Here is a 56,541-nt window from a genome sequence, read left to right as displayed (position 1 = left end):
CAACGCAGGAGGAAAACACCATGTCCACGCTCGTCATCGTGCTGCTCGTCATCCTGCTGCTCGGTGGCGGCGGCTATTACGGGCATCGCAGCTACGGCACGGCCGGCCTCGGCGGCGCCGTCGGCCTTGTGCTGGTGGTGCTTCTGATCCTGTGGCTGCTCGGCGCGCTCGGCGGCGGGGTCGCTCCCCGCGTCTGATCGAGCGAAGGGTTAGCCGCCGGCGCCGTGCTCCCACGCGGCGACGGCGGCGGCCAGATCCTCCAGCGCCACGCCGACCGACTTGAACAGGGTGATGCCGCCGCCTTCCGGCCTGCCGGCAACCCGGCCATGACAGAGATCGGCGAGAGAGCCCGCCACCTGATCGGCGGTATAGCTGCCTTCGGCAATGGCGATGGCGACGTCGCCACCCTCCTCAATCGCCTTCACCGAATCGACGATGACCCGGGCGCGGTGCAGGGCATCCGCGTCTGCCTCGCGCATCTGCATGGTGAAGCCGCCGATGAGGTCGAGATGGGCCTCGCGCTTGAGCCAGTGGCCGTGGATCAGCGGCTCGGTGGCGTTGGTGGCACAGGAGATGATGTCCGCGGTCCTGGCCTCGCCTTCGAGATCCGTCGTGGCGTAGGCCTCGATGCCTTCCTTCGCCAGTTCGGCCACGACGGCCTCGGCCGCCTCGGGCCGGCGCGCCCAGACGGCGATGGTCGTCAGCGGGCGCACGGCGCGATGCGCCTTGATGACGAACGGGGCGAGGGAACCCGCCCCGACCATCAGCATGTGGCTGGCCTCGGGATTTGACATGTAGCGGGACGCCAGGGCCGAAGCCGCGGCAGTGCGCCAGAGCGTCAGGCGGTTGCCGTCCATCACCGCGAGCGGCTGGCCCGTGGCGCCGTCCATCAGCAGATAGGCGCCCAGCACGCCCGGCAGGTTGCGCTTGCCGTTGCCGAAGAAGACCGAGAGGATCTTGGTCCCGATATAGGGCTTTTCGGCATCCGGCGCGCTCCAGGCCGGCATGGTCAGCAGCACGGCCGGCTCCTCGCCCGGGCGCTCGATGCTGTACTGCGCGCGCTTGGGCGCGATAACATCGCTCCGGAAGGCGTCGTCGAGAATGTCGATCAGCGCCGGATAGCTCAGTGCCGCATCGAGCGCGGCGATATCGAACAGGCGCATCAGTTGCGGCCGCTGGTCAGGGCCGGCAGGGCGGAATCCGGTACGGCCGAGCGCAGGGCCTGCGTCTCGCTGCGGAGTGCCTCCACCTCGCGCCGGTTACGCCGGGCAGCCTTGCGGTGCTTGCCTTGCGCGAACCAGGAGGCGATGCCCCCGACGATCACGCCGAGGAAAACCGCCGCCAGAACGATCACGAAGAGCGGCACGTCATAGGACAGGGTCGGCATGTCGCGGCTGAAGGGGTCCAGCGAAATGCGGACCGAGCCCCGATTGGCGACCGAAAACAACACGATCACGAGCGCGATCGGCACCAATATCAACGCCTTGAAGAAGGCTTTCATGGCAGTCTCCGTGACGGCGCGCGCCTCACAGCGCTGCGCCGCTTTCCTGGCCCGGCTCAGGCCTTTCCGTTGAGGCGCAGGCGCAGCTCCTTGCCCGTCTTGAAGACGGGTACGAACTTCTCCTCGACCTCGACCGCATCACCGGTGCGCGGGTTGCGCCCGATACGCGCCGAACGCGCCTTGCGGGAAAAGGCTCCGAAGCCACGCAGCTCGACCCGGTCGCCGCGGGCCAGCGCCTTCACGATCTCGTCGAGGATCGCCGAAACGATGTTCTCGATGTCGCGCTGATAAAGATGGGTGTTGCGGTCGGCGATCCGCTGAACGAGTTCAGATTTAATCATCGCTGGATCATAACCATTTGTATCAAAATCACTTTTCAGCCGCAGGCTGCCAGAGCGCCAGAGGCTCGTCAAGCCGCAAGCCGACCGGCTGCTCGGCGGCCCGCGCGATCGAGGCCGCGAGCCCCTCCAAGCCGGCGACGCGGGCGGAGACTTCAGCGAGGCTCCAGAGGCTGAAGCCGGAAGAGCCGCTCTTGGGGCGCCAGTCGCGAACCTTCAGCTCCTTGGCGACGCCCTTCTCCTTCTCCAGCCAGGCGATGCCCTCGCGCTCGCCGCCGAGCTCGTCGATCAGCTTCAGCGCAAGCGACTGCCGGCCGGAATAGACGCGCCCATCCGCCGCCTTGTCGACCTGCGCATCGTCGAGGCGACGCCGGTCGTGCACCATCTGCTTGAACCAGCGGAAATTGTCATCGACGACGCTCTGCAGGGCGGCGCGCGCCTCAGGCGATGTCGGCTCGAAGCCGTTTGGCGCAGCCTTCAGCGGGCTCGACTTCACCTCCTCGACCTTGACGCCGACGGTGTTGAGAAGCTGGCCGACATTCGGGAACTGGAAGAGGACGCCGATGGAGCCGACGAGCGACGTCTCGCGGGCGACGATATGATCGGTGCTCATCGCGGCGATATAGCCGCCGGACGCCGCGAGGCCGCCGACCACCGTCACCATCGGCTTCTTGGCCGCAAGCTCGCGCAGGGCGATGTGCAGGGCCTCTGCGCCCGAGGTGGTGCCGCCGGGACTGCTGACATTGAGCACCACGGCGGAGACCGACTTGCTCTCCTCGACCGACTTGATCAGGTCGAGGGTGCGGCGGTCTCCGGAAATGAAGCCGGAAATGGTGATGCGCGCGATATGCGGGCCGGAGGTGCCGAAATTGACGTCACCGCGCCAGGCCAGGCCCCCGATCACCGCCGCGACGACCACGCCCAGAGTCGCCAGCACGCGCCAGAGCGTCAGCTTGCGGCGCAGGCTGCGGCGATCGGCGAGCAGGTCGGCATCGGTCGGCATGGGGAGGCTCCAGGCGGCTGCGGGCCCGTGATGTAGCCCCGTCCCGCCGGGCGGGCAAGGCAACGCTCTTCGCGCCATCGTGAAACAACCGGGGATTGCGACACTTGGCCCTTGTCAGCCCGAAACCGCCGCGACAGAAGTTCCCCTGGGTCAAAGGGGGCCTTCATCGATGACGAAGAAACTGATTTTGCTGGCGGCTCTGTTCGCCGCCGGCTGTGCGTCGCGCGCGGAGAACATCGCCGCCGCCTATGTCTCACCGCTCACCTACGGGCCGTATAGTTGCGAACAGCTGCGCGTCGAAGCGACACGCGTTTCGTCGCGGGCAATCGCCCTGAGCGGCACTCAGGACTCGAAGGCAACGGGCGATGCCGTCGCCACCGGAGTGGCGATCGTCATCTTCTGGCCGGCCGCGTTCTTCATCAAGGGCGATGGTGCGACCGGCGCCGAACTCGCACGCCTCAAGGGCGAGATGGAAGCGATCGAGCAGGTTTCGGTACAGAAGAAGTGCGGCATCGAGTTCCGTCGCGCGACGAGCTGATAGCCGGCACGTGAGACGGCGGCCGTCAGGCCATGGCAGCGGCTCGCGCCCGATCGAGCGCGAGCAGCGCCAGCCCGCTGGCGACCGAGCGGAAGGCGTCGCCGATATGCAGCCGCCCAGCGCCGAAGCGGCGCTCGAACAGGCTGCGGACGGCCGGCACGTATGAGGTGCCGCCCGTCATGAACACCGCCTCGATGCCGCCGGGCGCGACGCCCGCTTCGGCCAGCGCCCGATCCAGCGCCGTCTCGATCGCGCCGACATCCTCGGCGATCCACCGGTCGAACTCCGCGCGCCGGATGCGCCTCTCGATCGCGACGCCCGTCTGCCTGAAGCTGAGCGTGGCTTCATCCTGCCCGGAGAGCGCGATCTTGGCTGCGGAGACCGCCCGGTAAAGCTCGTATCCGAGATCGTATTCGATCACGGTGAGCAGGTCTTCCAGCTTGGCAGGCTCGACCGCGTCGCGGATGAGGGCATTGAGCTCGGCCATGGTCTCGCGGCTTTTCATCAGGGAGAGCTTGTGCCATTGCGCGAAGGCCGCGTGGTAATGCGCCGGGACGGGCAGGAGCTTGCCGAAGGAGCGGTATTCGGTGCCCTTGCCCAGCGCTGGCGAAACCGCATGCTCGATGATGCGGTAGTCGAAGGTATCGCCGGCAACGCCGACACCGGCATGGGACAGCGGGATGGCCTCCAGCCGGCCGCGCTGGCCAGGCTCGAAGCGCATCACCGAAAAGTCGCTGGTACCGCCGCCGAAATCGGCGACCAGCATGGTCTGCGGCGTCTTCAGGTCACGCGCATACCAGTAGGCGGCGCCGAGCGGCTCATAGGCGAAATCGACCTGGGCCATGCCGGCCTTGCCATAGGACGCGCGCAGCCGGCCGACCGCCAGCTCCTCGTCCGGCCGCTCGCCGGCGAAGACGACGGGCCGACCTGAAAGCAGGGGCAGCGCTCCGGCACCGTCGAGGTCTTTGGAGAGGTCGGTCAGGAAGACGCCGATCAGGTCCTCGAGCTTGAAGAGCTTGCCGAACAGACGTGTCTCCTGGAAGGCGCGGCTGGAGAGATGGGTCTTCAGCGACTGCAGGAAGCGATGCTCGCTCGTCATACCGAGCGCCATGTCAAGCGCGTCGGGACCGCTGACATGGGTGACGAAGCTCTCGGGTGGGCGGCCCTCGCGCCAGAACATCAGCGCCGAGCGATAGGCATCGACCGCACCCTGCCGGGTCGCGAAGGAGCGCGTCGTCACCGAACCATCGATGCCTGCCAGGGCGACCACGCTGTTGGTGGTGCCAAAATCAATGCCTATCGCCGCGGTGGTCATGCTGGTCTCTCTTTTCGTCAGGCATAGGCTGTCATCCCCGACAGGCGGCGAAGCCGCGCCGATCCGGGATCCATTCCGGAGCCCATACGGAGAGGTTCAGGAATGGATCCCGGCTCCGCCTCGCTGCGCCCGGGATGACGGCGAGGGTGTGACCGCGCCGGGAGCCGAAACAAAAGCCCGCGCGGATCTCTCCGCGCGGGCTGATCGAGATATCCGGCCGCCGCAGCGGCCGAATGATCACTTCTTGTCGGTGGCCTTCTTGAGCGCAGCGCCCAGGATGTCGCCGAGCGAGGCGCCGGAATCGGCGGAGCCGTACTGGGCCATCGCCTCCTTCTCTTCCGCCATCTCCAGGGCCTTGACCGAGACCTGGATCTTGCGGGCCTTCTTGTCGAAGAGCACGACGCGGGCGTCGATGCGCTCGCCGGCCGCGAAGCGCTCAGGGCGCTGCTCGGAGCGATCGCGGGCCAGCTCGGCGCGCTTGATGAAGGTCATCATGTCGGTGTCGGCGATCTTCACGTCGAGACCCGACTCCTTCACCTCGACCACCTCACAGGTGACGATCTGGCCCTTCTTGAACTCGCCGGCATCCACGAAGGGATCGCCGCCGAGCTGCTTGAGGCCGAGCGAGATGCGCTCCTTCTCGACGTCGACGTCGAGAACGACCGCCTGAAGGACGTCGCCCTTCTTGTACTCCTCGATGACCTGCTCGCCCGGACGGTTCCAGTCGAGATCCGAGAGATGGATCATGCCGTCGATGTCGCCTTCCAGGCCCAGGAACAGACCGAACTCGGTCTTGTTCTTGACCTCGCCCTCGACCGTCGAACCGGCCGGATGCTGCTCGGCGAAGACTTCCCACGGGTTGCGCAGGGTCTGCTTGAGGCCGAGCGAGATGCGGCGCTTGACCGGATCGACCTCGAGGATCGCGACGTCGACTTCCTGAGAGGTCGAGACGATCTTGCCGGGGTGGACGTTCTTCTTGGTCCAGGACATCTCGGAGACGTGGATCAGGCCTTCGATGCCCGGCTCCACTTCGACGAACGCGCCGTAGTCCGTGATGTTGGTCACGCGGCCCTTGAGGCGGGTGCCGACCGGATAGCGCTCGGCGATGCCGTCCCACGGATCGGCCAGCAGCTGCTTGATGCCGAGCGAGATGCGGTGCGTGTCCTGGTTGATCTTGATGATCTTGACCTTGACCGTCTGGCCGATGGTCACGACCTCGGACGGATGGTTGACGCGGCGCCAGGCCATGTCGGTGACGTGCAGCAGGCCGTCGATGCCGCCGAGGTCAACGAACGCACCGTATTCGGTGATGTTCTTGACGACGCCGTCGATGACCTGGCCCTCTTCGAGCGAGGCGACCAGCTCGGAACGAGCCTCGGCGCGGGTCTCTTCGAGGACGGTGCGGCGCGACACGACGATGTTGCCGCGGCGGCGATCCATCTTGAGGATCTCGAAGGGCTGCGGCTGGCCCATCAGCGGGCCGACGTCGCGGATCGGGCGGATGTCGACCTGCGAACGCGGCAGGAAGGCCACGGCGCCGTCGAGATCGACGGTGTAGCCGCCCTTGACGGTGTTGAAGATCATGCCGGTGACCTTCTCGCGGGCCTCGAAGGCCTTCTCGAGCTTGACCCAGCTCTCTTCGCGGCGGGCCTTGTCACGGCTGATGACGGCTTCGCCGAGCGCGTTCTCGATCCGGTCGAGATAGACCTCGACCTCGTCGCCGACGTTGATTTCCTGCTCCCGGCCGGGGCCGGTGAATTCCTTGAGGGCGACGCGACCTTCGGTCTTCAGACCGACGTCGATGATCGCCATATCCTTCTCAATGGCAACGACCTTGCCCTTGATGACGGAACCTTCGAGGGCTTCGTTCTTGGTGAAGGATTCTTCCAGCAGCGCGGCGAAATCCTCGCGGCCTGCGTTGTAGCTTTCAACTGCGGACATGTATTCTCCTGGAAGCCGGCCGCGTATCCCGCGGATGTCCGGCATGGCGCCTTGGGTTCGTGCTGCACGGCGGACCGGGCCCATCGGCGCCTCCTCCGGGGAGGCATGAGGCTCGCGAGAGCCTTCGGCGCCAGGCCGATGGTTCGATCCGCATCCTCGGGCCCGGCTCAAACGCGAAACGGGAGCCGGCCTCGTGGCCGCCCCCGGCTCATGATCGATCACGGCCCTTCGGACAGGGGCGATGTAGTGCAAGCCGGCGCCGAGAGCAAGACTTCCCCGAGGAAGAGCAACGGCGCGAGCACCCTCCTCGGCTTCGTCCTGGCGATGCGGCCGGAGGGTTCGGCCCCGCTCGGCAGGAGCGCAGGCTCCAGTCAGGCGACGAGCTTGTCGGGGTCGATCTCGAAGACCAGCGGATAGAAGGTAGCCCAGCGGCTCCAGCGCCGGCTGCCCGCCTCGCTTGCCGCCCAGAGCTTGCCGTCGGCGGCGCAACCCAGATCCTCGATGCCGCCGGGAGCCGGATAGCGGGCCAGGATCGCCCCGGTGCTCGGATCGAGGCAGGAGAGAAAGGCCGGCCTGTTGCCGGAGCTCTGCGATATCCAGGGCCGGCCGCGACGGTCGAAGGTCGCGCCCTGCACGAAGAGCGGCAGCGGGAAGCTCGCCGTCGCATCGGCGGGCGAGATCGTCTCCTTGTCCTCGCCCAGGATGCGACGCTGCGGCACGCGGTAGAGCGCCGCCTCGCCCTTGCGCCGATAGGCGCCGAACCAGAGCATTCCGTCCGATGCGGCCAGGAAGGACGGCCCCATTCCCTTGTCGACGAGGCGCTCGCCGAGCGGGGCACATTCGCCGCCCGCGCAGGAGCGAACGAGATCCAGCGCCAGCAGGCGGCCGGAATTGGCGACGAAAAGGACGTCCCCCGCGGCGGCGAGGCCCCCCGGATGGCCGTAGGTCGCAGGCAGGGCAAAGCTGCCGCGCAGCGCCCCGTCGGTCAGGGAAAGCCGGAAGACGCGGGAGAGCCCGCTGTCCTGATCGGATGTTTCGCTGCGATAGGCCGCGACCAGAATCTCGTCGCGAAAGACGGTCAGCCCCTGCGGGACGTAACCATCCTCGAGGCCCGGCACCCAGTAGCGCCGGCCGATCGCGGCCGCGTTCGGCACCTCGCTCAGCTCGCGAGGGTCATAACGCGGCTCGGCACCGGGCAGAACGGGCCGTGCCCTTGCCAGCCCCGGGATCAGCAGCGAGCCCGCCGCGGCAGCGAGGGCCGCCCGACGCGTCATCGCCATCGCGTCAGCGCCCGTTCCGGGCCCAATCGAGCGCTTCCTCGAGCCGATCATCGCCCCAGAAAGGCTCGTTGTCCTCGGTCACGAAGAAAGGGGCACCGAAGATGCCGATCGACTTGGCATATTCGATCTCCGCCTTGAGACGGCCCTTGATGTCTTCGCTGCGCGCCAGAGGAATCGCGGTGTTGGGCTCGGCGCCCGCCAGCTTCAGCGCACTGCTCAGCACCGGCTCGTCGGCGATGTTGCGGCCCTCGCAGAACTGGGCGCGGAACAGCGCTTTCGAAAAGGCCGGCGTCCAGCCTTCGTCGCGCCCCGCGAGTGCAAGCCGTGCGGCGGCCAGCGAGTTCTGCGGAAAATTCTCGGGCTTCATCATCGTGATGCCCTGCCGGCGAGCCCGCCGGCCTGTATCCCGCCACAGATAACGACCCTTGCTCGGATACAGGACGAAGGGCGAGGTCGTCATCCCCTGGGCCGCGAAGATCGGCCCCAGGAGGAAAGGCCGCCAGCGCAGCGAGACATCGGCCTCCTCGGCCAAGGCTTCGATTCTCATGGCGCTGAGGAAGGAATAGGGCGACGCAAACTCATACCAGAAGTCCAGGACGGGACGATTCGGCATTCAGCCTCCGAGCAAGTCGTCAGAATTCATGTCGGGCATCGCGAGCTTGAGCCTGCGGACGCCCGGCGGCAAGCATGCCGTGAACACACTAAAGTAGGGCTGAGATCGAACGAGCCTGACCTACCCATCACGGTGAGACGCGAAGCCGATCAGAATGTTCCGATTGCGTCGCCCCTGTCCCTGCGATAGTGCGCCATCTTGTCCGAAACGCGGCCCGGCCGGCCGCCAGCAGGAAATGAAGACAGATGGCTGACAGCAGCGTGAAAAAGGTCGTCCTCGCCTATTCCGGCGGTCTCGACACCTCGATCATCCTCAAATGGCTGCAGACCACCTATCGATGCGAGGTGGTGACGTTCACCGCCGATCTCGGCCAGGGCGAGGAGCTGGGGCCGGCGCGCGACAAGGCGCTGCTGCTCGGCATCAAGCCAGAGAACATCTATATCGAGGATCTGCGCGAGGAATTCGTGCGCGACTACGTCTTCCCGATGTTCCGCGCGAATGCCGCCTATGAGGGCGTCTATCTGCTCGGCACCTCGATCGCGCGTCCGCTGATCGCCAAGAAGCTGATCGAGATCGCCGAGAAGACCGGCGCCGACGCCGTCTCCCACGGCGCAACCGGCAAGGGCAACGACCAGGTCCGCTTCGAGTTGACCGCCTATGCGCTCAAGCCGGACGTCGTCGTGATCGCGCCCTGGCGCGAATGGGACCTGCGCTCGCGCGAGCAGCTCCTCGCCTTCGCCGAGCAGCACCAGATTCCGATCGCCAAGGACAAGCGGGGCGAAGCGCCGTTCTCGGTCGACGCCAATCTCCTGCACGCCTCGTCCGAGGGCAAGGTGCTGGAGGATCCGGCGGTCGAGGTGCCTGATTACGTCTATTCGCGCACGATCTCGCCGGAAGACGCGCCTGACAAGCCGACGATCATCACGGTTTCCTTCGAGAAGGGCGACGCGACCGCGATCGACGGCGTGAAGCTCTCGCCCGCGACGCTGCTCGCCAAGCTCAACGATCTCGGCCGCGACAACGGCATCGGCCGCCTCGACCTCGTCGAGAACCGCTTCGTCGGCATGAAGAGCCGCGGCATGTACGAGACGCCCGGCGGCACGATCCTGCACGCCGCTCATCGCGCCATCGAGTCGATCACGCTCGACCGCGGCGCGGCGCATCTCAAGGACCAGATCATGCCGCAATATGCGGAGCTGATCTATAATGGTTTCTGGTTCTCGCCGGAGCGCGAGATGCTGCAGGCACTGATCGACAAGAGCCAGGAATTCGTCACCGGCGATGTCCGCCTCAAGCTCTACAAGGGCGGCGTCCATGTCATCGGCCGGTCGAGCGACTATTCGCTCTACGACCAGGACCTCGTCACCTTCGAGGAAGGCGCCGTGGCCTACGACCACCGCGACGCGGCGGGCTTCATCAAGCTCAACGCGCTGCGCCTGCGCACGCTCGGCCAGCGCAAGAAGAAGCTGGGTCTCTGACGCGCGCAAGCGTCGAGGGCTTTGCAACATCATCGACCCGGCGCGTTCGCCCGCGCCGGGTTTTCATATGCGCTGGCGAACCCTCGCCATGCTCGCGCGTTCAGGGCTCACCCCTCCTGTGAGTACCTTTGCATGAAACTCTGCTCCATCATCGCCGCCGGTTTTCTCGTCGCGGGACCCGCGATCGCTCAGGAAATCGCGCCGAGCAAGCCGGCGACGCCCGAGATCGCAACCTGCAAGAAGGCGGCGCTCGAGACGCTGTCCGCCCAGGACCCCGACATCAAGGATATCTACATCGACGAGGATGGCGCGACCGTGGCGGTTTCGGAATCCAAGATCGAAACCATCCCGGTGACACGCATCGTGATGTCCGAGGCCTATCTGCGCACCGACCGCTCGGACAAGCCGCGCCGCTTCCTGTGCCTGCTCGGCGAGAAGAACAAGGTGCTGCTGACCTTCTTCACGGCCCGCTGACGAGAGCCTCAAGTGGATCAGGGCTTGTCGACCACCTCGGTCGACGGGCGGTCATGGCCGTCCGCGAGCTCCTCGTGCCACTGGCCCTGGTTGTCCTGGTAGACGATGCCGTCCGTGCTGCCGGCCACCGTCTGGCGGGCGGCAGCATCCGTCGCCGCCTTGAGGGCCACCTCGTGCGAGGGGTAGGTTTCCGAGAGGACGTCGCCGACCTTGTAGGCCCAGCCGCCATCGTGCTCGACCACCTCGTATCTGACCTTGCTCATGCGCCTTCTCCTTCTCGTCGGAAAGAACGGCGGCGCGATCGCCGGGTTCCAGAGAGTTCGTCTACTCGCCGTTTCCGGTGTCGGCCGCCCGCAGGCTGTCGAGAACCGGCATCGAGGTGATGTGGTAGCCGGCATCGACATGGTGGATGTCGCCCGTGACGCCGCCCGACAGGTCGGAGAGGTAGTAGAGCGCCGAGCCGCCGATTTCGTCGAGCGTCACCGATTTGCGCAAAGGCGAGTGCGCGCGCTGCCAGGAGAGCATGGCGCGCGCATCCGAGATGCCGGCGCCGGCCAGCGTCCGGACGGGGCCGGGCGAGAGCGCGTTGACGCGGATGCCGCGCGGGCCGTAGTCGCCGGCGAGATAGCGCACGCTCGCCTCCAGCGCCGCCTTGGCCACGCCCATGACGTTGTAGTTCGGCATGATGCGCATCGAACCGCCATAGGTCAGCGTCAGCATGCTGCCGCCATTGGGCATGCGGGCTGCGGCGCGCTTTGCCGCCTCCGTGAAGGAGAAGCAGGAGATCACCATGGTCCGCGAGAAATTTTCGCGGCTGGTATCGGCATAGAGCCCCTTGAGCTCGTTCTTGTCGGAGAAGCCGATGGCATGGACGATGAAGTCCAGCGTGTTGAGCGCGGGATCGCCGCCCCAGGCTTCGTCGATCGCGGCGAAGGCCGAATCCACGGAAGCGATGTCCTCGACATCGCAGGGGATGACGAGCCTGGAGCCGATGCTGTCGGCCAGAGGCTTCACCCGCTTGCCCAGCGCCTCGCCCTGATAGGTGAAGGCAAGCTCGGCTCCATGCGCGTGCAGGGTCCGGGCGATGCCCCAGGCGATCGAGTTCTGGTTGGCGACCCCCATGACGAGGCCGCGCTTGTTCTGCATCAGCGGCAGCATGGCGCCCCTCACGCTTCCAGGCGCTTCATCACGATGGTGGCGTTGGTGCCGCCGAAGCCGAAGGAGTTGGAGAGCACGCAGCCCAGCCCCGCATTGTCGATTCGCTTGCGCACGATCGGAATGTCCGCGAAGGCCGGGTCGAGGTTCTCGATATGGGCGCTCTCGCAGATGAAGTCGTTGTTGAGCATCAGCAGCGAGTAGATCGCCTCCTGCACGCCGGTGGCGCCGAGCGAATGGCCCGTCAGCGACTTGGTCGCCGAGATCGGCGGACTCTTGTCGCCGGCGCCGAAGACCTCGCGGATGGCCTCGATCTCCTTCGCGTCGCCGACCGGGGTCGAGGTGCCGTGCGGATTGATGTAATCGACCTTCGCGTTGACGCCTTCCAGCGCCATCTTCATGCAGCGCACGGCGCCCTCGCCCGAGGGGGCGACCATGTCGTAGCCGTCCGAGGTCGCGCCATAGCCGACGATCTCGCCATAGATCTTGGCGCCGCGGGCCTTGGCGTGCTCCAGTTCCTCCAGCACCACGACGCCGGCGCCGCCGGCGATGACGAAGCCGTCGCGGGCGGCGTCATAGGCTCGCGAGGCGAAGGCCGGGCGTTCGTTGAAGTCCGACGACATCGCGCCCATCGCGTCGAACAGCACCGACAGCGTCCAGTCGAGTTCCTCGCAGCCGCCGGCGAAGATCATATCCTGCTTGCCCCACTGGATCAGCTCGTAGGCATTGCCGATGCAGTGGTTGGACGTCGCGCAGGCGGAGGAGATCGAATAGTTCACGCCCTTGATCTTGAACCAGGTCGCGAGCGTCGCCGACGCGGTCGACGACATGCCCTTGGGCACCGCGAAGGGGCCGACCTTCTTGGAGGAGCCGCTCTCGCGCGCCTTGTCGTAGGCGTCGATCAGCGCGCGGGTGGACGGGCCGCCGGAGCCCATGATGATGCCCGTGCGCTCATGGCTGATCTCGGTCTCCTCGAGGCCGGCATCCTTGATCGCCTCTTCCATCGCGACCTGGTTCCAGGCCGAACCGCCGCCATGGAAGCGCATGGCGCGGCGATCGAGCACGGTCGCGGGATCGAGCGTCGGCACGCCGCCGATGCGGCTGCGGAAGCCGTGCTCCTCGAACTCGGGCATGAAGCGGATGCCGGATTTCGCTTCGCGCAGCGAGGACAGCACCTCCTGCGTGTTGTTGCCGATGGACGAGACGATGCCCATCCCGGTGACGACGACGCGCCTCATGGTGGCTTCACTCCAGCTTTGGACAAGGCGGCGCGGCAACGCCGCACCCGGATCATAGCGCGCAAATGGACCGCACGCGCCGGGCGCGCAAGGCGAAGCGCCGATTTTTCCTCAGGCGGCCCTTGTTCAGGCCGCCTCGTTCAGGCGGTTTCGGGCTTGAACAGGCCGACGCGCATGTCGCTGACGGTGTAGATGCGCTTGCCGTCCGCTTCCAGCCAGCCATCGGCGATGCCGAGGACGAGCTTCGACTTGAAGACGCGCTTGAAATCGACGCCGTAGACGACGCGCTTGACGCTCGGCAGCACCTGGTCGGCGAACTTGACCTCGCCGACGCCGAGCGCACGGCCACGGCCCGGCAGGCCGAGCCACCCGAGGAAGAAGCCCGTAAGCTGCCAGAGCGCATCGAGGCCCAGGCAACCCGGCATCACCGGATCGCCCTTGAAGTGGCAATCGAAAAACCAGAGGTCCGGCTTGATGTCGAATTCGGCGCGCACCAGGCCCTTGCCGTGTTCACCGCCCTCTTCCGCGATCTCAGTGATGCGATCGAACATCAGCATCGGCGGCAGGGGCAGTTGCGCATTGCCCGGCCCGAACAGTTCCCCGCGACCGCAGGCGAGGATCTCCTCGTAGCTGAAAGACGACTGGCGCTGCATTCCCACTCCGTGACCTGACGCGGCCGCTTCGCCCGGCCGCTTTGCGCGTGCCTAACACAGCGGCCGCCGGGAACGAAAGGGTCCGCGTCATCTCACGCACATGCGAGCGCACCGAAGCGGCACGAAGCGATCCGCTTGCAGCGGCGCAACTCACAGCCTAAATATCTGGAATGGTTCCAAACACGCGGGCCGCGGGCCGACTCTCGCGGAAAGAGCACGAGACGGGCGGTCCGGCCACAGAGGTGGAAGGATCGGGGCCGGTCCTGCGCCAGGGCTGCCCCTTCAACGACGTCCGCCAGAAGCTGCGGCGCGTGGGCCTGCGGCCGACGCGGCAGCGCGTTTCGCTCGGCTGGGTGCTCTTCGCCAAGGGCGATCGGCATGTCAGCGCCGAGATGCTGTTCGATGAGGCGATGCGCGAACGCATCCCGGTCTCGCTGGCGACGATCTACAACACGCTGCGCCAGTTCACGGATGCCGGGCTCCTGCGGGAACTCGCGATCGACGGCAGCAAGACCTACTTCGACACGGCCAGCCACGAACACCATCATTTCGTGATCGAGGATGAGAACCGGGTGATCGACATCCCGGCCCGGGACATCGACGTCGCGACGCTGCCGACGCCGCCCGAGGGCTATGAGATCGCCCATGTCGACGTGGTCGTGCGGCTGCGCAAGGTCGAAGGCTGAAGCGCGGCCGGCCGTCGTTCAGTCGACCTTCTCGTTGGGATAGACCCCCCAGAGCTTTTCCTGCGGCATGTAGCCGCTGACATTGCGCACGCTGACGCGGCACCAAGCCTTCTCGCAGGAGGCGACGCTGGTGACGACGCCGGGCTGCAACTCGGCGACGATCGCCGAATCGGCCGAGGCCGCGCTGCGCAGCGGCAGGATTTCGGTCTTGTTCTTCGCCCAGGGGGCGACCAGCGCGGTGCGCTTGCCCGAGAGCAGGCTGTGCAGCACCCAGCCCTCCGCGCCGTCCGAATCACGCACACGCCGCCAGGTCTCGAACTCGGCGGTGATCTCCACCGGCAGCCCGGCGCGCTGATAGACCCAGCGCGTGCGATGCTCCTTGGACGGGCCTTCGCGCAGGTTCACTCGGTCGGTCTTGAGGCTGACATAGCGCGGCACCGGCAGGCCCGTGACGGAGCCGGCCTGCATGTCCTGCGCGCTGGCGCCCGAAACCGCGACGGCACTGAAAAGCGCTGCCCCGACAAGGCCACGCATCGGCAATTTCAGCATTCCGCCGCTCTCCGTATCGGCCGCGCCGTCTCAGGCGAAGGGTCAAGTTGTCTTCCGCTGCGCCGCCGCATAGACAAAAAAGGCCAAGCGTGACGGTCGCTCATTCCTGCCCCGCCAGGGTTAATGGCGGGTTGAGGCGGGACCGGTCAGGGCAGCGATGGAGGGAGGCGTCATGTCGAAGAAGAAGCCGCTGGTCGTGGTGACGCGCAAGCTGCCGGCCGTTGTCGAGACCCGCATGCGGGAACTCTTCGATGCGCAACTCAATCTCGACGACAAGCCGATGTCCCAGGCTGCACTGGTCGAGGCGGTGAAGACCGCGGACGTTCTGGTTCCGACCGTGACCGACCGCATCGATGCGAGCATCATCGCCCAGGCCGGCGACCAGCTCCGGCTCATCGCCAATTTCGGCAATGGCGTCGACAACATCGACGTCGCGAGCGCCGTCCAGCGCGGCATCACCGTGACCAACACCCCCGGCGTGCTGACGGACGATACCGCCGACATGACGATCGCGCTCATCCTCGCGGTCGCGCGCCGCATCGCCGAGGGCGCCCATGTCATCCCGGACGATGAATGGGCCGGCTGGTCCCCGACCTGGATGCTCGGCCGGCGGATCACCGGCAAGCGGCTCGGGATCGTCGGCATGGGCCGCATCGGCCAGGCACTGGCGCGCCGCGCCGCCGCCTTCGGCCTCTCGATCCACTACCATAACCGCCGCCGGGTCGATCCCCGCATCGAGGAGAAGCTCGACGCGACCTACTGGGATTCGCTCGACCAGATGCTGGCGCGGATGGACATCGTCTCGGTCAACTGCCCGCATACCCCGGCAACCTATCACCTGCTCTCGGCGCGGCGCCTCAAGCTGATGAAGCCCGACGCCATCCTGGTGAACACGGCGCGCGGCGAGGTGGTGGACGAGACGGCGCTGGCCCGCATGCTGGAAGCCGGCGAATTGGGCGGAGCCGGGCTCGACGTGTTCGAGCAGGAGCCCGCGATCAATCCGCGTCTGCTGAAGCTCGCCCGTCAGCACAAGGTCGTGGTGCTGCCGCATATGGGATCGGCCACGCATGAGGGCCGCGCCGATATGGGCGAGAAGGTCATCGTCAACATCAAGACCTTCATGGATGGCCACAAGCCGCCGGACCGCGTGCTGCCGAGCATGCTCTGAAACGAAGGGCACGCCGGCGCGTACCCGCGCCTCAGGCCCCGAGGGCCGCGACCGTGCGTGGCCACTCCTCATAGCCATCGAGAACGATGGCAGCCCCTGCCCCCGTCAGGTGCTGCCGCATGCCGGCCTTGTCGTGCGCGGCTCCGACGAAGCCCGCGACGCGCATGCCGGCGGCCCGCGCCGCCAACACCCCGGGCACCGAATCCTCCAGCACCAGACAGCGCTCCGGCACGACCCCCATCTGCGCCGCCGCGAAAAGGAAGACATCCGGCTCGGGCTTGCCGCGCGGGACCTGCGAAGCCGAGAAGACGTGCGGATCGAACAGGTCGATCAGGCCCGCGAGCGTCAGATTGTGCCTGAGCGGCTCCAGCGTGGTCGAGGAGGCGACGCAGCGTGCTGCGGATATTCGGCTGACAGCCTGTCGGACTCCGGGCAGAGCGCGGGCCTCCCCGGCGAGACGGGCGGCAACGCCGGCCTCGGCCTTCTCCTCGAAATCGGCAGGCAGAGGCCGCCCGAGTGCCTTCTCGATGATCTTGAAGCCGTCGGCGAGCGGGATGCCGACGAGGTTGCTCCAATAGTCCTCGACCGTCCAGCTGGTCAGCCCGACCTCGTGGCACATGGCGAGGGTCACCTCGGCATAGACCGTCTCGGTGTCGATCAGCGTTCCGTCGCAGTCATAGATGACGAGGTCGACGGGCATTACCCTCGGTACCGCCGCGTCAGCTTGCGCGCGCCGCGTCGAACTGTCCGGTCTTGCGGAAGCGCCAGAGATAGGACGGGATCTCGACCTCGGCGGAGACCGGAGCGATGCCGAGGCCCGGCAGATCGCGCCCCTCCCTCCGGGCGGCATCGGACACGATATTGTCCTGCCCCAGCAGCACGACCTGGTCGCGCGTGAGCTTCAGTTCGTTGGGCAGCAGGCCGAGCGTCAGGAAATCGACGACCTCGAGCACGCGGGCCAAGGCGCCCGCGACCGGCGACGGCAGCGGCAGGATCAGGCGCTTGCGGCCCGTCACCTTGCAGATCTCCTCGACGATCCGGCGCAGGCTGAGCACCTCCGGCCCGCCGAGCTCATAGACGACGCCCGCCGCAACGGCGCCGTCGACCGCACGGGCGACCGCCTCGGCCACATCGCCGACGAAGACCGGCTGGAACTTCGTCTCGCCGCCATCGATCAGCGGCAGCACCGGCATCATCCGCGCCATCGAGGCGAAACGGTTGAAGAAATCGTCGTCGGGACCGAACATCACCGAGGGGCGCAGGATCACCGCGGATGGCACGAGCTGGCGCACGGCCGCCTCGCCTTCCGCCTTGGTGCGCGCATAGACCGAGCGTGACGCGGCATCGGATCCGAGGGCCGACATCTGCACGAACCGGGTGATGCCAGCGGCGGCGCAGGCCTGCGCGACGGCGCGTGCGCCATTGGCCTGCACGGCCGAGAAGCTCTGGCGCCCGCGCTCGTTCATGATGCCGACGAGGTTGATCACCGCATCCGCGCCGCGGACCGCGGCCGCGACGGAAGCCGGATAGCGCAGATTGGCCTGGACGGCGTGGATCTGGCCGACCATGCCCAGTGGCTGCAGGAACCCGGCCAGATCAGGCCGGCGCACCGCGACGCGCACGCGATAGCCGCGCTTGACCAGCGCACGAACGACGTGGCGGCCGACGAATCCCGAACCGCCGAAGACCGTGACGAGTTGCTGAGCCGGGGCTTGGGTGGCCATCGGGGAGCGCTCCGTTTAGAACCGTTCCGCCCTCCTAGATCATGTCGGCTGAAAGGGGAACGGCTTTTGCGGCGACGCAGCACGATTGGCGCAGGTTCAGCCGCGCCGGCCGACTCTCGTCGCCCGTTGGAGTCTCTGCTGCGAATGCGGGAATCCCTGCGAGAACGGTGACCGCTTGAGGTCGCCTCATGGCCGTTCGCCTTCGCGCTTCGCTGGCCGATTTTGCCTCGCGACCAGCCGGCGAGCGCAAGCGCTTTGGCCGCTTTTCGCATGATCGAGCCGGTTTTCCGCGTTGCGCCGGAAGGCCTCCAGCAAAACCGTCACGCCATCGCAACAATTCCTGCAGCCCCCCGTTGACAGCGTGCCGCCCCCCCCGTAAACGAACCGCCGTTGCCCAGGTGGCGGAATTGGTAGACGCACCAGCTTCAGGTGCTGGCGCCTGCAAGGGCGTGGAGGTTCGAGTCCTCTCCTGGGCACCACTTTTCTTTGAGGACTACCAACCTCAAGAACTTAGCGAAAATCAGCGGCTTGCGGACACCCGAGTGATACAATCGGGTGATCCATATGGTCCTATCGATGGCGCGGCCGTTCAAGCATCCCAAGACTGGCGTCTACTGGTTTCGGAAGGCGGTTCCCACGGACCTCCGCGAGGTCATTGGGAAGACCGAACTCCTGAAATCGCTCCGCACCAAGGACGCCGCAGAGGCCCGGAAGGCGCACGCGAAAATTGCAGCCCAGATCGCATCGAATTGGGCCTCGCTCCGGGCGGGCACCCGGCGTCTCACGACTGAACAAGTCGCTGCCCTCGCAGGCGAGGCATATCGGGACGCTATCACGCCGTATGGAGCGGACCCCGGCGAACCGGAGGGCGGGGAAGGGTCGCAGGACTCGCTAGAGGACGCGCTGGAGGCCGCCGACAAACACTTGGAATGGTCTCGCAAAACTCGAACAGGCTGTCGGCGAAGATGTGGACGGCCTGCTGGGTCGCCACGGCCTCAGGGTCGATGCCGATACATGGGAGCGTCTCCTTCCTCAGGTGGCCTTTGCTCTCCACCAGGCATCAGTAAGGCTGCGGCGGAGAGCCCACGGCGACTACAGTCCGGATCCCGGTGCCGCGCGGTTCCCCGATTGGAAGGCCATCGCCGTTGACAGCACCGCATGCGAAAGCGCCACCATGGAGAACTTGCTCATTCTGGTAGGCGACATTGCCGTTGTGCCTGCGTTTGCCTGGCAACGAGGCGACATTGACCACCCTGCCTACCCGCGCGGCCGCAGATGCGTCAGCCGCCTGGGTCAGCCGCTTGCCGCCGGCAGAATCGCTGCCAGAACACTGCGGTAGGTACCGGCCTCGGGCTTCGGCCGCTCAATGCAGACGTGGCGACCTAATCTGGCGCAACATGAAGCTCGATCAACGTGACTCCATTCACGACGCGTGATGGGTAGCGCTCGCCGACCAAAGGATCGTGGCCAGGTATGATGTGCTCGTCACTCTCCACCAACTGGCGCATCCGGGCATAGCTTTCCAGGGTGGCGGCGACATCGATCGTGATCACGAAGGGTGAACTGCGCTCAAAATTTGCATAGTAATGGCTGGCGTCGGAGGCCAGCAGAACCGGGCCGCGGGCTGTCGCGACCTTCACCGCCTGGAGCCCCTTGCTGTGACCGGGCAAGAGGTGGACGGAAACACCCGGAAAAATCTCGGCGTCCCCGTCGTGGAAACAAACCCGCCCCGCATGAACGCGGCGCACGCAGGTCACGACATCATCGACATCGTAAGGATAGCGCATCACGGAATGGCACATGCATCGCCCTGTCGCGAAGGCCATTTCCGCATCCTGAACATGGACGGTCGCATTGGGAAACCGGTCGAGATTTCCGGCGTGATCATAGTGAAGGTGCGTGAGCACGATATCGGATACGCCCTCCGCCGGAATGCCGATGCGCTCCAGTGCATCGACGGGATCGATATCGAGCGGACGCCCTCTGCTGGCCGACGCCCGAGCTCCAAACCCGGTATCGATTAATATGACCCGGTGCGCGTTTCGTACGATCCAGATGAAGAAGTCCATTGGCATCGGGCCGTCATGGACGTCGCGGTGCATGAAATTGTCGTGCGCTCTGCGCTGCGGCATACGGGCATATCGCAGCGCAAAGACTTCGTAGTGTTCAGACGCCGTCATGTCGGCCCACCCCGTAGATCAGACTTTCTCGATACCTGTCTGGACGATGATGCGGCCCCAAAGCTCCGACTGCTGAGCTTGGTAGGCGGCGAGCTCCGCCGGGTTGCCGGGATTGCGCTCAAGTCCGACCAAGCCGAAGAAGCGGTCCGCTTCGGGCCCCTTCATGGCATCGAGGAAGACACGGTTGAGTATCTGAACAGTGGATGCGTCCAGTCCCGCCGGCCCGTACAGCCCGCTCCACGCCGCGAAATCATAGCCTGCTATGCCCGCCTCCGCGATGGTGGGAACGCCCGGCATTGTGACCAGGCGCTGGGCTGTCGTAACGCCGAGCGCCCTGAGCTTGCCCGTCTGGACGAATTCGCGGACGACGGCGACATCCGTGATGATCACGTCGATGCGCCCTCCGAGCACGTCGGTGATCGCCTGTGGCGTCCCCTGATATGGAACGCGCGTCATCTTCACCTGAGCCAGTGTCATGAGAAGCTGGGCCGCCGCCAAGCTACCGGTGTTTCCGGTTCCGTAGCTCAACTTCTCTGGCTGCGCCTTTGCCAATGCGAGCAAGTCCTCAACCGTCTTCGCCGGCGAAGCTTCCGAGACGACGAGAACGAGAGGGTTGCGCGTCAGGCGCGCGATGGGCGCGAAGTCCTTGACCGGGTCGAACGGCAAGGACTTGAACAGATGCTGATTGGCGGCGTGACTGGAATTGGTCGCCAACAGCAAGGTGTATCCATCCGGATCAGAGCGCGCGACGCTGCTCGCCGCCAAGTTGCCGCTTGCACCCGGCCGGTTCTCGACGATGATCTTCTGCGGCAGAACCTTGCCGATCTGCTCCGCCAGGAAGCGGGCCTGCGTGTCCGTCGCGCTGCCCGCGGGAAACGGGCAGACCAACTTGATCACGCGTGACGGATAGCCCTGCCCCATAGCGGGCACCGAACCGGCCGCAACAAAGGCCGCAGCGCCCATCAGCATATGACGACGCGAATTGTCGATCTTCATTTGAGACGCCTTCCTCCGGTCGGGCTCTTCAGTGGCCCCTGATTGCAAGAGCGCATGGACGCTCCCGATCCGCGTCATCTAGGCCCAAAACGAAATTCTTTTCAAGAGAACAATAGTTCTGCTGTGCAGAACATTTATGCGTGAGATTTTGCTTGCACAGAGCGATACACCTGCTTACGAAAATTCCTGCTAATAGAATTGTCGTTCTGTCAGACAAAACAGTAGCCCGTGGACTGTCGTCACATCGGGCACATCAGGAGGAGGAACGCATATGGCTCTCATGAAACTCGCCAGCACAATTGCCCTGGCCGCGGCTGTATCCCTGCCTATCGCGGCGCTCGCCAAGGATGACGTGATCCGCATCGGTGTGCTCAACGATCAATCGGGCGTTTTTGCCGATAATGGCGGTCTCGGCTCGGTGGCCGCGGCCAAGCTGGCGGCCGAGGATTTTGGCAACAGCCTGCTCGGAAAGCGCATCGAAATCGTTGCGGCCGATCACCAGAACAAGCCCGACGTGGCGTCGACCATCGCCAGGCGCTGGATCGACCAGGACGGCGTCGACCTGATCGCGGACGGTGCAGCGTCTTCTGCCGGTCTCGCCATCCTCAATGTCGTGAATGACAAGAGCAAAATCTTCGTCGTGACCGGCCCCGGCGCGTCCGAGTTCACCGGCAAATCCTGCTCACCGCAAAGCTTCCATTTCAACTACGACACCTATGCCCTGGCCAAGATCACCAGCCAGGCGATCACCGAAGCAGGCGGAAAGAGCTGGTTCTTCGTCTCGGCAGACTATGCTTTCGGACACGCCCTCCAGCGCGACGCGACGGCCTTCATCACGGCCGCCGGCGGCAAGGTCGTCGGCTCCGTCGCCCATCCGCTGGGCACCAACGACTACGCGTCTTTTCTGCTCCAGGCGCAGTCGTCTCGCGCGGATGTCGTCGGACTTGCAACGTCCGGCAAGGATCTCCAGACCATCGCAAAACAGGCTGACGAGTTCGGCATCGTTGCCGGCGGCCAAAAGCTGGCCGGCTTGCTCGTCTTCATCACTGACGTCCACGCGCTCGGCCTGCAGGCCGCGCAGGGGCTGGAGGTGACCACGTCCTTCTACTGGGATTCGACCGACGAGACGCGCAGTTGGTTCAAGCGCTTCATGGCGATGAGCGGCGGCAAGGTTCCGCCGACGATGATCCACGCGGGCACTTACAGCGGCGTGCGGCACTATCTGGAAGCCATCAAGTCTGCCGGCACCACAGATCCGAAGATCGTGGCTGCCAAGATGCGCCAGATGCCGGTGAACGACATGTACAATCGCAACGTCGCGATCCGTCCGGACGGACGCGTCCTGCACGACATGTATCTGGTGAAGGTGAAGTCGCCCTCGGCGTCGAAGAAGCCGTTCGACTACTACAGCGTCGCGAAAGTCGTGCCCGGCGCGCAGGCCTTCCGTCCCCTGGCCGAAAGCGAATGCCCCCTCGTAAAGAAGTGATATCGATGTCCAGAACAGGCTTCTTTGTCGGCGGAGAGCGCGTCCAAGGATCGGGCCAGCCTTTTGCCTCCGTGAACCCCGCGACCGGCGAGACGAATTACGAGCTCGCCGCCGCCGGCGCCGGCGATGTCGCACATTGCGTCGCGATCGCGAAAGAAGCCTTGGCGCGCTCGCAATGGTGCGGCTTGCGTCCCCCTGAGCGGGCCAGGATCCTCGGGGCGATCGCCGACGGCATCGTCGCCCGCTCCGAGGATCTGGCGATGATCCAGCTGCGCGAGAACGGCAAGGTCCTGGCTGAGTGCAGAGCGCAGGTGGCCAGCGCCGCCGCCACGTTCCGCTACTATGCGGCCGTCTGCGAGACGGCTGGCGCCGAGGTGACACCGTCTCGCGGCGACTACCTTTCCATGACGAGCTACGAGCCGATTGGCGTCGTGGCGGCGATCACGCCATGGAATTCGCCGCTGACGATGGAAGCGCAGAAGATCGCGCCTGCACTAGCCGGCGGCAACGCCGTCATCGTCAAACCCTCGGAGGTTACTCCCTCTGGGGCGCTTGCAGTCGCGGAGATCGCGCTCGCCGCCGGTCTGCCGGCCGGCATTCTCAATGTGCTGACCGGCACCGGCGTCGAGACTGGCATCCCGCTCGTAAGCCATCCCGACGTGCGGATGGTGTCATTCACCGGCGGCACGGAGACAGGACGCTCGATCGCAAAAATCGCCGCCGAGCGGCTGATCCCGGTGGCCCTCGAACTGGGGGGCAAGTCGCCGCATATCATATTCGAGGACGCTGACCTCGAAAGGGCCGCCGCTGCGGTGCAAGACGGGATTTTCGAGGGATCCGGCCAGTCCTGCGTTGCGGGATCGAGGTTGTTCGTCCAGCGACCGGTGCTTCAGCGGATGATCGAGTTGATGCGCGCCCGCGCCGAAGCGATCGCAGTCGGCATGCCACTCGATCCGGGCAGCAAAATGGGGCCCCTGGCGAGTTTTCGGCATCGCGAACACGTCGAGCGCTTTGTGCATTCGGCGCGCGCCGAAGGTGGTGAGATTCTTGCTGGCGGCGGCAGGCCCTCCGATGCGGGCCTGGCGAAGGGAGCATTCTACATGCCGACCCTGATCGGCGGCCTCGATCCAAGCGCTCATGCTTGCCGCGAAGAGATATTCGGGCCTGTCCTGTGCATTCTCGCCTTCGACGACGAGGAGGATCTGGTCGCCCAGGCGAACGGAACGGCATACGGGCTCGCCGCGGGAATCTGGTCGCTGGACGTGACGCGCGCGCTGCGCGTCGCACGGCGGCTCGAGGCCGGCACGGTGTGGATCAATACCTATAAGCAGCTCAGCATCGCGACCCCTTTCGGCGGCTACAAGGACAGCGGCATCGGCCGCGAGAAGGGCGTCGGAGGCATGCGCCTCTACCAGCAGATCAAGAGCATCTATCTCGGAGGGGTACGGCTGTGAGCACGCAGACCATCGGTTTCATCGGACTCGGCGTGATGGGCGAGCCGATGTGCCGCAATCTCGCTCTGAAGTCGGGGCTGGGCGTTCTCGCATACGATCGCAGTCCCGAGCCGCTGGCGCGTTTGGCTGATCATGGCATCAAGACGGCCGCCAATCTCGCGGCGATCGCCGGTTGCGACGTCATCTTCATGGCCCTTCCGTCAGGCCGGCACGTCGAGGCGGTTTGCGACGGTCCCGATGGCCTGTTGCAAAGCACTCGCCCCGGTACGCTGGTGGTCGATCTCGGCACCTCCCCGGTCGACTTGACGCGTGATCTGGCTCGCCGCTTCGCGACGCTCGGCGCGCGCTATGCGGACGCCCCCATCGCCCGAACCCGGCAGGCGGCCGAGGATGGTACGCTGAGCATCATGGTCGGCGCGGACGAGGCCGACTTTGCGACGCTGCGCCCCCTCCTCGATTCCATCGCCAGCGACGTGACCCATTGCGGGCCGGTGGGCTGCGGGCAGATCGTCAAGATCATGAACAACATGGTGCTGGTCGAGACGGTCGTGGCCCTCTCGGAGGCAATCGCCGTGGCGCGCCGGTCCGGGCTCAGCGACCGGGTGCTGTTCGAGACCCTGACGAAGGGCTCGGCGGACAGCTTCGCTCTCAGGAATCACGGGATGAAGGCGGTGCTGCCGCGGCAGTTTCCGGAGCGCGCCTTCTCGACGGACTATGCGCGCAAGGACCTGTCTTACGCGCTCGCGCTCGGGGCCGAACTGGGACTGGAGATGCCGGGTGCCAAGAACGCGGACGCGCTGCTAAAGCGGGCCTCCGAGGCTGGCTTTGGCGATCTCTACTGGCCGGTCGTCAGCTGCGTCCTCGACCCGGAGAACACCACGCCATGACCGACAACGCGGCAGGAAAGCAGGAGGGAGTCGCGGCGGTGGACCGCGCCTTCCAGATTCTCGGTGCGCTGGCCCATCGCCCGGAACCCAGCTCTCTGGCCGATCTCGCTCGCGACACCGGTTTTTACAAGAGTACTATCCTTCGCCTTTGCGCCTCGCTCGAAGGTGCCGGTTACCTCACGCGTCTGCCGGACGGACATTACGTGTTGGGCGGTTCGGCCCTCCGGTTGGGACTGGCCTATGAACGGCAAAGCCCGCTGCGCCAGCATGTTGTGCCTGTGTTGCAGGACCTCGTTGCCAAGGGCACCGAGAGCGCCTCCTTTCACATCCGGCATGGCAAGTCCGAGCGCCTTTGCCTGTTCCGCGTGAATTCCAATCATTCGACGCTCGACCGTGTCGAGGCCGGAGCAGTGCTTCCGCTCGATAAGGGCGCTGCAGGCCGGATTATCCGGTCCTACGGCACACCCAAGGGAGACCTCGCCCCGGTGGCGCTGTCACGGGGCGAGCGCGACCCCAGTTGCGCCGGGCTGGCGGCCCCGGTGTTCGGGCCTACTGGCCTCATTGGCGCCGTTTCGCTGTCCGGCCCGGACGAACGTTTCACAGATGAGGCCGTTGCGCGCATGCAGGAGCTGCTCCTCGCTGCGACGGCACAGCTCAGCGTGGCTCTGGGTTGCATCCGATCAAACACCAAAAGCGGTTGAGAAACATGACTGCGCCTACGCCGTCGATGAAACCCGAATACGACGTCATCGTTATCGGGGGAGGCAACGCTGCGCTCTGCGCCGCCATCTCGGCCAGGAACGAAGGCGCCAGTGTCCTGGTCCTCGAGGCGGCAGACGCTTTCTGGCGCGGTGGCAATACGCGCCACACCCGCAACATGCGCTGTGCCCATGACGCGGCGACGGCAAGCCTGTCCGGGCCGTATAGCGAAAGCGAGTTCTTCGACGATCTGTTGCGCGTCACCAAGGGACAGACGGACGAGGCACTGGCGCGCTTCATGATCCATGAATCCAAGTCCATGCTGGGCTGGATCGAGGAGCAAGGCGTCCGGTGGCAGCCTTCGCTTGGCGGCACCTTGTCGCTCGGCCGCACCAACTCTTTCTTCCTGGGCGGCGGGCGCGCGATGCTGAACGCGCTTTACCAGACTGCCGAAGATCTTGGCGTTGAGATTCGCTATGAGTCGGAGGTCACCGACATCGAGATCGAGGGTGGGCACTTCCACTCCGTCACGGTCGGCGCAGAAAGACTCCCCGCTCGCGCGCTCGTCGCGGCGGCGGGCGGCTTCGAGTCGAACATCGAATGGCTCAAGCGCTACTGGGGAGAAGCGGCGGACAACTTCCTTATCCGGGGCACGCGCAACAATCGCGGCACCGTGCTCAGGCTGTTGCTCGACAATGATGTCCGGGAAGTCGGCGATCCGACTCAGTGCCACGCTGTCGCGATCGACGCGCGCGCACCGAAATACGATGGCGGCATCATCACCCGCCTCGACTGCGTCGTCTTCGGTATCGTCGTCAATCGCAAGGCCGAACGGTTCTACGACGAAGGCGAGGATATCTGGCCCAAGCGCTATGCGATCTGGGGCCGCCTCGTGGCGGCGCAGCCAGACCAGATCGCCTTCATCATATTCGATGCTTCGTCTCTGAAACTGTTCATGCCGTCGCTGTACCCGCCGATCAGCGCCCCCACCATCGCCGAATTGGCTGGTAAGCTCGAACTCGATTCATCTGCTCTGGAAGAGACGGTAGCGGCTTTCAATGCGGCCTGCCGGCCCGGAACCTTCGACGACAAGATCCTCGACGACTGCTCCACGGAGGGTTTATCGCCACCCAAAAGTCACTGGGCGCGGCCGCTCGTCGAGGCGCCGTTCTACGCCTACCCGGTCAGGCCCGGCATCACCTTCACCTATCTGGGCGTGCGCGTGGACAAGGACGCTCGGATGACGATGAACGATGGGCGGGGCTCTGCGAACATGTTCGCCGCAGGCGAAATTATGGCCGGCAATGTGCTGGGCGAAGGCTATGCGGCTGGAATAGGCATGACGATCGGCGCCGTGTTCGGGCGAATTGCAGGCCGCGAGGCCGCGAGGAGTGCGCTATCATGAACGAACTCGCCTTCCTTCGCGATACGGTGGGTTCGGGGCCGGCTGGAACAGCCGGGTCCAGCGCGCAGCACGCCACGCCCGCGCTGGCCGAAGCGGACCGGCTGATGACCGTCTGTAATTCCTGCCGTTATTGCGAGGGCCTGTGCGCGGTCTTCCCCGCCATGGAGATGCGGCGATCATTCTCCGACGGCGACCTGAACTACCTTGCAAATCTCTGCCACAACTGCGGAGCCTGCTATTACGATTGCCAGTTCTCGCCTCCGCACGAGTTCAGCGTGCATGTGCCGGCGGCGCTGGCGCAGGTCCGCACCGAATCCTATGCGCAATACGTCTGGCCAAGGGCGTTCGCGGGCGTCTTCGCGCGCAATGGGCTGTTCATAGCGATCGCACTCGCGGTGGCCGTCGCGATCTTCATCGCGGGTTTCGTCGCCTGGACCGATCCGGGCGTTCTATTCGGGACGCATACCGGCCCTGGCGCCTTTTACAAGCTCATGCCGCACAACACGATGGTCTTGATCTTCGGCGCCGCGGCGCTGTTTGCGATCCTCGCCATCGGCATGGGCGTCAGAGCCTTCTGGCGAGACATCGGCGAGCCGGATGGCGCGCTGCGCGACACCGGTTCGGTATGGCAGGCGATCAAGGATGCCGGCCGGCTGCGTCATCTCGGCGGAGGCGGCGCGGGCTGCATGAACGACAGTGAGCGGGCGAGCAATCGCCGACGCAGCTATCACCATCTGACCTTCTATGGATTCATGCTCTGCTTCGCGTCGACATCGATGGCGACGCTCTATCATTATCTGCTGGGGATGCAGGCTCCCTATCCCTGGTACGATCTCCCGGTCGTCCTCGGCACGCTGGGCGGGATCGGGCTGGTAATCGGGCCGATCGGCCTCTTGCATGACAAGTGGCGCCGCGATCCGGACCTGAGCGAAGGCACGCCGTTCGGCATGGATGTCGCCTTCCTGCTCATGCTGCTGCTGACCAGCATCACCGGGCTCGCCTTGCTCGTCCTGCGGGCCACACCGGCCATGGGCCTGCTGCTCGCATTGCATCTCGGTGTCGTCTTCGCCCTGTTCGTCACGATGCCCTACGGGAAATTCGTGCATGGAATTTATCGGTTTCTCGCCTTGGTACGCGCCGCGCGGGAGCTGGAGCACCCATAAACGGTCGAATCTCCCAGCCCGTGGAAGCAGCTCCGTCTGGCGCAGGCTTGGCAAGCCGGCGGACATCGCCAGCGCGATGACGGCGCGGACATTCCAGTGTCGCGGCTGCGAGAGGCCTTTGCGTCCCATGTCTCGTCGTCGACGATCGCCTGGACGGCATTGTCAGGCCACGCCGCACATCATCCGTGATCTGCATACGCTTCTCGAAGCTCCGGGCCGATCGTCTGACTGCGCCGCCCGAATGCGGGCGTCCCGAGAATATCGCATTGGCAGCTCTCCCCCACGCGGCTCGAACCTTGATGCGCACGAAGCCTTCCTCGGCGGACTGATCGCGGAGCGACGGGACATCACGCTGCATGAGCTGGCGTTACGGCTCCTGCCGCCGCCTCATCGCTCAATAGGGCTTCCGAAGCCGGGATGCTCGGACTACACTTGGTTCGCTCGTCACTCATTCAAAGCTACCACTCGTTGATCTAAGGCGAGTGGGAATTGTCCCTGATTTTCAGAGCTCTGCAGCAATCCCGTTGGGTTCGAGCCATCTCCTGGGCACCACTCTTTTTCGCGATTCGCGTCAAAGAGTTAAGCAATGATAACGAGTCGCATGGTATCCGCTTTAGCACTGCGGTTTGATACCTTGGCTCTTGCGATGTCGCGCCCCTTCTCTACCAAGCAGGGTTCATACTATCTTAGGTGAAGGTGCAGTTGGCCCTTCGCGCGCGGGCCAGGCTCCAGCGGCCCTGCCCCCTGATCAGATCCACGCGCGGCATGATCGCCGTGCTGGACCGTCCGGTCTGTGCTCCCCTTTCACTGCCGATGCCTACGGGATGCCCGACGCCCTGCGTGATGCTTCTGGGCAGCGCCACGGGCCGAGCGACCTCGTCAGGAGCAACGCCTGATCTCTGTCAGATGGCGTACAGAAGGAAAGCTGGCGGCACCGATTTAGATTTCGTTCATTCAAACAGCTGAATTTTTGGAGAATATAAACCGACGATAGCGAGAGCTATGAATGAATACTCATTTTCTCCAATCTCGCACCTCGCGTACACCGACCGCGATATCACGAGCTAATCGCATGATTAAATCGATATTTCGTGGAAGCGTTACTGAAAGAAATGCGATATTTCTTGATATAATTGGCTATTCGCCTGACGGCGTTTCGGGTCTCCACCATTCAATATTTGTCGATCGGGAGCATGCCAGCTCCCCGGACTGTCGCTCATTGTGGTCCAGACTTCGGCTCGGGCAAGCCCTCGAGGACGACAGCAACCGAACAGGTCGCCACCGGGGTTCGGCTGGTCAATGACACCGGTTCTGCTCTTTCGGGGATCGTCGGCTCGGCAACCAGTGTCGCTGCTGCACTTCAAGATATTTCCAGCGCATCGCAGGAGCAGGCACATGTACCGACGAGGTCGCCCGGGTCGTCGCCACATCGGCAGTATGACCCACCGAAATTCCGCCATGGCCGAACAAAGCGCCGAAGCTCCGAGATAATTATATCATAAAACCCGCTTTATTCAAGACACCGTGATAATCTTCAACTTGCAATTCTCAATTTGGTGCGGGCTTAACTACTGAATTAATCCTGATTCTCTGCTTAATTACCCTAACAATATGGTTCAGTATTCCATGGCTGACAATGCTTTAATCCGGGTACCGTCGTTTAATGATCATGCCCCTGAGAAAATTACTCGAATTATTCCTCGCTGGCGAAAGGCTTGCAGCGCTCAATCGCGTTCAGGCCGTCGCAGAGTTCGATCTTACCGGAATCTGTCTTTTCGCGAACGAACGTTTCGCAAGCATGCTGGGTTATTCTCAGGCGGAAATTATCGGCAAGCAGCATCGCATGTTCTTGCCGACGTCTGCCGCAGTGCGCCCAGACTACGCGGAGTTCTGGAATCGGTTGCGAGGCGGATCATTCCATACGGGTCGATTTTGCCGACAGCGCCGAGACGGCAGCGAAATCTGGATCGAAGCTTCCTACGCTCCCGTTTTCAACCGGCGGGGCCGACTGTACAAGATCATCAAGTTCGCGACCGATGTCACGATCCAGGCACATGAAGCTGCCAAGACGGCGGCGCTTGTGGCCGCAATCGATAAGAGCCAGGCGACGATTTCCTTCGACCTTGACGGCAAGATCCTTGATGCGAACGTCAATATGTTGAACGCCCTAGGATACGATCTCGCGGACATTGTCGGACGTCATCACTCCATCTTCGTGCCGACTGATGAGGCGGCCAGTGCAGCGTATGCTGAATTCTGGAGTGTTTTGCGCCGCGGGGAGTTTCACACGGGATGCTATCGGCGGCTCGGCCGAGACGCCCGCCCCCTTTGGATCCAGGCAACGTACAACCCGATCTTCGATGCATCGGGGCGGCCCTACATGGTGATGAAGTTCGCGACCGATATCACCGAGAGATTCGATCTTCTGGACCGGCTGAAGGGCCTCATTCACGAGAACCTGAGTGAGGTCAAACAGGCGATGAGCCAGACGCTGGATCAAACCGAAAGCGTTTCTCGTTCAGCCGCCGAAGCCTCGCAGGAGGTGCGTTCGATGGTGACGGCAACGGCGGAGATCACGGCTCTGGCCCATTCCCTGACAGCCGGAATCCATCAGTCGCAACGCGCCTCGGAGGATGCGTTCGGCCAGGTCTCGGACGCTTCCGGATGCACTCGCAAGCTTTCATGCGAGCTCGGGGCGATGATCGGGACGCTCGGCCTGATCCAAGACATTGCGGGCCGGATCAATCTGCTTGCCCTCAATGCGACGATCGAGGCTGCCCGCGCAGGCGACGCCGGACGCGGTTTCGCTGTGGTGGCGCAAGAGGTCAAGGTTCTCGCGGACGGGGCAGCCAGGGCGGCCCGCCAAATCACCGAAGAGATCGGCGCTGTTCAATCGATCACGACCGAGGTCACCGGCGCGCTTCAGCGCATCCATGGCGCGGTCGAAACCATGCACGCCCAGATAGCCGATACGGTGGAGGCGATGCATGGTCAGACGAGCGTGGCCGACATGCTCAATGGCAACATGGAACGCGCCGCAAACTCTGTCGGCGCGATACCTGACAGTATCCGCAAGATCGCGGTGCTCGCAGCCCGGGTCGACACGGCGATCGGATCCACACATCGCGTCGCGGTTCAGCTGGTCGGTTAATGTCATCGCACGGAATTCTTTGATACCGGGGCAACCGAGGCAGTGACCTGCCCCGATTGGCGGCACCGGCCTTGCGCTCCGGCGAAAGCGTGGCGGAGGCCATCGCCGCGGTGCGCAAGGCCGGTGCCGCCGCCGTGCTCTTCAACTGCAGCCAGCCGGAGGTCATGGGCCCGGCCATCGACGTCGCCCGCTCCGTGCTCGGCGAGGCGGGGCTCCCGATCGGCATCTATGCCAACGCCTTTCCGGAAAAGACCGGGGAGGCCGCGGCCAATGAGGGGCTGAGCGATCTGCGGGAGGATATCGGGCCGCAGCGCTATCGCGACTTCGGGCGGGACTGGCGGCGCCGCGGCGCCCGCATCATCGGCGGCTGCTGCGGCATCGGCCCCGACGCGATCTGCGCGCTGCACACCGAATTCGGGGCGGATTGGCACCTGCTTCTGGCCGGTGCGCCCGGGCAGTGCTGATGGCGCGGTGCGGATTCGCAGCGCCTCGTCCGCATTCGACTGCCGGGCAGTTCGGTGTCATCTGGGCTAGAGCATTTCCGACACGAGCTTGGCCATCAGGCTGTTCGAGAGGATCGTCGGCACGCCCGCGGCGCCTGCGGCTGCGCGGTGGCGCTCGACGAAGCCCATGCAGTCCATCAACAGAATATCCGCGCCCCGCTGCCGCAGGTCGAACGCCGCTTCGGTCACGGCGCCGAGGCCGTCCTGGTAGGGCGAGGCAGCCGCGTAAAGCGGTGCAGGATCGAGCCCCGCCCATTTGACAGCCTCGCTGTCGATCTGCTCGACGATCGGTACGATGATGCCGAGTGTCGCGCCGCGGGTGAGCGCCGCGACGGAGGCCGGCAGGAAGCGGTCCGGCTCGAGCAGGCGCGCCTTGACAGTGGCGAGTCGCTCGAAATGGCCGGTGCAGAGCAGCAGGATGGTGGTGCAGCCCTGCGCTTCCAGGGCCTCCAGCTTGCCCTGCGCAGCGACTTCCGTCCGCGCGCGATCAAGGATCACGGACGAGCCGTCGAGCAAACGGGTGACCAGCCGCGGCTGGTCCGGTTGCGGTGCGAAGCGGTTCTCGATCTCGGCTCGCGTCAGCCCGTCGAGAACGCCCGCGTGAATGCGTTTGATGCCGTTGTCCAGAAGCGCGTCGAGGATCGGCACGATATCCGGCCGCGGCGCCTGTCCGATCGTGAGTGTGCCGAGGCGGCGCATCTGCAATTGCCTTTCCGAAAGGACGCCGGGCCTCGCCGCGCAGCGCGACCCGGCTTCTGCTCAGCGCTTGAAGACGTTCTTCGAAACGCTGTCGAAGAAGGAGAAGATCGCGTCGCCGGCGATGATGCCGGCGGCGAACACCTCCATGTCCCCCTCGCCCCCCGCACCACGCAACTTTTCCCAGATCAGGCGGCAAAGGATGCCGGCCAGCACCGCCCAGCCCGCCATCGGGAAACTGATCAGCAGGCCGGTGGCAAAGAGCACGCCGATCTGGCGCCTGGGCCCGCCGATGAATTGCAGGACCGCGCCGGGGATCGCCCAGAGGAAGAGCTGCCAGGCGACGCCGGGCGCGACGCCGGCCTTGATCGTCGCGGCGTAGACCTTGTCGACGGGGGCGATGAGGTTCTGGTCGAAGTATGACTGGTAGGACAGCAGCACGACGAGGCCGGCGACGACGAAGGCGAACATTGCGGCGAAGAGCTGCTGGCGGCGGCCGTCGCGCTCGAAGGCAGGATCGACCCCGTTGCCACGCAGCAGATAGCCCGCCTTGAGGTCGTAGCCCATATCGGCGAAGGCCGGTCCCGTCGCGGCAGAGAAGCCGACGAGCAGCGCCAGCGCCGGCATCGGGAAGCCGATCAGCATGCCGATGATCAGGGTGATCAGCGCGACCGCGAAGGCCGGAAACCAGCCCGAATGCATCGCGGCGAGGCCGACGATCAGCTCGTGCACATAGGCCGCGAAAGCGGCGTAGAGCACGAAGAGCAGGAGCATGCCCATCGACATCTCGCTCGTCAGCCCGCCGACAATGGCGATGAAGACCGCGATGACGAGATAGCCGATCGTGCCGAGGCCGAGCGCGCGGCGCACCTCCTTGTCCGAGACGCCGGCACTGGCATCGGCCTGGCGCTGCGCCTCGTTGCGGCGGAACAGCAGCAGCCCGACCTGGATCAAGGCGACGAGACCCGCGCCGATCATGAAGCCGTGGGGAATGTAGGCGGCCATCAGGTCGCCCTTCGGGATGATGCTCGCGAACATCGGCCCGCCAAAGATCTGGCCGGAATAGCCGCGCAGAAGCAGGCCGATCCCGAACATGCCGAGCGCCCAGATATTGCCGATGAAAGCAACGCCGAAGGCCGACATCGGGATGCCGGTCAAGGCCGTCGACCCAGCGAAGCCGATCCAGGCGAGCGGGATCTTGACGAAGGAGGCGGCGACGCCCGTGGCGAAGCCGACGCCCATCAGCGCGGCCTTGCGACCGCCCTCGTCGCCAGCCTTGATCGCCTCTGCGGCTGCCACGCCCGGAGGCCAGGCCCCGGTGGCCGGGAAGACACGGGAATCGAACATGCGATAGAGCAGATAGGCGTCAAGCAGCATGGCGAAGAAGGCGCCCGCCAGCATGGGAAGGACGAGGTCCGGGCGGCCGAGCAGCCACGGAATGCCCACCGGCAGCAGCAGACTGTTGGCGGCGCCGAAGGTGGCCGACGAGATCGCGCTCTGGGCCAGGTTCTGCACATGGATCGAGCGATAGCGCGCGAACATGGCCAGCGGGATGCGCGCCAGCGCCATCGCCGCCAAGGCGCCGATCAGCGAGGTGTTCGCCGTGATGCCGAGCGACACCAGAAGCTGCATGCCGATGATGGCGCCGAAGACGCAGAGCACGGCGATCAGCAGAAGCGTCGCCGGCTCGAACAGGCTGGGGTGCCGCTTCGGCGCCCCGTCATGGTGATGTGTCATGCTCTTACCCCCTCATGGCCCTTTTCGGGCCGTTGCCGACCGTGATCTCGCAATCAGGATGCCGCCTCGGTCACTCTGACGTCCTGCCCGGCCTGCGCCCCACGCATGCCGTATTCCTGTCTGGCGGCCTCGGCCGAGACGAAACCGAGCGCCACGTCGCGCGCGATCTCCTCCTGAGCGCGTTCCGAGGCCGGGCCGAAGCCGGCGCCGCCGGCGAGCACCAGTTCGACGATCTCCTGCGGCTTTGTGACCTGGACGAGTTCGCCGGTGCCGACGTCCTTGAGGATGCGCCCCTGTTCGTCGATGACGCGGCCGGAGGCGCCGGCGCCGGCATGGCCGCCGAACAGGCCAGGGATCGGATTGTCGACACCCTCCGGATAGAGCGAGACCAGCGTCGGCAATCCGTCCGAAGCAAGCTTGCGCAGGCGGATGCGCTGGCCGAGACCGCCGCGATGACGACCCGCACCGCCGGAATCGGTCAGATAGGTCTTCTCCACGACCAGAACCGGCACACGGGACTCGAAGGTCTCGATCGAGGTGTTGGCCGCCGAGGTCGGATAGAGCAGGCCTGACTTGCCGTCGCCATGCGCCGAGCCGCCCTGCCCGCCGCCCGTGAAGAGCATGTCGGAATAGGTCGCGCCCGAGGCATCGCGGCCATAGACGCTCGCCGCCACGGGCAGGCCGGTGAAGGCCTGGACCTGCTTCGGCGCCGCCTCGGACAAGGCGCGGAAGATGTTTGGCGCCAGATACCAGCCGGTGCGGGTGCGCAGATTGACCGCCAGCGGCTTGTCGCAGTTCAGGATCGAGCCCTTGGGCGCATCGATCGTGAAGGCACGGTAGCAGCCGGCATTGCCGCGGACATTCGGCGTCAGCATGCATTTCAGCGGGTAGGTCGCATGCGCCATCGTGTAGTTCAGCGTGCAGTTCAGCCCACCCTGAGGCAGCTGCGGCGGCGCACCGGCGAAGTCGAGATGGATGGTGTCGCCGTCGACAGTCAGCGCCAGAGGATAGGTCATCGGCGTGCCGAGCGGATTGTTGGTGACGGTGCCGCGATAGGTGCCGTCCGGCAGGGCACGGATCGCCTCGCGCATCGCCTTCTCGGAGCGGCTCTGCACGACATGGGCGAGCGCCCGCAGATCCTGCATGCCGTAATCGCCGAGGAAGGATTGCAACCGCTCGGCGCCGATCGCATTGGCGGCCACGAAAGAATGCAGGTCGCCCAGCACCTGATCAGAATTGCGGACGTTCTCGGCCAGCAGCCGCACCAGCGTCTCGTTGATCCGGCCAGCCTCGTAGAGCTTCATCGGCGGGATCTGGAAGCCTTCCTCGTAGATCTCGCGGGCACGCAGGCTGTCCTTGGTGCCGCCGATGTCGGAGACATGGCCGACCGTTCCCATCAGGCCCACCACCCGTGCGCCCTGGAACACCGGGGTGACGATCGCGATGTCGAAGAGATGACCGGCGCAAAGCCAGGGATCATTGGTGATGAGCACATCCCCGGGCTTCAGCGTGTCGGCCGGGTAGCGCTCCAGCAGCGCCTTGACCGCGCGCGGCAGCGTCAGGTTGAACACCGGCATCGCGCGGGGCGAATGCGCCAGCGTCTCGCCTTCCGGATCGAGCAGCTCGCAGGCGAAGTCCTGCGATTCCGAGATCACCAGCGAGAAGGCGGTGCGGCAGACGGTCAGCCACATTTCCTCGACGACGTTGACGAGCCGGCTCCACATGATCTCGAGCGAGATCGGATCGGCCTCGATCCGGCGCGCGGCCTCGGCCAGCGGCATGCCGGCGGTGATCATCGTCTCGGCCGCATCGGGCTGGGCGACGTGGATCACGAGGTTCAGGACCTCGTCGATCGAGACGCGGTCTCCCGGCGGCACGATGGTGGTGGCCTCGCGCTCCTCGATGATCGCCGGGCCTTCGACGGTGTCGCCGGCGCGCAGCGCATAGCGGTCATAGACCGTCGCCTCGCTCCAGCCGCCCTCGAACCAGGCCTTGCGGGTGCCCTTGACCTTGCCCGCGGCATCGCCGCCACCGGCGGCGCCGGCAAACGACAGCGTCGGCACCGGGCCGGCGCAGCGGACCCTGAAATTGATCGCCTCCAGCCGGGCACCCTCATAGACCGAGGTGTAGCGGGCGGAATAGGCCTTGGCGAAAGCGGCGCGTATCGCCTCCAGGCTTGCGGCGTCAATGGTGCCGGCCGGCAGCGGCACGGCGATATCGTGCATCTGTCCGACGAGCCTCATATCGGCGGACCGCTCGACGGTGACGTCGGCGGCGGCAACACCGGCTTCCTCCAGATGCCCGCGGCCATCCTCTTCCAGGCTCTTCAGCAGGGCGTTGACGGCATCGGCATCGAAGCCCGCCACGAACTCGACCGGCAGGGACCGGACGAGATCGAAGGAGAGCGGGGCAGCGAGGAAGCCCAGCGCGGAGGCGGCGCCGGAAGCAGGCGGCACGATGACCTGCCCGACGCCGAGAACGCGCGCGACATCGACGGCGTGGGCGGGGCCCGCGCCGCCGAAGCCGACCATGGCGTAACGGCGCGGATCCTTTCCCTTCTCGACCAGATGCACACGGGCGGCCGCGCCCATGCTCTCCACCACAACCTTGTGGATGCCCCAGGCCGCTTCCTCGACCGAGAGGCCGAGCGGCTCGGCCACGCTTGCAACCGCCTTGCGCGCCGCCTCCAGGTCGAGGGCCATGCGACCGCCGAGGAAGAAGCCGGGATCGTAATAGCCGAGGACGAGGTTGGCGTCGGTCACGGTCGGCTTCGTGCCGCCCATGCCGTAGCAGGCCGGACCGGGATCGGATCCCGCCGAATGCGGGCCGACCTTGAGCAGGCCGACTTCGTCGATGGCCGCGATCGAGCCGCCGCCGGCCCCGATTTCGATCATGTCGATGACCGGAGCCTTGATCGGCAGACCTGACCCCTTGGCAAAGCGGTTGACGCGCCCGGCCTCCAGCATCGGCGCAATCTCGGCGCGGCCATCCTCGATCATGCAGGCCTTGGCAGTGGTGCCGCCCATGTCGAAGGAGATGACGTCCTTGTGGCCGGCAAGTTCGCCGAACAGGGCGGTCGCGAGGCCGCCGCCGGCCGGGCCGCTCTCCAGCAGGCGGATCGGGAAGGTACGCGCCGTCTCGGGCGAGACCAGTCCGCCTGCGGAATGCATCAGCCTGAGCGTGCCGCGGAAGGAGCGCGCGGCGAGCTCGCGCTCCAGCCGTTCCAGATAACGCCGCATCAACGGCTGGACATAGGCATTGGCCGCCGTGGTGACGAAGCGCTGGTACTCCCAGATCTCGGCCACGACTTCGCTGGACAGCGACACGGTGAGCTCCGGGCAGGCCTCGCGCACGATCCGGCCTGCCTCCTGCTCGTGGGCGGGGTTGCGGTAGCTGTTGAGGAAGCCGATCGCGATCGCCTCGCAGCCGGCCGCAGCAAGCTCGCGGGCCGCCTTGCGCACCGCCTCGACGTCGAGCGCCGTCACCACGACGCCGTCGCGGTCGATGCGCTCCGGCACCTCCAGGCGCAAATCCCGCGAAACCAGCGGCTCAGGGAAGGTCAGGAACAGGTCGTAGATGTCGTAGCGCTGCTCGGTCCCCATCTCGAGGATGTCGCGGAAGCCTTGGGTGGTGATCAGGCCAAGCCTGGCGCCCTTGCGCTCGATCACGGCGTTTGTCACCAGCGTCGTGCCGTGGACGATGTCGCCGACATCCGCCAGCGTGATTCCGGCCATCCCGACGAGTTCGCCAAGACCGATCAACGCCGCCTCGGACGGGTCGTGAGGCGTGGTCAGCCGCTTGTGCAGGAGCACCGAGCGCTGCTCGCCGTCATAGAGAATGAAATCGGTGAAGGTGCCACCGATGTCGAAGCCGATGCGCCAGCGATTGCTCATGGGGCGGTCTCCGCGAATGCGAGATTCAAGGGGAAGAAGCGAGTGTCGCCGGTCAGCGCTGCGATCTCCGCGGCGCCCTCGGACAGCGCGGCGATGATGGCGAGCCGCTCCTGCTGCTCGACCAGCGTCGCCGGTATCGTGATGCAGAGCGCGACCTCGTCGCCAGTCGTCGGATCGCCGACCGCGACCGAAATGGCATGCACGCCGCGCACCGCTTCATCATGCGATTCGGCGAAGCCGCTGGCACGAATCTCCGCGAGCCGGGCGAGCAGCGCCTCGAGATCCTGCGGCGCCGTTTCGGAAGGAGCGGAGAGCCCCTCCGGGTAGAGCGTGCGGACCTCCTCGTCGGGCAGGCGCGCGAGCAGCGCCCGGCCCGTGCTGGAGGCGAAGGCCGGCAAGCGGTCGCCGATCGCCGTCACGACGCGCAGGGCGTGCCGGCCGGGATGGGCGGTGACGCCGATGACATGGGCGCCGCGCCGGACGCTGATATAGCCGGTATGGCCGATGCGGTCCGAGATGACACCCACGACGGCATCGGAGCGGTCGATCAGGGAGGCAGCGAAGCGATAGAGCTGGCCGACCTGGTTGAGCAGCAGCGAGGGCCGGTAGCGCTTGGTCTGGCCGACCGTCTCGAGGAGTCCCTCGTCGCGCATCGCACGCAGCAAGCGAGACGCATTGCTCTTGGGCATGCCCAGCAGCGTGACCAGATCGGTGACCGTCACATCGTGGCGGGTGCTGGAGAAGCAGCGAAGCACGTCGGCAGCCGACGATAAAATGGACATGCGCGAGATAGTTCCAAAAAATGGAACAACAGTTCCACCGAGTGGATCGTCCGACAGTTTTATTCTTCAGTCAACCTTGCAGCTGCCGAGAGAAGCCGCGTCACGGGACTGCCGCTGGGAATGATCCTCCGACCCTGCCGGGTGAGGGGTGAGCAGGCCCGACCTCCAACGCGGTGCCGGCGCAGCGCGTGGTCGAAGACCCGTACCGGATGGCTTCAGGGCGCGTCGACCGGCTCACAGACCACCTGCGCCATGGGCCCCTTCCGCATTTTCAGAACTGGAATAATTCTAGAAGATATTGAGTGATTATCTTCATCGCCGTCGCTAAATAGCCGGACTCCCGCGCAGATCTTGATGGGACATCTTGAGCGACCTGAGATGATCATCGCCTTTCTCATCATGCTACGCGAAGGGATCGAGGCCGCGCTGATCGTCGGCATCGTCGCGAGCTATCTGGTGAGAAGCAACCGGCGCGACTGGTTGCCGGCGCTATGGCTTGGCGTCGCGCTCGCCTGTGCGGCAAGCCTCGCGGTCGGAGCGGCGCTCGATCTCGTCATCGGCGAATTGCCGCAACGCGGTCAGGAGCTGTTCGAGGCGGTCATCGGGCTGGTCGCCGCGGCGATGTTGACCTCGATGGTGTTCTGGATGCGCAAGGCCGCCCGCTCGATCAAGGGCGAGCTGCAAGCCGGTGTCGATGCCGCGCTCTCGGGCGGGCGCCAGGGCCTCGCGCTGGTTGGCCTCGCCTTCCTCGCCGTGGTGCGGGAGGGGCTGGAATCGGTCTTCTTCCTGCTCGCCATCGCCCAGCAGGGGAGCGGCTGGCAGCCGGCGCTCGGAGCCGCATTCGGGCTTCTTCTCGCAGCCGGCGTCGGCTATGCCATCTACGCGCTCGGCGTGAAGCTCAATTTGCGCGTCTTCTTCCGCTGGACGGGCGTTCTGATCCTGTTCGTCGCGGCCGGGCTCGTGGCCAACGCGGTGCGCTCGCTGCATGAGGCCGGCCTCTGGAACCACCTGCAGCAGACCGTCTACGATCTCGGCACGGTGCTGCCGGCCGACGGAGTTCCAGGTGCGATCCTGTCCGGCTTCTTCGGCTATCAGGAGCGGGCCGCGCTGGGCGAGGTGGTCGCCTATCTCGCTTTCCTGACCCCGACGCTTGCCCTGTTCCTGCGACGCGGACAGGCGGGGACGGTCGCCGCTGTGGCGCCTTCGCCGGCCGGGCGACGCATGCCGCCGCTACGGCTCGCCGGCATCGCGACCTTGCTCCTGGTCTGCGGCGGCGCCGGCGCCTTCATATATGCCGCCTCAAAGCGCCAGCCTGCGGTGGTCGGGGCTCACGACATCGCCATCGCGATCACCGAGCGCAGTTGCGAGCCGGCGGCGCTGACCGTCCCGGCGGGCCAGGCCAGCTTCGTCGTCACCAACCGCGGCGAGCGCGTGCTCGAATGGGAAATCCTCGACGGCGTCATGGTGCTGGAGGAGCGCGAGAACATCGCGCCGGGCCAGTCGCGCCGGCTGACGACGCAGCTTCGCCCCGGAGATTACACGATCACCTGCGGGCTGCTCAGCGCCCCGCGCGGACGGCTCGTCGTCGAAGCTTCGGCCGCGCAGCCGCGCCAGGCCTTGTCGCTCATGGACATGATCGGGCCGGCTGCGGAATACCGCGCCCTCCTCAGCGAGCGCTCGGCCGCGTTGGCTGGAGCGATCGAGGCGCTGGGGCAGGCCTCGGCCGATCCGCCGGCCATGGCCAGGGCCCGCACCGAGGCCGAAGCGCTGCTGCGGATGTTGCGACCGGCCACGGCCGGCGATGCCGACCTCGCGGCGGGCCTCCATAGCCTGCAGTCCCTGCTGGCGGACGAGGCCGCCCCGGCCGCCGCGACCCGGCAGGCCGGGGAGAGTTTCCGCACGGCGCTGGGCCAGCGCACCGTCCTGCCCGATGCGATGCTGGCCGGGGCGGCCGCGGCCCTGTCGCCAGCCGAGGGCGGGACCGTGACGCCGGAGGATGTCGCGGCCGCAAGCGAAGTCACGCGCCTGCTTCTGCCGCTGGTGCAACGCGTCGAACCCGAACTCGCGGAGCGGGTGAAGACCGACCTCGCCGGCCTGCCGCGTGATGCGAAGCCGGGCGGGGCACGGAATGCGATGACCGGCGATCTCGAGGCGATGCGCAAGGCACTCGCCTTGCCGGATAGGGACCGTAGATCATGAGGAAACCTGACTCCCCCTTGTCGCCTTCGCGCCGCGCGTTGTTGGCCGGCGGCGCGGCCGCGCTGGGAAGCGCCGGCTGGGCGCACGCCGCAGGCGAGCCCGCCTCCAACCCCGCTGCCGCACCGACGAGCGACGCCGCTGCGCAAAGCCAGCCCTTCCACGGCCTGCATCAGCCCGGCATCGTCACCCCGCGTCCGGCGACCGGCCTCGTCGCTGCCTTCGATGTCGTCGCGACCTCGCTGGACGAGCTGGAGCGGCTCTTCCACATCCTGACCGAGCGCATCGCTTTCCTGATGGCAGGCGGCCCCGCACCAACCGCGCCATCGGCCTTTCCGCCGCCGGATTCCGGCATTCTCGGCCCGGTGATCGCGCCGGACAATCTGACCGTGACCGTCGCGCTGGGCGCCTCCCTGTTCGACGATCGCTATGGGCTTTCGAGCCTGAAGCCGCAGCATCTGCAGCGGATGAAGCGCTTCTCCAACGACGCGCTCGACGCCGGTCTCTGCCATGGCGACCTGCTGCTGCAGATCTGCTCGAACGGCGCCGATACCAACATCCACGCGCTGCGAGACATCTTGAAGAACACGCCGGACCTGCTCCTGCTGCGCTGGAAGCAAGAGGGCAGCGTGCCGGTGCGCCAGCCCAAGCCTGCCGAGCCCACGTCTGCCGATGACCGGCCCAGCGAGCCGCCCGAAAGCGCGCGCAACCTGCTCGGCTTCCGCGACGGCACCGCCAACCCCGATGGCACCGACGCTGCCGCGATGGAGCGGCTGGTGTGGGTCCGGGCCGGCACCGGAGAGCCCGGCTGGGCCGTCCACGGCACCTATCAGGTCGTGCGCATCATCCGCAATTTCGTCGAACGCTGGGATCGCACGGCGCTGGGCGAGCAGGAAGAGATCATCGGCCGCAGGAAGGACAGCGGCGCGCCCTTCGGCGGCCTGCGCGAATATGACGAGCCCGTCTATGCGGACGATCCCGACGGAAAGCGGACGAAGCTCGACGCGCATATCAGGCTCGCCAATCCCCGCCGCGCCGACACCGAGCCAAGCCGCATGCTGCGCCGGCCCTTCAACTATTCCAACGGCGTGACCCGCGCCGGCCAGCTCGACATGGGCCTGCTCTTCATCTGCTTCCAGCAGGATCTGGAACGATCCTTCATCGCGGTGCAGACGCGGCTGAACGGCGAGCCGCTGGAAGAGTACATCAAGCCCGTCGGCGGCGGGTATTTCTTCGTCTTGCCCGGCGTGCCCGATGGCGCAAGCCATCTCGGCGCGGGGTTGATCCAGGCGGCGCGCGACGTGGCGCCCGCACAGGCGGCGAATGGCGCGAAGGCGATGTCCGCGCCCAAGATTCCAGCATCCAGGACAGGAGATTGAGATGAAGTCAGGTTTCGCATGGCTGGCCGGTGCCGGCCTGATGGCGATCGCGTCGGTCGGGCCGGCGCTTGCCGCTTCGCCGCTCGATCTCGTGGCGCCGGTGTCGGAGTACAAGCTCTACGTCTCACGGAACGTCGATACGCTCGTGAAGGACACGAAAACCTTCACCGATGCGGTCAAGGCCGGAAACCTCGACAAGGCCAAGGCGCTTTATGCCCCGACGCGGGTCTCCTACGAGAAGATCGAGCCGGTGGCGGAATTGTTCAGCGACCTCGATGGCAGGATCGACGCACGCGCCGATGCTCATGAGAAGAAAGAGCAGGATCCGGAGTTCACCGGCTTCCACCGCCTCGAGTACGGACTCTTCGCCAGGAACTCCACGGACGGGCTCGCTGCCTTCGCCGACGGGCTGATGGCGGACGTTACGGAACTGCAGGGCCGTATCAAGGGCCTGACGGTGCCGCCCGAGAAGATGGTCGGCGGCGCGGCCGTCTTGATCGAAGAGGTCGCGGCGACCAAGGTCTCGGGCGAGGAGGACCGCTACAGCCACACCGATCTGTGGGATTTCCAGGCCAATGTCGACGGCGCCAAGTTCATCGTCGACCTGCTGCGCCCTCTGCTGGTGAAGGACGACAAGACCCTGGCCGCCAAGATCGACGCCAACTTCGCCACGGTCGACAAGACGCTGGCCAAGTACAAGGTGAAGGACGGCGGCTTCGAGACCTATGACAAGCTGAGCGAGGCCGACCGCAAGGCACTCGCCGCGACGGTCACCACGCTGGCCGAGGATCTCGCGAAGCTGAAGGGCGTGCTCGGCATCGGCTGAGTACCGCCTGCGAGAGCGGTTGAACCCGTTAGGCCGATCTCGCAGGACTCGTCGGCGTCTCCAGGACAGCGGGTCTCGTGCAACCGCAGATGGCGGTCGCCCGAGACCCGCGATCCATATCGAGGGCTCGCTTGGGACCGCTGTCGGCATCGAGCTGCGCCGGCAGCCCTCGAGCCTGCAGAGGCCCGGCGGCTGCGGCAGCGCGAAGGCCGCGGGCCTTCTCGTCAACGTCAGTGCGTCGGGAGAGGGGGAACGCGTCGTCGACCTCGATGCCTGGGTTGGCACGCGAAGACCGTGCATGCGGTGATCGTGATGCAATCCCCATCAGCCCTCGTTCAACGCGCCGACCTGATCGTCTCATAGAGGAACCAGCTCCGGCGTTCGGCTTCGTCGATCCAGACCTCGATCAGGCTGGTCGAGGCGACGTCGTTATGGGTCTCGCAGACGCCATGGGCGGCGCGCAGGAAGCCGGTCAGGCTCCGATTGTCGTCGGCGAGCTCGGCCAGCATGTCCTGGGGCGTGACGTAGTCGGCGTCGTTGTCGAGCAGGCGCTGGATCCGGCCGATATGGCCAACCGAGCGCAGCGTCGTACCGCCGACCTTGCGGACCCGCTCGGCCAGCGCATCGGTGGTCGCGAAGATCTGCTCGCCCTGCTCGTCGAGCATCAGGTGGTAGTCGCGGAAATGCGGGCCGGACATGTGCCAGTGGAAATTCTTGGTCTTGAGATAGAGCGCGAACATGTCGGCCAGCACACCGGTCAGCGCGGCGGCGATGTCGGTCGTGGCATTCGCCCCCAGATCGGTCGGGGTCCGCAGCGCAGCGTCGCGGATGGGCTTGTGGCTGGGTTCGGTCATGGCGGCTCTCCGGGGTGGATCGAGGAGCCTTTCTCCTCGACGTCCCGACCCTAGGTCGCGGCTGCCATCGCCTGAACCGGACGAAGGCATGTCGGGCTCATACCTAGGTTTGTGAGCGACGGCGAAGGCTGCGTTCTGCCTGACCTAAACACCTGTATGATTTCAATGCCGGCCGCTTTCGCGAAAGTGATGACGCGGATCCAGGCATCCGCGTCCAATCACGTGGGACGAGGCGGATGAGCTATGCTAGCCCGTTGTCAGTTGTCGCGACCGGATCCGGCTGCCCCTCATGTCGTCCCGCCACTTTGCCGATCGAGACAGCGCCTCACGGCCTGTCTTTCCCGACGCCGGTGCCAGCCCATCGCGCCTCTCGGCCGCGGTGATGAACACGACGGCCTTTCGCATCGCGGCGGCATTGCTCGCGCTCTGCATCTTCCTGTTCGACATACTCTCGCCGCTGGAGGGGGCGGTCGCCGTGCTCTATGTGCTGGTGGTGCTGCTGGCAGCAGCGACCGGACGGCGGGGCGACATCCTCGCGGCGGCGGCGGCTGGCTTGACCCTGACTGTTGCGGCTTATGTCGATACACATGGCCCGCACCTGGCCGGCGCACCGACCTTGCGGGCGCTGGTCAGCCTGGCGGCGACCGGGATCGCGACGGTGCTGGCGCTCAAGAACCAGGCGGCGACCGCGACGCTCGCGGCGCAGGCGCGGCTGCTCAACCTCTCGCACGACATGATCTTCGTGCGTGACATTCTCGGCCAGATCACCTTCTGGAACCGCGCCGCGGAAGAGACCTATGGCTGGTCTGTCGCCGAGGCGACGGGCCGTATCGCCGACGACCTGCTGGAGACGCGCTACGCGCGGCCGCGCGGCGAGATCGACCGCGTGCTTCACGAAACCGGGCGCTGGGACGGGACGCTGGAGCATCGAACCAAGGCCGGTGAGTGGATCACCGTGGAAAGCCGCTGGGCCCTGCAGCACGATGCCCAGGGACGCGTCGTCGGCGTATTCGAGACGAATACGGATGTCACCGAGCGCAAAGCCGCCCATGCGGCGCTGGTTCACAGCGAAAGGCGCTACAGGCGCATGTTCGACGCGAGCCGGATCGGTGTCGTCCAGGAGGACTGGAGCGCGGCGCGGGCGGCACTTGCGACGATCGATCTTGCGGACGGAGCATCGCTGTCGAGCCATCTGGCAAGCCACCCCGACGTAGTCGCGCGGATGCGCAGGCTGACGAAGATCATCGACGTCAATCCTGCCTTTCTCGCGATGATCGGCGCCGGAAGCTCCTCGCAGTTTCACCAGACGGTCGACGATGTGCTGTGCGAGACCGATCAGACGTTCGGCCCGGCGCTGGCTGCTTTCGCGCGAGGAGACAGCTTCCACGAGGGCGAGACGGAGATCGTCAGGACAGATGGCCGCCGCGTGCCGGTTATCTTCGCCATCACCTTTCCGACGGTCGATGACGGTGACGGCAATGTGCTGGTGTTCGTCGTCGACATCACGGAACGCCGGCAGGCGCAGGATGCGGTGCTGCAGGCACAGGCGGAGCTCGCTCATGCCGCGCGCGTCGCGACATTGGGCGAGCTTACCGCCTCGATCGCCCATGAAGTCAACCAGCCGCTGATGGCGGTCGTGACCAATGGCGAGGCGGCGCTGCGCTGGCTGCGCCGCGACCAGCCGGACCTGCAGGAGGTCGACAGTGCCATCGGGCGGGTCGTCTCGGAAGGGCGTCGGGCCAGCGAAATCGTCAAGCGGATCCGGGCCTTCCTGACCAAGACACCGACGCGGTCGAGCGCGCTGGATGTCGCGGCGCTGATCGAGGAGGCGGCGCAGTTGGTGCAGCGGGAACTGGCGCGCGCCGAGGTCGAGTTGCGCATCGAGGTCGCGACCGAGCTGCCACCCGTCATTGGCGACCGAATCCAGCTCCAGCAGGTCGTGGTCAACCTGATCGTCAATGCCGGCCAGGCCATGGCGGAGCACGATGGCCGGCGCCTGCTCACGATCACCGCCAGCCAGCCGTCAGACGCTTGCGTGGAGATCGCGCTGCAGGACACCGGACCGGGCATCTCGCCCCAGAACCTCGAGCGCCTGTTCGATCCCTTCTTCACGACCAAGCCGGACGGGATGGGCATGGGTCTTGCGATCTGTCGCACCACCGCTGAAGCTCACGGCGGAAAGCTCTCGGTCGAAAGCCCTCCGGGCGGCGGGGCGACCTTCCGCCTGACCCTCCCCGTCCCCCAGCACGGTGCCCCGGAATGATCAGGCAGACCTCCGTCAAGCCGGCCCCGGCCGCTCCCAGCCCTCCGCTCGTCGTGATCGTGGACGACGATCCGGCGGTGCGGGAATCCCTCGACAGCCTGATCCGGTCGGTGGGGCTGGCGACGCGCCTCTTCGGCGCGCCGGCAGAACTGTTGCAGGGCTCCTTGCCCGACGTGCCGGGCTGCATCATCCTCGACGTGCGCCTGCCCGGCATCAGCGGCCTCGATTTCCAGGACCAGCTCGCCCGGCAGGGAATCGCGCTGCCGATCGTCTTCATGACCGGCCATGGCGATATCCCCATGACCGTGCGGGCGATGAAGGCGGGTGCGGTCGATTTCCTGGCCAAGCCGTTCCGCGACCAGGAGATGCTCGACGCCGTGACGGCAGCGATCGAGCGTGACCGGCAGCGGCGCGGCGCGACGGCGGCGCTGGACGATCTGCGCTCCGCTCATGCAACGCTGACCACCAGGGAGCGCGAGGTGATGACGCATGTCGTGGCCGGGCTGATGAACAAGCAGGTTGCTGGCGTGCTTGGCCTGAGCGAGATCACGGTGAAGATCCACCGCGGCAACGTCATGCGGAAGATGGGTGTCCGCACGCTGGCTGACCTCGTCCGCATGGCAGAGGCACTGGACGTTCCCAAGCCGTGATCAGGCGGGAGCAAACCTGCGTATGATAGCCGCGTGACGTCGCTTCCTTCACAACAAGGCCAGGCCGCGCACCGGAGCTCCCTTTTCGTGCGACCCTCGGCATGAAGAAGCGTGAACATGCAACACATACCGACAGTCGCGATCGTCGATGACGACGACGGCGTTCGCAGCTCTCTTACCAGCCTGATCCGCTCGCTCGGCTACAAGGCCCGCAGCTACGGTTCGGCTCCACAGTTCCTTGCCGATCGCGAGACCGATGATCCCGACTGCATGATCGCGGACATCCAGATGCCCGAGATGACCGGAGACGAGCTCCAGGCCGCGCTGATCGCGGCCGGTCGGCGTTTTCCGATGATCTTCATGACGGCCTTCCCGACCGCCATCACGCGCGAGCGCGTCATGGCGGCGGGCGCCTGCGCCTTCCTCGACAAGCCGGCCGAACCCGACACGATCGCGCGCCATCTGGCCGCGGCGCTGGCCCGCGGCCGCGATTGAGCGGCGTCACCCCACACCTTGGTATGAGGCGCTGATCCGAGCGTAGAATTACGATCCCCGGCGGCGCCGCCTAGCCTGTCTCCGTCAGCTACCCATCGCGGAGACAAGGCCATGTCCAACGACCAGCACATCATCACCCGGCGAGCCGCTCTCGCCAGCATGGCCGCTGTTTCGGCAGTGAGCCTGATGCCTGCGGCGGCATCCGCCCAGCCCTCACGACCCCTTCAGAACGCAAAAGGAGCCACGAAAATGAGCAGCGGTTACGTCAAGACCAAGGACGGCGTCGAGATCTTCTTCAAGGACTGGGGCCCCAAGAACGCCCAGCCGATCATGTTCCATCACGGCTGGCCGCTGTCGTCCGACGACTGGGACGCGCAGATGCTGTTCTTCCTCGCGAACGGCTATCGCGTCGTCGCCCATGACCGGCGCGGCCACGGCCGGTCCTCGCAGGTCGATACCGGCAACGACATGGATCACTACGCGGCCGATGCGTTTGCCGTCGTCGAGCATCTCGACCTCAAGAACGTCGTCCATATCGGCCACTCGACCGGCGGCGGCGAAGTCGCCCGCTATGTCGCCAAGTTCGGCCAGCCCCATGGCCGCGTCGCCAAGGCGGTGCTCGTGAGCTCGGTGCCTCCGCTGATGCTCAAGACCGAGAAAAACCCTGGCGGAACGCCGATCGAGGTCTTCGACGGTTTCCGCAAGGCGCTCGCCGCCAACCGCGCGCAGTTCTATCTCGATGTCGCCTCGGGCCCCTTCTACGGCTTCAACCGCGAGGGCGCGAAGGTCTCGCAGGGCGTGATCCAGAACTGGTGGCGTCAGGGCATGATCGGCGGGGCGCTGGCCCATTACGAGGGCATCAAGGCCTTCTCCGAGACCGACCAGACCGAGGACCTGAAGGCGATCACCGTGCCGACGCTGGCGATGCAGGGCGATGACGACCAGATCGTACCCTATACCGATGCGTCGGTGCTTCAGGCCAAGCTGCTGAAGAACAGCACGCTCAAGATCTACAAGGGCTTCCCGCACGGCATGCTGACCACTCATGCCGAGGTGATCAATCCCGATCTGCTGGCCTTCGTGAAGGGCTGAAATCTCCGAGACGCCCGTGCGTGGGAAGGCGGCCTTCGCCCTCCCACGCATTTTCCTGGCACCGGCGCGCTCGCGCCCGGTGGACAGGGCCTGACCTCATCCCCGAGTGCGGGGACGGCATCCGCAAGCGCTACAGAGGGGACCGGTCCGCGCTGTAGCCTCGCAATCCATAACCAGCGCCGGCACGAGCAATGGGCCCGCCGGCAGCGGGAGCAGCAGCCATGACCCTCCATCCGGATACCGCCCGAAAGCCTGACCTCGGCGCGTCCCTGACCTTCGCGATGGCGTCGGCGGCCGGCGTCGCCGTCGCCAACATCTACTATAACCAGCCCATGCTCGGCCTGATCGAGAACGACCTGCCGGGGTCGCTCTCGGGTCTGATCCCGACGGTGACGCAGCTCGGCTACGCCGCGGGCCTCTTCCTGCTGGTGCCCTTGGGCGACATCGTCGAGAGAAGGCGGCTGATCGTTGTTCAATTCGCCGTTCTCGCCCTGGCACTCGCTCTCGCAGCGCTCGCACCGACCGCAGCAATGCTGGTCGCAGCCTCACTGCTGGTGGGCCTGGCGGCGACGGTCGCACAGCAGATCGTGCCGCTTGCTGCCCATCTTGCCGCTCCCGAACGGCGCGGCGCCACGGTCGGCACGATTCTCGCCGGCATCCTGACCGGCATCCTGCTCAGCCGCACGCTCGCGGGTCTCGTCGCCACGCATGGCGGCTGGCGCGAGATGTTCTGGCTCGCGGTTCCGATGGCGCTCTGCGCCGGCGGCGTGATGATGCTGACTCTGCCGCACAGCCGGCCCGATGCCGACATGGGCTACGCACGGCTGCTGCATTCCATGGGGCATCTCTGGCGCGATCTGCCGGCGCTGCGGCTCGCGGCTCTGACGCAGGCCATGCTCTTTGCTGCCTTCACAGCCTTCTGGACGATCCTGGCCTTCCGCTTGCAGGCGCCGCCCTTCGGCCTCGGCGCGGATATCGCGGGCCTCTTCGGCATCGTGGGCGCGGTCGGGATCCTCGCTGCGCCACTGGCCGGACGTGTCGCGGACAGACACGGAGCGGGGCCCGTCGTGATGCTGGGAGCCATCGTGACCGCCTGCTCCTGGCTCGTCTTCGGCCTGTGGACTTCGCTTACCGGCCTGGTGGTGGGTGTCGTCCTGCTCGATTTCGGCATGCAATCGGCTCTGGTCTCGAACCAGCACCTCGTCTTCTCCCTGAGGCCGGAAGCCCGCGCGCGTCTCAACACCATCCTGATGGGCTCGATGTTCCTCGGCGGTGCAGGCGGCTCGGCGACGGCGACCTATGCCTGGCAGGCGGCCGGCTGGCCGGGCGTGGTGGCACTGGGTGTCGCTGCCGCGGCGGCCGCCGTCGCCATCCAGGCCGGCGGCCGCCTGGGCGCCCGGCGACGTGCAAGGCCTCCATCCGGCGAGATCACAAAGTGCTGATCGCCCGCGCCGCAGCATCACCACCGGCGGTCACACCGGTTTGCGCCATGCGGCTGCGCCCGTTCCTGGACGCGCGCAGCCGGACGGCGGCCGTCAGGCGCGCGCCATCCGCCGCCAGGCGTTCGGGCTCACGCCACTGTAGCGACGGAAGACCCGGTTGAGATGGCTTTGGTCCGAGAGCCCGCAATCGAGCGCAATTTCGGCCAGCGGCAGCGTGCTCTCACGCATCAGTTTGCGGGCACGCTCCACACGCTTGCGCAGGACCCAGCTGTGCGGGGTCTCGCCGCCCGTCGCCTTGAAAGCGCGGCCGAAATGGCTGGAGCTGAGCCTGGCGGTGGCGGCCATGCTCTCCAGCGTGATGGGGGAGCCGAGATTGGCTTCCACGAAGCGCTCGAGCCTGCGCATCTGCCAAGCCGCAAGCCCGCCCGGCCGGCTGTCCTGCGGCGCATCGTCGAGCAGTGCGATGGCCCGCGTCAGCAGGAAGCGGGCGGCCGCGCGGTCGACCGCCACGGCCGCCCCCGCATCGGCCAGCAGTGCGGCGATGACCTCGCCGGCGGGTGCGCCCGCAGGACCATTCGACAGAGACGAGGTGTCGGACATCATGCTCTCCGTGGCTGGGAGGTCGGCATCGACCTTGAACCCATCCTCCACGGCGCGGCCCGGTGCTTGAATCGAACGAAGATTGGCTCCGATCACACCTGCGTTCTAGCCGACCCAAACCAAAGTATGGCGATGGCTGTGCCCGGCGGCGGCGGCGCGAGGCGCAGCCCGTCCGCGAGACGACATCGTGATGGACGGACGGCTCTCCGGGGCCAGGCGACGCTCTCGTCGACCGATCGGCTGTTCAGACAAATCGCGGGATGGGCCCGCGCTGCGGCGTCTGGTCGGGCAGTTCGACCTCGATCTCGTCGACATAGCACCATCCCCAGCCTTCCGGCGGGTCATAGCCCTCGATGATCGGGTGGCCGGTGGCCCGAAAATGCGCCCGCGCATGACGATGAGGAGAGTCGTCGCAGCAGCCGACATGGCCGCAGCTCCGGCACAGCCGCAGATGGACCCAGGGGCTGCCGATCTTCAGGCATTCCTCGCAACCTCTGGCGCTTGGCGTGACGTCGCGGATCGATCGTTCGTGCATGCAGGGCATCAGCGCGGCTCCGTGGGTATGGCTTCGGCGAAAAGGGCATGGATCTGGGCGACCACGGCGGCGCCTTCGCCGACAGCCGCCGCGACGCGCTTCGTCGAGCCCGAGCGGACATCGCCGATGGCGAAGACACCCGGCAGGCTGGTTTCCAGCGACCGGGCGCCCTTCCCCGTCAGGACGAACCCCTTCGGGTCCTTCTCGACGCCGGCACCGGCCCCGCCGGCATTGGGGTCGGCACCGATGAACAGAAACATGTGCCGCAGCGGGCGGCGATGCAGGCTGCCGTCGCGCCGGTCCCGAAACACTGCCGCGGTCAGGCCCGTGGCGCGGTCCCCCTCCAGGCTGGCGATCTCGCTGCCGACATGCAGCTCGACATTGGAGAGGGCGTCGATCCGGTCGATCAGATAGCGCGACATGGTGTCAGCCAGCGGGCGGCGCACCACGACATGCAACCGCCTCACCTGCGGGGCGAGATAGACGATCGCCTGCCCCGCCGAATTGCCGCCGCCGATGAGGGCCACATCCTCCCCGGCGCAGAGCCGCGCTTCAACGGCCGAAGCCCAATAGGAAATGCCTGCGCCCTCGAACTCGGACAGACCGGGAAGATCAGGCCGCCGGTAGTGCGCGCCCGACGCGATTACCACGGCGCGCGCCCGGACCTGCCGGTTGTCCGCGCAGGCGAGACGCAAGCCGCCGCTTCCGGCCTCCAGCCCTTGGACCTGAACCGGAATCGCGACTTCGGCGCCGAATTTCAAGGCCTGGTTGAGGGCTCGTCCCGCCAGGGCCTGGCCCGAAATGCCGGTCGGAAAACCGAGATAATTCTCGATCCGCGCGGAGGCTCCCGCCTGGCCGCCCGTCGCATGGCCGTCAAGAACGAGGACCGAGAGCCCTTCCGAGGCAGCATAGACGGCGGCGGCGAGTCCGGCGGGACCGGCGCCGACGATCGCGACGTCGTAGAGCCGAGCCGGATCGAGCGTTGGCACGAGCCCGAGACAGGCAGCCAGTTCGCGCGTATTCGGGCGCTTCAGAACCGGCCCGGCCGGGCAGACGACCAGCGGCAGTTCCTCCGGCAGCACGCCCATGCGATCGACGAGGGCACGGCCTTCCTCATGGTCGCGGATATCGAGCACGAGATTGGGCAGGCCGGCGCGGTTCAGGAAGACCTGAAGCTCGGTGATCTCGCGGCTTCCGGGCTCGCCGATCAGGATGGTACCGGCCCCACCTTCGGCAATGAGATCGACACGGCGCAGGATCAGCGCCCGCATGATGATCTCGCCGAGCTCAGCGGAGCCGATCACCAGCGCGCGCAGATGGGCCGCGTCGAGAGGCACCGCCGTGCAGCCCTGAGGCCCCGCCCTGCCGCCAGCGATGCAGGGCCGCCCGTCGAGCTGGTTCACCTCGCCCGAGAACTGACCCGGATGATGGACCGTCACAATCGCCTCACCGGACAGCCCGTCGCGGCGGACCACCTCGATCGTCCCCTCGAGGACGAGCCACGCAGGGGCATCAACGGCGCCGATCTCATAGAGCATGTCGCCTGCAGCGAACCTCGTCTCGGCATTATCGGCGAAACGGCGTGCGGTCCCGATCTGGGCCGGGGTCAAAGTCGGAAAGATCTGGTGCGTGCGGTCGCGCGAAGCCGTCATGAGATCCTCCAGAGATCGGTCGGGCCGGCCATGGCGAAGGCAAGGGGGCCGGGCCGCCGCATGCCGCAGGCGAGCAACAGACCACGTCCATCCGCCACCGTCATCACCTCGGCCCCGATCGCGAGCGACAGGTTCCGCCTCACAAATTCGGCCTGCGCCGGACCTCGTGTCATGGATGCAACGCGCCGGTCGGACATCCCCATCGCTCGCCGCCTCTTGCTGCCCCGATGATGCCCAGCGGCGGCGCTGGCTCTTGTCCAAACGCAGCGCCCTTGACGATTCTCGCCTTCGGGAACGATGGCCAAGGCGGAACCCGGTGGCACCCGCGGCTGGTTGGAGCATGATGGCAGTGCCGAGCCCGTCGCGAATGCGGCCGGGCGCTCCTCCGGCCGGCTGGAGGCGAGAACCGTCAATCCCGGCGCGAACATCCAAGTCGGGCGGCGCTTCGCCTGCCTATTGGTCTGCGAGAACCGCAACGAGGTGTGTCATGACGCGCAAGGTTTCCGATCTGATCGTCGATGTTCTGGCCGCGGCCGGGGTGCAGCGGATCTATGGGGTGGTCGGCGACAGCCTGAACGGAATCACCGACGCGCTGCGGCGCCATGGCGGCATCGACTGGTTCCATGTCCGCCACGAGGAAGCCGCGGCCTTCGCGGCGGCGGGCGAGTCGCAGATCACCGGCAAGCTCGCGGTCTGCGCCGGGTCCTGCGGGCCGGGCAATCTGCATCTCATCAACGGCCTGTTCGACGCGCAGCGGACACGGACACCGGTGCTGGCGATCGCCGCGCAGATCCCCTCGGCCGAGATTGGTGGCGGCTATTTCCAGGAGACTCATCCGCAATCGCTCTTCGCCGAATGCAGCGTCTATTGCGAGCTGGTCTCCGATCCGCGGCAACTGCCCTATGTCCTCGAAAACGCCATCCGCGCGGCGGTCGGCCAGCGCGGCGTGGCCGTGGTCGTCATCCCCGGCGACGTCGCCTTGCGGCCGGCTCCCGAGCACGCCTCGTCCCCCGCGGCCGGCCTGTTGCCTCCATTGCCTGCCATCGTTCCGAGGAAGGCGGAGCTCGACATCCTCGCCGCCCTGATGAACGAGGCGGACCAGATCACGCTGTTCTGCGGACGCGGCTGCGCCGGCGCGCATGCGCCGCTGATGCAGCTCGCGGAGACCCTCAAGAGCCCCATCGTCCATGCGCTCGGCGGCAAGGAATGGGTGGAGTACGACAACCCCTACGACGTCGGCATGACCGGCTTCATCGGCTTCAGCTCCGGCTATGAGGCGATGCATACCTGCGACCTTCTGGTGATGCTGGGCACCGACTTTCCCTACAAGCAGTTCCTCCCGACGCAGACCAAGATCGTCCAGGTCGACATCCGTCCCGAGCAGCTCGGCCGGCGCTGCAAGCTCGACCTCGGCGTCGTCGGCGATGTCGGCCTGACGCTGGAGGCGCTGCTGCCGCTCCTCACCGTCAAGGAGGATCGAAGCCATCTCGACGCGGCGCTGAGGGCTTATCGCGCGGCGCGCGAGGGGCTCGACCATCGCGCCCGCGGAACGCCCGGCCGCAAGCCAATCCACCCGCAATATCTGGCGCGGCTCCTCAGCGAGACGGCCAGCGATGACGCCGCGTTCACATTCGATGTCGGCACGCCGACGATCTGGGCGGCGCGCTACCTCAGGATGAACGGCAAGCGACGTCTCGTCGGCTCGCTCGCCCATGGCTCGATGGCCAATGCCTTGCCGCAAGCGATGGGCGTGCAGGCCGCCCAGCCGGGCCGCCAGGTCATCTCCTTCTCGGGCGATGGCGGCCTGACCATGCTGATGGGCGAACTCGTGACGCTGGTGCAAACGCGCACGCCGGTGAAGGTGGTCGTGCTCAACAACGGCGTACTCGGCTTCGTCGCGCTGGAGATGAAGGCCGGCGGCTTTCTGGAGACGGGCGTCGATCTGCAGAATCCCGACTTCGCCGCCATGGCCCGTGCGCTCGGCATGCATGCGATCCGGGTCGAGGACCCGGGCGAACTCCCCCACGCACTGGAAGACATCCTTGCGCATCAGGGCCCAGCGCTGCTCGATGTGGTGACGGCCACGCAAGAGCTCTCCATGCCACCGACCATCGGCGTCGAGGAGGTCAAGGGCTTCAGCCTCTGGCTGCTGCGGGCCGTGATGAGCGGGCGCGGCGACGAGGTGCTCGACCTCGCGGCCACCAACCTGCTGTCGCGCTGAGGATATCGCGCCGAGAGAATCAAGGAGAGGGAGTGCCATCGCGCCGCTGATGCTCAGCGATCCAGCTCGCCTTCGCGATCTCCTTCCATCTCACCTTGCCGGGCTTCACGATCAGGCCCGCGGCATGGGTCGCCTATCGAAGGCTGCGCGCTGCGGAGCCGGCCTCGGCGGACTCCCGGCGCGCGAGCGAGCCGCGTGCCCGGTGTCGGCAAGGGCCCTGCTGCCGATACTGAAAAGCGGCCCTTGCCTCGATCCGGCCTGATCGCTCCGCGATACAGGCTCATGATTGACAATCATTCCGTGCCGCCGAATGTCTCCGGTACCGGCGAGGAACCGTGCGGGAGGGGTCAATGACCAGGGGACTTCGCAAGGGTTTGACGAGCTATGGCGACGCCGGCTTTTCGCTTTTCCTGCGGAAAGCCTTCATCAAGGCCATGGGCTATTCGGACGACGCACTCGACCGCCCGATCGTCGGCATCACCAACACCTACAGCGACTACAATCCCTGCCACGGCAATGCGCCCCAGCTGATCGAAGCCGCCAAGCGCGGCGTGATGCTGGCGGGTGCGATGCCGATGGTGTTCCCGACGATCTCGATCCACGAGAGCTTCGCACATCCCACCTCCATGTTCCTGCGCAATCTCATGGCAATGGACACCGAGGAGATGATCCGCGCCCAGCCGATGGATGCGGTCATCGTCATCGGTGGGTGCGACAAGACCTTGCCGGCCCAGATCATGGCTGCCTCCAGCGTCGATCTGCCGAGCGTGGTGATCCCGGTCGGGCCGATGGTCGTCGGCCATCACAAGGGGGAGGTGCTGGGCGCCTGCACCGATTGCCGGCGCCTCTGGAGCGCACACCGTGCCGGCGAGATCGACGCCGCCGAGATCGAGGTGGTCAATAGCCGGCTCGCCCCCTCGGTGGGCACCTGCATGGTGATGGGCACGGCATCGACCATGGCCTGCATCACCGAGGCGATGGGTCTTTCACTGCCGATGAGCGCGACGATACCCGCGCCCCACGCCGAGCGTGTCCGCCTCGCGGAAATGAGCGGCAAGCGGGCCGCCGAACTCGCCGTCTCCGGCGCGCCCCGGCCGAGCCAGCTGATGACGAAGTCGTCCTTCCGCAATGCCCAGGTCGTGATGCAGGCGATCGGCGGCTCGACCAACGGCCTGATCCACCTGACGGCCATGGCCAAGCGCGTCGGCGTGAAGATCGATCTCGACGCCTTCGACCGGATCGGGCGCGAGGTGCCTGTGCTGGTCGACCTGAAGCCGTCCGGCGACCATTACATGGAGCATTTCCATCATGCCGGAGGCCTGCCGAAACTGCTGCGCGAACTCGGGGGCCTGATCGACCTCGACGCGCCGACGGTGGCCGGCGGTACGCTGCGCGACGTGGTGGCCGCCGCCGAGGAGGTGCCCGGGCAGACCGTCATCCGCACCGTCGCCACCGCGATCAAGCCGGTTGGGGCGATGGCGGTGCTGAAGGGCAATCTCGCGCCGCGCGGCGCCCTCATCAAGCATTCCGCCGCGACGCCCCGGCTGCTGACGCATGTTCGTCGTCAGAACATTCGGCACAACTCGCGGCGTAGATTAGCGGAGTGCGGGCCTCGTCTGGGGGTTGATGTTAGGCGGCGAGCTTGCGGTG

50 protein-coding genes, 1 tRNA gene and 2 pseudogenes are annotated in these 56,541 nt (G+C 66.2%); 27 read left to right on the top strand and 26 right to left on the bottom strand.

Annotated elements, in window-relative coordinates; translation table 11 throughout:
* The first annotated feature begins 20 nt into the window (after positions 1-20).
* Positions 21-197, top strand: a complete 177-nt coding sequence (locus tag BW981_RS17920; RefSeq protein ID WP_076441713.1) for a DUF3309 family protein — start codon at positions 21-23, stop codon at positions 195-197.
* Between the two features lie 12 nt (positions 198-209).
* On the opposite strand, the gene BW981_RS17915 is transcribed toward BW981_RS17920, so the two are convergent.
* The 4 genes from BW981_RS17915 to sppA are packed head-to-tail and all read right to left on the bottom strand — an operon-like array spanning position 210 to position 2,842.
* Positions 210-1,163, bottom strand: coding sequence for a bifunctional Delta(1)-pyrroline-2-carboxylate/Delta(1)-piperideine-2-carboxylate reductase (locus tag BW981_RS17915; RefSeq protein ID WP_076441711.1), 954 nt, complete (start codon positions 1,161-1,163; stop codon positions 210-212).
* Positions 1,163-1,501 (bottom strand): LapA family protein, encoded by a 339-nt coding sequence (locus BW981_RS17910; RefSeq protein WP_076441709.1) that lies wholly within the window; start codon positions 1,499-1,501, stop codon positions 1,163-1,165. Before BW981_RS17910 ends, BW981_RS17915 begins: the two co-directional genes overlap by 1 nt.
* Before the next feature lie 56 nt (positions 1,502-1,557).
* Positions 1,558-1,842 carry an integration host factor subunit beta gene (gene ihfB, locus BW981_RS17905; RefSeq protein WP_076441707.1) on the bottom strand — a complete coding sequence of 95 codons (285 nt, stop codon included), beginning with the start codon at positions 1,840-1,842 and terminating at the stop codon, positions 1,558-1,560.
* Positions 1,843-1,870: 28 nt separating this feature from the next.
* Complete coding sequence (gene sppA / locus BW981_RS17900; RefSeq protein WP_076441706.1) at positions 1,871-2,842, bottom strand: signal peptide peptidase SppA; 972 nt, start codon at positions 2,840-2,842, stop codon at positions 1,871-1,873.
* Positions 2,843-3,011: 169 nt separating this feature from the next.
* On the opposite strand from sppA, the gene BW981_RS17895 reads away from it, so the two are divergent.
* Positions 3,012-3,380: a hypothetical protein gene (locus BW981_RS17895; RefSeq protein WP_076441704.1), complete on the top strand. Its 369-nt coding sequence runs from the start codon at positions 3,012-3,014 to the stop codon at positions 3,378-3,380.
* 25 nt (positions 3,381-3,405) lie between these two features.
* Here the strand turns inward: BW981_RS17895 and BW981_RS17890 are convergent, their stop codons facing one another.
* The 4 genes from BW981_RS17890 to BW981_RS17875 form a co-directional block, all read right to left on the bottom strand.
* Entirely contained in the window at positions 3,406-4,695 is a 1,290-nt protein-coding gene (locus BW981_RS17890) for an Hsp70 family protein (protein ID WP_076441702.1), read from the bottom strand.
* A gap of 237 nt (positions 4,696-4,932) precedes the next feature.
* Positions 4,933-6,636: a 30S ribosomal protein S1 gene (gene rpsA / locus BW981_RS17885; RefSeq protein ID WP_076441700.1), complete on the bottom strand. Its 1,704-nt coding sequence runs from the start codon at positions 6,634-6,636 to the stop codon at positions 4,933-4,935.
* A 371-nt stretch (positions 6,637-7,007) separates the two neighbouring features.
* Complete coding sequence (locus tag BW981_RS17880; RefSeq protein WP_076441698.1) at positions 7,008-7,916, bottom strand: NHL repeat-containing protein; 909 nt, start codon at positions 7,914-7,916, stop codon at positions 7,008-7,010.
* A gap of 4 nt (positions 7,917-7,920) precedes the next feature.
* Positions 7,921-8,529 carry a 2-hydroxychromene-2-carboxylate isomerase gene (locus BW981_RS17875; protein ID WP_076441696.1) on the bottom strand — a complete coding sequence of 203 codons (609 nt, stop codon included), beginning with the start codon at positions 8,527-8,529 and terminating at the stop codon, positions 7,921-7,923.
* Positions 8,530-8,774: 245 nt separating this feature from the next.
* Here BW981_RS17875 and BW981_RS17870 point away from each other — a divergent pair, with 245 nt between their 5' ends.
* Both BW981_RS17870 and BW981_RS17865 read left to right on the top strand, forming a co-directional pair.
* Complete coding sequence (locus tag BW981_RS17870; protein WP_076441694.1) at positions 8,775-10,007, top strand: argininosuccinate synthase; 1,233 nt, start codon at positions 8,775-8,777, stop codon at positions 10,005-10,007.
* 132 nt (positions 10,008-10,139) lie between these two features.
* Positions 10,140-10,481, top strand: coding sequence for a hypothetical protein (locus BW981_RS17865; RefSeq protein ID WP_083712459.1), 342 nt, complete (start codon positions 10,140-10,142; stop codon positions 10,479-10,481).
* 17 nt (positions 10,482-10,498) lie between these two features.
* Here the strand turns inward: BW981_RS17865 and BW981_RS17860 are convergent, their stop codons facing one another.
* The 4 genes from BW981_RS17860 to fabA all read right to left on the bottom strand — a co-directional run bounded on the left by BW981_RS17860 (position 10,499) and on the right by fabA (position 13,527).
* Positions 10,499-10,744: a DUF2188 domain-containing protein gene (locus BW981_RS17860; protein ID WP_076441690.1), complete on the bottom strand. Its 246-nt coding sequence runs from the start codon at positions 10,742-10,744 to the stop codon at positions 10,499-10,501.
* 61 nt (positions 10,745-10,805) lie between these two features.
* Entirely contained in the window at positions 10,806-11,639 is an 834-nt protein-coding gene (gene fabI / locus BW981_RS17855) for an enoyl-ACP reductase FabI (RefSeq protein ID WP_076441688.1), read from the bottom strand.
* A gap of 8 nt (positions 11,640-11,647) precedes the next feature.
* Positions 11,648-12,874 carry a beta-ketoacyl-ACP synthase I gene (gene fabB / locus BW981_RS17850; RefSeq protein WP_076441687.1) on the bottom strand — a complete coding sequence of 409 codons (1,227 nt, stop codon included), beginning with the start codon at positions 12,872-12,874 and terminating at the stop codon, positions 11,648-11,650.
* A gap of 140 nt (positions 12,875-13,014) precedes the next feature.
* Positions 13,015-13,527 carry a 3-hydroxyacyl-[acyl-carrier-protein] dehydratase FabA gene (gene fabA / locus BW981_RS17845; RefSeq protein WP_076441684.1) on the bottom strand — a complete coding sequence of 171 codons (513 nt, stop codon included), beginning with the start codon at positions 13,525-13,527 and terminating at the stop codon, positions 13,015-13,017.
* Between the two features lie 242 nt (positions 13,528-13,769).
* Between fabA and irr the strand changes: the two genes are divergently transcribed.
* Entirely contained in the window at positions 13,770-14,213 is a 444-nt protein-coding gene (gene irr / locus BW981_RS17840; protein ID WP_244560367.1) for a Fur family transcriptional regulator Irr, read from the top strand.
* An 18-nt stretch (positions 14,214-14,231) separates the two neighbouring features.
* Here irr and BW981_RS17835 read toward each other — a convergent pair whose 3' ends face one another.
* Positions 14,232-14,762: an SH3 domain-containing protein gene (locus BW981_RS17835; protein WP_076441681.1), complete on the bottom strand. Its 531-nt coding sequence runs from the start codon at positions 14,760-14,762 to the stop codon at positions 14,232-14,234.
* Positions 14,763-14,934: 172 nt separating this feature from the next.
* Here BW981_RS17835 and BW981_RS17830 point away from each other — a divergent pair, with 172 nt between their 5' ends.
* Positions 14,935-15,930 carry a 2-hydroxyacid dehydrogenase gene (locus BW981_RS17830; protein WP_076441679.1) on the top strand — a complete coding sequence of 332 codons (996 nt, stop codon included), beginning with the start codon at positions 14,935-14,937 and terminating at the stop codon, positions 15,928-15,930.
* A 31-nt stretch (positions 15,931-15,961) separates the two neighbouring features.
* Here BW981_RS17830 and BW981_RS17825 read toward each other — a convergent pair whose 3' ends face one another.
* Both BW981_RS17825 and BW981_RS17820 read right to left on the bottom strand, forming a co-directional pair.
* Positions 15,962-16,630 (bottom strand): HAD family hydrolase, encoded by a 669-nt coding sequence (locus BW981_RS17825; protein WP_076441678.1) that lies wholly within the window; start codon positions 16,628-16,630, stop codon positions 15,962-15,964.
* Positions 16,631-16,649: 19 nt separating this feature from the next.
* Positions 16,650-17,654 (bottom strand): complex I NDUFA9 subunit family protein, encoded by a 1,005-nt coding sequence (locus BW981_RS17820; protein ID WP_076441676.1) that lies wholly within the window; start codon positions 17,652-17,654, stop codon positions 16,650-16,652.
* 392 nt (positions 17,655-18,046) lie between these two features.
* On the opposite strand from BW981_RS17820, the gene BW981_RS17815 reads away from it, so the two are divergent.
* Positions 18,047-18,133, top strand: a tRNA-Leu gene (locus tag BW981_RS17815).
* Positions 18,134-19,036: 903 nt separating this feature from the next.
* Here BW981_RS17815 and BW981_RS17810 read toward each other — a convergent pair.
* Positions 19,037-19,834, bottom strand: coding sequence for an N-acyl homoserine lactonase family protein (locus BW981_RS17810; RefSeq protein WP_076441674.1), 798 nt, complete (start codon positions 19,832-19,834; stop codon positions 19,037-19,039).
* Positions 19,835-19,852: 18 nt separating this feature from the next.
* Positions 19,853-20,830: a Bug family tripartite tricarboxylate transporter substrate binding protein gene (locus tag BW981_RS17805; RefSeq protein ID WP_076441673.1), complete on the bottom strand. Its 978-nt coding sequence runs from the start codon at positions 20,828-20,830 to the stop codon at positions 19,853-19,855.
* Between the two features lie 271 nt (positions 20,831-21,101).
* On the opposite strand from BW981_RS17805, the gene BW981_RS17800 reads away from it, so the two are divergent.
* The 9 genes and pseudogenes from BW981_RS17800 (at position 21,102) to BW981_RS17765 (ending at position 31,539) form a co-directional block, all read left to right on the top strand.
* Positions 21,102-22,316: an ABC transporter substrate-binding protein gene (locus BW981_RS17800; protein WP_076441671.1), complete on the top strand. Its 1,215-nt coding sequence runs from the start codon at positions 21,102-21,104 to the stop codon at positions 22,314-22,316.
* Positions 22,295-23,770 (top strand): aldehyde dehydrogenase family protein, encoded by a 1,476-nt coding sequence (locus tag BW981_RS17795; RefSeq protein ID WP_076441669.1) that lies wholly within the window; start codon positions 22,295-22,297, stop codon positions 23,768-23,770. The genes BW981_RS17800 and BW981_RS17795 overlap by 22 nt, the downstream gene beginning before the upstream one ends.
* The gene (locus BW981_RS17790) at positions 23,767-24,657 is read left to right on the top strand and encodes an NAD(P)-dependent oxidoreductase (RefSeq protein ID WP_076441667.1); all 891 of its coding nucleotides are present in this window, start codon (positions 23,767-23,769) and stop codon (positions 24,655-24,657) included. The genes BW981_RS17795 and BW981_RS17790 overlap by 4 nt, the downstream gene beginning before the upstream one ends.
* On the top strand, positions 24,654-25,358 hold the full coding sequence (locus BW981_RS17785; protein ID WP_076441665.1) for an IclR family transcriptional regulator: 705 nt from the start codon (positions 24,654-24,656) through the stop codon (positions 25,356-25,358). The genes BW981_RS17790 and BW981_RS17785 overlap by 4 nt, the downstream gene beginning before the upstream one ends.
* A gap of 26 nt (positions 25,359-25,384) precedes the next feature.
* On the top strand, positions 25,385-26,761 hold the full coding sequence (tcuA, locus tag BW981_RS17780) for an FAD-dependent tricarballylate dehydrogenase TcuA (RefSeq protein WP_076441663.1): 1,377 nt from the start codon (positions 25,385-25,387) through the stop codon (positions 26,759-26,761).
* Positions 26,758-27,924 (top strand): tricarballylate utilization 4Fe-4S protein TcuB, encoded by a 1,167-nt coding sequence (gene tcuB, locus BW981_RS17775; RefSeq protein WP_083712456.1) that lies wholly within the window; start codon positions 26,758-26,760, stop codon positions 27,922-27,924. The genes tcuA and tcuB overlap by 4 nt, the downstream gene beginning before the upstream one ends.
* Before the next feature lie 283 nt (positions 27,925-28,207).
* Positions 28,208-28,303: pseudogene (locus BW981_RS23480) on the top strand (IS630 family transposase); the annotation flags it as partial.
* A 1,284-nt stretch (positions 28,304-29,587) separates the two neighbouring features.
* Positions 29,588-31,075 carry a methyl-accepting chemotaxis protein gene (locus BW981_RS23645; RefSeq protein WP_076441661.1) on the top strand — a complete coding sequence of 496 codons (1,488 nt, stop codon included), beginning with the start codon at positions 29,588-29,590 and terminating at the stop codon, positions 31,073-31,075.
* A 56-nt stretch (positions 31,076-31,131) separates the two neighbouring features.
* A complete protein-coding gene (locus tag BW981_RS17765; protein ID WP_348521414.1) occupies positions 31,132-31,539 on the top strand; it encodes a homocysteine S-methyltransferase family protein in 408 nt (135 codons plus the stop codon).
* Between the two features lie 66 nt (positions 31,540-31,605).
* Here the strand turns inward: BW981_RS17765 and BW981_RS17760 are convergent, their stop codons facing one another.
* Genes BW981_RS17760 through BW981_RS17745 form a run of 4 tightly spaced genes read right to left on the bottom strand, consistent with a single transcriptional unit; the run spans position 31,606 to position 38,686 of the window.
* Positions 31,606-32,277 (bottom strand): AroM family protein, encoded by a 672-nt coding sequence (locus BW981_RS17760; RefSeq protein ID WP_076441657.1) that lies wholly within the window; start codon positions 32,275-32,277, stop codon positions 31,606-31,608.
* Positions 32,278-32,337: 60 nt separating this feature from the next.
* Positions 32,338-34,011 (bottom strand): OPT/YSL family transporter, encoded by a 1,674-nt coding sequence (locus tag BW981_RS17755; protein WP_076441655.1) that lies wholly within the window; start codon positions 34,009-34,011, stop codon positions 32,338-32,340.
* 53 nt (positions 34,012-34,064) lie between these two features.
* A complete protein-coding gene (locus BW981_RS17750) occupies positions 34,065-37,904 on the bottom strand; it encodes a hydantoinase B/oxoprolinase family protein (RefSeq protein ID WP_076441653.1) in 3,840 nt (1,279 codons plus the stop codon).
* Entirely contained in the window at positions 37,901-38,686 is a 786-nt protein-coding gene (locus tag BW981_RS17745) for an IclR family transcriptional regulator (protein ID WP_076441652.1), read from the bottom strand. Before BW981_RS17745 ends, BW981_RS17750 begins: the two co-directional genes overlap by 4 nt.
* A gap of 378 nt (positions 38,687-39,064) precedes the next feature.
* Between BW981_RS17745 and efeU the strand changes: the two are divergent.
* From efeU to efeO, 4 genes and pseudogenes are all read left to right on the top strand, one after another.
* A pseudogene (efeU, locus tag BW981_RS23465) lies at positions 39,065-39,880 on the top strand (iron uptake transporter permease EfeU); the annotation flags it as partial.
* Between the two features lie 27 nt (positions 39,881-39,907).
* Entirely contained in the window at positions 39,908-40,885 is a 978-nt protein-coding gene (locus BW981_RS23460; protein ID WP_244560368.1) for a cupredoxin domain-containing protein, read from the top strand.
* Positions 40,882-42,261, top strand: coding sequence for an iron uptake transporter deferrochelatase/peroxidase subunit (efeB, locus tag BW981_RS17735; RefSeq protein WP_076441648.1), 1,380 nt, complete (start codon positions 40,882-40,884; stop codon positions 42,259-42,261). The genes BW981_RS23460 and efeB overlap by 4 nt, the downstream gene beginning before the upstream one ends.
* Before the next feature lies 1 nt (position 42,262).
* On the top strand, positions 42,263-43,087 hold the full coding sequence (efeO, locus tag BW981_RS17730) for an iron uptake system protein EfeO (protein WP_076441646.1): 825 nt from the start codon (positions 42,263-42,265) through the stop codon (positions 43,085-43,087).
* A gap of 335 nt (positions 43,088-43,422) precedes the next feature.
* On the opposite strand, the gene BW981_RS17725 is transcribed toward efeO, so the two are convergent.
* Positions 43,423-43,941 (bottom strand): Dps family protein, encoded by a 519-nt coding sequence (locus BW981_RS17725; RefSeq protein WP_076441644.1) that lies wholly within the window; start codon positions 43,939-43,941, stop codon positions 43,423-43,425.
* Positions 43,942-44,323: 382 nt separating this feature from the next.
* Here BW981_RS17725 and BW981_RS17720 point away from each other — a divergent pair, with 382 nt between their 5' ends.
* The 5 genes from BW981_RS17720 (at position 44,324) to BW981_RS17700 (ending at position 49,883) form a co-directional block, all read left to right on the top strand.
* Positions 44,324-46,204: a PAS domain-containing sensor histidine kinase gene (locus tag BW981_RS17720; protein WP_076441642.1), complete on the top strand. Its 1,881-nt coding sequence runs from the start codon at positions 44,324-44,326 to the stop codon at positions 46,202-46,204.
* Positions 46,201-46,854: a response regulator transcription factor gene (locus tag BW981_RS17715; RefSeq protein ID WP_076441640.1), complete on the top strand. Its 654-nt coding sequence runs from the start codon at positions 46,201-46,203 to the stop codon at positions 46,852-46,854. The genes BW981_RS17720 and BW981_RS17715 overlap by 4 nt, the downstream gene beginning before the upstream one ends.
* Positions 46,855-46,971: 117 nt before the next feature.
* A complete protein-coding gene (locus BW981_RS17710) occupies positions 46,972-47,349 on the top strand; it encodes a response regulator transcription factor (RefSeq protein ID WP_076441638.1) in 378 nt (125 codons plus the stop codon).
* A gap of 111 nt (positions 47,350-47,460) precedes the next feature.
* A complete protein-coding gene (locus tag BW981_RS17705) occupies positions 47,461-48,441 on the top strand; it encodes an alpha/beta fold hydrolase (protein ID WP_076441636.1) in 981 nt (326 codons plus the stop codon).
* A gap of 221 nt (positions 48,442-48,662) precedes the next feature.
* Positions 48,663-49,883 carry an MFS transporter gene (locus BW981_RS17700; protein ID WP_076441634.1) on the top strand — a complete coding sequence of 407 codons (1,221 nt, stop codon included), beginning with the start codon at positions 48,663-48,665 and terminating at the stop codon, positions 49,881-49,883.
* 93 nt (positions 49,884-49,976) lie between these two features.
* On the opposite strand, the gene BW981_RS17695 is transcribed toward BW981_RS17700, so the two are convergent.
* The 4 genes from BW981_RS17695 to BW981_RS23280 form a co-directional block, all read right to left on the bottom strand.
* A complete protein-coding gene (locus BW981_RS17695) occupies positions 49,977-50,483 on the bottom strand; it encodes a helix-turn-helix domain-containing protein (protein ID WP_210188692.1) in 507 nt (168 codons plus the stop codon).
* Positions 50,484-50,727: 244 nt separating this feature from the next.
* Positions 50,728-51,027 (bottom strand): UBP-type zinc finger domain-containing protein, encoded by a 300-nt coding sequence (locus BW981_RS17690; protein WP_076441630.1) that lies wholly within the window; start codon positions 51,025-51,027, stop codon positions 50,728-50,730.
* Entirely contained in the window at positions 51,027-52,670 is a 1,644-nt protein-coding gene (locus BW981_RS17685) for an FAD-dependent oxidoreductase (RefSeq protein ID WP_076441628.1), read from the bottom strand. Before BW981_RS17685 ends, BW981_RS17690 begins: the two co-directional genes overlap by 1 nt.
* Positions 52,667-52,867: a hypothetical protein gene (locus BW981_RS23280; protein ID WP_210188691.1), complete on the bottom strand. Its 201-nt coding sequence runs from the start codon at positions 52,865-52,867 to the stop codon at positions 52,667-52,669. The genes BW981_RS17685 and BW981_RS23280 overlap by 4 nt, the downstream gene beginning before the upstream one ends.
* Positions 52,868-53,157: 290 nt before the next feature.
* On the opposite strand from BW981_RS23280, the gene poxB reads away from it, so the two are divergent.
* Entirely contained in the window at positions 53,158-54,891 is a 1,734-nt protein-coding gene (gene poxB, locus BW981_RS17675) for a ubiquinone-dependent pyruvate dehydrogenase (RefSeq protein WP_076441624.1), read from the top strand.
* Between the two features lie 350 nt (positions 54,892-55,241).
* On the top strand, positions 55,242-56,541 hold a 1,300-nt coding region (locus BW981_RS17670), incomplete at its 3' end, for a dihydroxy-acid dehydratase (protein WP_076441622.1).

Source organism: Allobosea sp. TND4EK4 (assembly GCF_900156025.1).
GTDB lineage: Bacteria > Pseudomonadota > Alphaproteobacteria > Rhizobiales > Beijerinckiaceae > Allobosea.
The sequence above is the reverse complement of the archived record's forward strand: the minus strand, read 5'-3'. Positions and strand labels throughout refer to the sequence as shown.

Coding starts and splice junctions, on each gene's coding strand:
- BW981_RS17920 (WP_076441713.1), top strand. CDS start 21: ATGTCCACGCTCGTCATCGTGCTGCTCGTCATCCTGCTGCTCGGTGGC.
- BW981_RS17915 (WP_076441711.1), bottom strand. CDS start 1,163: ATGCGCCTGTTCGATATCGCCGCGCTCGATGCGGCACTGAGCTATCCG.
- BW981_RS17910 (WP_076441709.1), bottom strand. CDS start 1,501: ATGAAAGCCTTCTTCAAGGCGTTGATATTGGTGCCGATCGCGCTCGTG.
- ihfB (WP_076441707.1), bottom strand. CDS start 1,842: ATGATTAAATCTGAACTCGTTCAGCGGATCGCCGACCGCAACACCCAT.
- sppA (WP_076441706.1), bottom strand. CDS start 2,842: ATGCCGACCGATGCCGACCTGCTCGCCGATCGCCGCAGCCTGCGCCGC.
- BW981_RS17895 (WP_076441704.1), top strand. CDS start 3,012: ATGACGAAGAAACTGATTTTGCTGGCGGCTCTGTTCGCCGCCGGCTGT.
- BW981_RS17890 (WP_076441702.1), bottom strand. CDS start 4,695: ATGACCACCGCGGCGATAGGCATTGATTTTGGCACCACCAACAGCGTG.
- rpsA (WP_076441700.1), bottom strand. CDS start 6,636: ATGTCCGCAGTTGAAAGCTACAACGCAGGCCGCGAGGATTTCGCCGCG.
- BW981_RS17880 (WP_076441698.1), bottom strand. CDS start 7,916: ATGGCGATGACGCGTCGGGCGGCCCTCGCTGCCGCGGCGGGCTCGCTG.
- BW981_RS17875 (WP_076441696.1), bottom strand. CDS start 8,529: ATGCCGAATCGTCCCGTCCTGGACTTCTGGTATGAGTTTGCGTCGCCC.
- BW981_RS17870 (WP_076441694.1), top strand. CDS start 8,775: ATGGCTGACAGCAGCGTGAAAAAGGTCGTCCTCGCCTATTCCGGCGGT.
- BW981_RS17865 (WP_083712459.1), top strand. CDS start 10,140: ATGAAACTCTGCTCCATCATCGCCGCCGGTTTTCTCGTCGCGGGACCC.
- BW981_RS17860 (WP_076441690.1), bottom strand. CDS start 10,744: ATGAGCAAGGTCAGATACGAGGTGGTCGAGCACGATGGCGGCTGGGCC.
- fabI (WP_076441688.1), bottom strand. CDS start 11,639: ATGCTGCCGCTGATGCAGAACAAGCGCGGCCTCGTCATGGGGGTCGCC.
- fabB (WP_076441687.1), bottom strand. CDS start 12,874: ATGAGGCGCGTCGTCGTCACCGGGATGGGCATCGTCTCGTCCATCGGC.
- fabA (WP_076441684.1), bottom strand. CDS start 13,527: ATGCAGCGCCAGTCGTCTTTCAGCTACGAGGAGATCCTCGCCTGCGGT.
- BW981_RS17835 (WP_076441681.1), bottom strand. CDS start 14,762: ATGCTGAAATTGCCGATGCGTGGCCTTGTCGGGGCAGCGCTTTTCAGT.
- BW981_RS17830 (WP_076441679.1), top strand. CDS start 14,935: ATGTCGAAGAAGAAGCCGCTGGTCGTGGTGACGCGCAAGCTGCCGGCC.
- BW981_RS17825 (WP_076441678.1), bottom strand. CDS start 16,630: ATGCCCGTCGACCTCGTCATCTATGACTGCGACGGAACGCTGATCGAC.
- BW981_RS17820 (WP_076441676.1), bottom strand. CDS start 17,654: ATGGCCACCCAAGCCCCGGCTCAGCAACTCGTCACGGTCTTCGGCGGT.
- BW981_RS17810 (WP_076441674.1), bottom strand. CDS start 19,834: ATGACGGCGTCTGAACACTACGAAGTCTTTGCGCTGCGATATGCCCGT.
- BW981_RS17805 (WP_076441673.1), bottom strand. CDS start 20,830: ATGAAGATCGACAATTCGCGTCGTCATATGCTGATGGGCGCTGCGGCC.
- BW981_RS17800 (WP_076441671.1), top strand. CDS start 21,102: ATGGCTCTCATGAAACTCGCCAGCACAATTGCCCTGGCCGCGGCTGTA.
- BW981_RS17795 (WP_076441669.1), top strand. CDS start 22,295: ATGCCCCCTCGTAAAGAAGTGATATCGATGTCCAGAACAGGCTTCTTT.
- BW981_RS17785 (WP_076441665.1), top strand. CDS start 24,654: ATGACCGACAACGCGGCAGGAAAGCAGGAGGGAGTCGCGGCGGTGGAC.
- tcuA (WP_076441663.1), top strand. CDS start 25,385: ATGAAACCCGAATACGACGTCATCGTTATCGGGGGAGGCAACGCTGCG.
- tcuB (WP_083712456.1), top strand. CDS start 26,758: ATGAACGAACTCGCCTTCCTTCGCGATACGGTGGGTTCGGGGCCGGCT.
- BW981_RS23645 (WP_076441661.1), top strand. CDS start 29,588: ATGATCATGCCCCTGAGAAAATTACTCGAATTATTCCTCGCTGGCGAA.
- BW981_RS17760 (WP_076441657.1), bottom strand. CDS start 32,277: ATGCGCCGCCTCGGCACACTCACGATCGGACAGGCGCCGCGGCCGGAT.
- BW981_RS17755 (WP_076441655.1), bottom strand. CDS start 34,011: ATGACACATCACCATGACGGGGCGCCGAAGCGGCACCCCAGCCTGTTC.
- BW981_RS17750 (WP_076441653.1), bottom strand. CDS start 37,904: ATGAGCAATCGCTGGCGCATCGGCTTCGACATCGGTGGCACCTTCACC.
- BW981_RS17745 (WP_076441652.1), bottom strand. CDS start 38,686: ATGTCCATTTTATCGTCGGCTGCCGACGTGCTTCGCTGCTTCTCCAGC.
- BW981_RS23460 (WP_244560368.1), top strand. CDS start 39,908: ATGCCGCCGCTACGGCTCGCCGGCATCGCGACCTTGCTCCTGGTCTGC.
- efeB (WP_076441648.1), top strand. CDS start 40,882: ATGAGGAAACCTGACTCCCCCTTGTCGCCTTCGCGCCGCGCGTTGTTG.
- efeO (WP_076441646.1), top strand. CDS start 42,263: ATGAAGTCAGGTTTCGCATGGCTGGCCGGTGCCGGCCTGATGGCGATC.
- BW981_RS17725 (WP_076441644.1), bottom strand. CDS start 43,941: ATGACCGAACCCAGCCACAAGCCCATCCGCGACGCTGCGCTGCGGACC.
- BW981_RS17720 (WP_076441642.1), top strand. CDS start 44,324: ATGAACACGACGGCCTTTCGCATCGCGGCGGCATTGCTCGCGCTCTGC.
- BW981_RS17715 (WP_076441640.1), top strand. CDS start 46,201: ATGATCAGGCAGACCTCCGTCAAGCCGGCCCCGGCCGCTCCCAGCCCT.
- BW981_RS17710 (WP_076441638.1), top strand. CDS start 46,972: ATGCAACACATACCGACAGTCGCGATCGTCGATGACGACGACGGCGTT.
- BW981_RS17705 (WP_076441636.1), top strand. CDS start 47,461: ATGTCCAACGACCAGCACATCATCACCCGGCGAGCCGCTCTCGCCAGC.
- BW981_RS17700 (WP_076441634.1), top strand. CDS start 48,663: ATGACCCTCCATCCGGATACCGCCCGAAAGCCTGACCTCGGCGCGTCC.
- BW981_RS17695 (WP_210188692.1), bottom strand. CDS start 50,483: ATGTCCGACACCTCGTCTCTGTCGAATGGTCCTGCGGGCGCACCCGCC.
- BW981_RS17690 (WP_076441630.1), bottom strand. CDS start 51,027: ATGCCCTGCATGCACGAACGATCGATCCGCGACGTCACGCCAAGCGCC.
- BW981_RS17685 (WP_076441628.1), bottom strand. CDS start 52,670: ATGACGGCTTCGCGCGACCGCACGCACCAGATCTTTCCGACTTTGACC.
- BW981_RS23280 (WP_210188691.1), bottom strand. CDS start 52,867: ATGTCCGACCGGCGCGTTGCATCCATGACACGAGGTCCGGCGCAGGCC.
- poxB (WP_076441624.1), top strand. CDS start 53,158: ATGACGCGCAAGGTTTCCGATCTGATCGTCGATGTTCTGGCCGCGGCC.